The sequence below is a fragment of the Maledivibacter halophilus genome (genome assembly GCF_900167445.1).
In the GTDB taxonomy this organism is placed as follows: Bacteria; Bacillota; Clostridia; order Peptostreptococcales; family Caminicellaceae; genus Maledivibacter; species Maledivibacter halophilus.
In genome coordinates, this window is the sequence record NZ_FUZT01000002.1 from 57,672 (window position 1) to 115,342 (window position 57,671).

Here is a 57,671-nt window from a genome sequence, read left to right on the forward strand (position 1 = left end):
CAGAAAGAAGAATACTGTATAAATCCTTCAATAGAAATATTAGAAAATTTTTTTGGTAAAGCTGGAAAAGAAAATATAAAATTAATAACAATAGCTCCAGAACTAGAAGGTGCAGAGGAATTTATTAAATATGCTAATAAGGAAGATATACAAATTTCTATAGGCCATAGTGCAGCAGAATTTGAAGATATTGAAAGGCTAAAGGATTATGGTTTAGGTGGTTTTACCCATACCTTTAGTGGTATGAGAGGTTTTCATCATAGGAGGTTAGGGGTGGCAGGTGCAGCATTATATTTTGATGATATGTATGCAGAATTTGCTAAACAAACTGGAATGACTGTTAAACCCCAAGCCTTTAAAATAGCCTATAAAATTAAAGGACCTGAAAAAATTATATTAACCACTGATTGTGTAGGTTTGGCCCATGTAAAAGAAACTTTTTATCATTATATAAGAAAATGTACTTTTATTCCCGATGGTGATTATGTTAAACTCCTCCATGATGATGGAAAAGAAGAGAGAATAAACAAAAACGATTATGAAAAGGTGAAGGATTTTGAGCTTGGATTTTTAGGTTCTGTTAAAAATGTAGTAAAAAATGTTCAAGCCTCAATTAGTGATATAGTGAAAATGGCTTCAGAAAATCCAGCAAAGTATATTGGCGTATATGATACTAAAGGCTCCATAGAACCTAATAAGGATGGAGATATTATTGTAATTGATGATGAGTGGAATTTGCTAGATGTTTATGTTCAGGGAGTAAAGCAGAATATCCAATAAATTGATGTGATTAAGAAAATGAAATAAGGATAATGAATATTAGTTCATTATCCTTATTTCTATCCTTCTATTTTTTGCTCTTCCTCCTACAGTATCATTAGAGGCTATTGGCTTTCTTTCTCCCCAGCCGCTGAAGGAGATTCTATTTTCATTAATTGATTTTTTGCTTATGAAAAACTTAACTACATTTATTGCCCTAGCAGATGAAAGCTCCCAGTTGGAGGGAAACTGTAATGTATTTATTGGAATATTATCTGTAAATCCTTCTACTACAAAGTCATTATCGATAAGCTTAAGCTTATTTGCAATTTTATCTAGAATAACATATCCTTTTTCAGTTATTTCGGCTTTACCACTGTCAAATAAAATACTGTTCTTAAATCTAATAACTAGTTCATTTTCTTTTTCACTAATAGATACATCTTCCAAAAGATCATTATTTCTCAAAAAAGAGATAAATTCTTCGTTAGAGGTATTTAAATCGGTATCTACATTTTTTATATTAAAAAGTTTTTCCGATAATGATTTTTTTTCTTCCTTAAGCTTTGTATTTTCACTGCTCAGTTTATCTACTTTATTCATTAGAGAATCTTTTACCGTAGAAAGGGAACTTATTTCTTCGGCAGAAAAAGTAAAGAATATTATAAAAAAACATAATATGATTGTGATCATATCGCTGTAGGTTATCATCCAATGACTGGAAACATCATCTTCATATTCTATATTATCATCATATTGTGATTTCATTTTCGCTGTAATCCCTCTCGCTAAAGTTTTTTGGATATTCAAATCTTAAATCATCTGGAAGCATAACATTCATTTTGTCAAAAACATTTCTTATGGAGTCATTTTTTGCAATCAAAATAGCACCTTCAGTGATTATACGATATTCCAATGTTTTTTTATCAATTAATTCCTTTATTCTACCCATTAAAGGAACAGCGATGAAATTAGCTATAAGGGCTCCGTAAAGTGTACTTACTAAAGCTGAGGACATATTGGCCATAATGAGCTTAGGATTGTCAATATGAGACAATAAACCTACCATTCCTAATAGAGTACCTATAAGTCCAAAAGAAGGAGCGACCTGAGATATCATTTTAAGGACATTATAGGCTTTAAATAATTTGTTGCGTCTTGATTCGATATCCTTTTCAAGAACATCCCTTATATTATCAGGTTTTTCATAATCGCATACAAGGCCCATTGCACTTTTTATAAAATCATTTTCATGGTCTAGTATTTCAGATTGTATTTTTAATGCGCCATCCTTTTTAACCTTTATAGCAAATTCATATAAAGTAAATATGGCACTTTCATGGTCAATTTCAGCGTTGAAGCTACTTTTTATAATATGTATAGTAAATATTATGGTTTCAAATGAATAACTGATTATTGTTGATAAAAGAACCCCAGCAACAATTAATTCCAGCGCTTTAAAATTAATAAAGCTTTTAAAGGATATAGTTCCAAATATAGAGTGACATATGATGATTAAAAGAAAAGTAATGACTCCTATTTTCAAGGTTTTATCTTTTGATTTGTACAAATTGCACCTCCATGTAAATAGTATTTAGAATTAAGCTTTTAGTTTATTTCACTATAATATTTTATCATAGATTAAAGCTAATACAACTTTTCATGGAGGCTTTTACTATCTAAAAAATGTATTTAGTAAATTAGTCTGAGTTTATAATGGATAAAAAAGTAAAGAAATTCTTAAACTGAGCAAATTGCATAATTACCTTCTGAAAAAATTAACTACTACATATTGTTTTAAAATCTTCGGAGTTATACTATATATATTATGCAATTTTGCCAAGTTAGAGTTATGCAATTTCCTCAAACCATTTAAAAAGCCCAATTACCATTTTTAAATATTTGTACCTTTTCTTCTGAGTTGGTTACACCAACTATATCCATTTCAGATGATCCTACCATAAAATCCACATGGATTAAGCTATCATTTATACCTATCCTTTTTTTATCTTCTTTAGTTAATTTAGGACCGTTTTCAACACATAATAAATATGCCGAACCAATTGCAAAGTGACAGGAGGCATTTTCATCATATAAAGTGTTATAGAATATGATGTCTGTGTTTGAGATTGGTGAGTTATGGGGAACTAATGCAATTTCACCTAAAAATTGAGAACCTTCATCGGTTTCTATTAAATTTTTAAGGGTTTCATAGCCCTCTTCAGCTTTAAAGTCTATGATTTTACCGTCTTTAAAAGTTAATTCAAAATTATTGATTAAATTACTTTTGTAATTAAGAGGCTTTGTACTTCTTAGTGTACCATTTACGCCGGTTTTTTTAGGTACAGTGAAGACCTCTTCAGTAGGAATATTAGGCAGAAAGTAATCACCGTCTATACTTGTTTGACCTCCACCTGCCCATATATGCCCTTTAGGCAGCTCTACTTCAAGGTTTGTACCGGGGGCTGTATAAATTAATTTTTCAAAGGATTTTTTATTCAAAAATTCTAGTTTTTGATTTAAATTATTAATATGAGTTTTCCAAGCCTTAATTGAATCCTTGATGTCTATCCTAGTTGCCTTAAAAATATTATCCCATAACTTATCAATTGCCTTTTCTGGAGATAGGTCTGGAAAAACTTTTTTTGCCCAGGATTCATTGGGATAAGCGACAATTGTCCAACAGGCTTTGCCTCCTAATACATATTCCTTATACTCTTTAGAAGCTTCTGAAGCTGCTTTATTTTGAAGAGCCAATCTATCTGGTTTAACATCCGATAATAGATCAGGGTTTGAAGATATTATATTTATAATAGCAGCTCCTTCTTTTATGTAATTCATTAAGCCGTCTATTCTCCATTTTGGAAAGTTTTTAATAACATCGTCTGGGGATTTTAATAATCTCTGATGGATTATTTCCTCATCATCATATTCAACTATAACGTCCTTGGCTCCTACTTCATAACATTTTTTAGTTATTTCCCTGGCTAAGTCAACTGCATTAATAGGAGCCCTTACTATAACAGTTTGATCTTTCTTCACACCTACACCAATCTTTACAGTTAAATCGGCATACTTGGTCAAATTTTCCTTATACATATTTATCAACCTTTCCATATAAAAAAATTTTTATATTACTATTCTAACATTGATTTGAATATATTTACAAAAATTTTGAAATGTTTTTAAAATATTTACTTTGATATTAACGTCATTTAATTGAGGTAGTATATCATATATAGAATTCACATAATAGGGATTAATTTATACATATCAAAATATCCAGTGTTTCTGAAGAGTTTTGATATGTATAAATTAACTGTTTTGCTGGAATATCTATAGTATAGTGAAATAAACTAAAAGGTTAGCTTATACATCTTAAATACAAAAAAATAATGAGAGGATGGTTCATTATAGAAACTAGATTCAAGGCTTTTCAAGAAAAGAGAATGAAGATTTTTTCTGAAGTTGTTAAAAAATATTGGAATAATCAACTAAATAACAGTGAAGATTTAAACAAATTAGCAGAAAATATTAGAGAAAAATATAATTTTCTAGAAAAGGATATGTCCTTTATCAAAGATCATATTAGAATAGCCATGGGTTTAGATCCTAGGGGTGAAGATGATTTTCAAGATGAAATAAATATTATTAAAAATTCTAAGGAAGTAAAAAAACCTATTATTGCCAAGATAGAAGGAGTATGTGAATATTGTGATGATGAGGACTGCAAATGTAAAGATGCCTGCAAGTATGAAGCCCATATATATAGGAGAAGTAAAGGGCCTATAATAGAGAACAATAAATGCTTAAATTGTGGAGAATGCGTTACAAAATGCGATTTTGGAGCTTTAGCCGATAAAATAGAATTTCTTCCACTAATTGACTTTTTAAAGGATGAAAAGGTGCCGGTATATGCAACGGTTGCACCATCTATAATAGGGCAGTTTGGTGAAGATGTAACCATGGGTCAAATAAGAACGGCCTTAAAGCTCTTAGGATTTAAAGATATGGTTGAAGTTGCTTTATTTGCCGATGTACTGACAATCAAAGAAGCCTTTGAATTTACTAAATTAGTTAAAAAAGAAGAAGATTTCTTTTTAACCAGCTGCTGTTGCCCTGTGTGGTTCAATTTAGTGAAGAAAAATTATCCTAAGCTTTTTCAGCACATGCCTCCATCGATTTCTCCAATGATAGCTTCCGGCAGATTTCTAAAAAAATTATATGATGATATAAAGGTAGTTTTCGTAAGTCCATGTATAGCAAAAAAAGCAGAAGCTAAGGAGGCAAATTTAAAGGGTGATATTGATTTTGTACTTACTTTTAGAGAACTAAGAGAAATATTTGATACTTTAAATATAAATTTGAAAGACCTTCCAAAGGATGAAAAGGATCAAGCTTCCTTTGGGGGAAGGGTTTATGCAAGAACTGGAGGAGTAAGTTTTTCTGTAAAAACAGTAGTGAATAGACTAGAGCCCAGAAGACTAATTAAGCTTAAAGCTAAAAAGGTAGATGGAGTAAAGAAATGCAAGCAAATTCTTGATGAATTGTCTTTAGGAAATATAAAGGAATATAATTTTGTAGAAGGTATGGGCTGTAATGGAGGCTGTGTAGGAGGACCAAGAACAAATATAAATTCTGAAAAGGCAGCAAAATTAGTTAATGAGTTTGGAGAAGATTCATTAATAATGACACCTTTTGATAATATAAATGTTATGAAAATTCTAAAACAATTTGGAATTGATAGAATCGAGGAGATAATAGAAGATAACGAAGTTTCAAGGCTGTTAAACAGAGAATAAAAATTAGAAGAATGTTAGAGTAAAAACTTCTTAACCCAGATTATTCATGGAAAGTTTGAAAGAACGCAGCAGAGTTTTAAATTTTCCATGAATAATCTGGGCCTAATTCTATTGAAAATTATATTTTCGTATGTTATACTTTATCTTGATAAAATTTCATAATAACAAAGTGACGAAATCCACTATAAAACTTTCCATTTTTTATAGTGGATTTTTTTTGATTCAAAGGAGGATATATATGAAAAATTCGTCTTTTTATAATACTTTATTAAAAATTGCTTTTCCAATAATGATTCAGTATTTTATAACCTCATCGATTAATTTAATGGACAGCTTTATGATAGGAAAGCTTGGAGAAGAATCTGTTGCAGCCCTGGGAATTGCGAATCAGTATTTTTTCCTGTTTAATATCATAGTTATGGGAATTTTTTCAGGCTGCAATGTATTGATATCTCAATTTTGGGGTAAAAAGGATATAGTTAATATAAGAAAAGTTTTAGGAATATCACTTGTTTTAGGACTTTCAGTAAGTATTATATTTACCTTTGCAGCTAGATTTTTCAGCGTAGAAATAATTAGTATATTCAATAAAGACAAAATGGTTATGAATTTAGGTAAAAGCTATCTTAGTGTTGTATCCATAAGCTATATTTTTATTGCAGTATCCCTAGCCTTTGGTATAGGCAGCAGGGGAGTTCAAAAAGCTTTTTTACCTATGATATGCAGTTCCTTTGCTCTTATTGTAAATATATTTTTCAATTATGTTCTAATATTCGGTAAGTTTAATATGCCGGCCATGGGAGTTAGGGGAGCAGCTGTTGCAACTTTGATTGCTAGAATATGTGAAATGACACTTATACTTATTTTAATATACAAGAGAAAACATGTTTTGAACGCTTCAGTTAAAGAAATGCTGGAATTTGACAGTGGATTTTTTAAAGATACCATGAAAGTTGCTGTACCTGTTGTTGTGAATGAAATTTGCTGGGGTTTAGGTATGGTAATTTATTCTGTTATATATGGTAATATGGGAACAAAGGCTATTGCTGCAGTTCAAATATGTATGACTATACAAAATATGTTTTTTATAATACTATTTGCAGTATCCAATGCTGCATGTGTTATGGTGGGAAATGAAGTTGGAAAGGATGATTTTGAAAAAGCTAAAGATTATTCTAAAAAGCTTATTAAAATATGCTCTATTTTGTCCTTGGTAATGGCTTTGGCTCTTTCTCTTTCTTCAAGGTCTATTTTGAGCATTTATAATGTTTCCCATGAAGTATATGATAATGCCCTATTCATGCTTTTAATAACAGCATTTATATTGCCTGTAAGATTTATGAATGTTCTTTTGATAGTAGGAATATTGAGGGGGGGAGGAGATACATCCTATATTTTAAAAATAGAGCTTGGGACTATGTGGCTTATAGGTGTTCCCCTATGTCTTATTGGAGCATTCTTTATGAAAATTCCTGTTTATCAAGTATATTTTCTAGTAACCCTTGAAGAAGTGGTTAAATGTTTAATATCTATAAAAAGGTATAAATCTCAAAAATGGATAAAAAACCTTGTAGGAAGTATTAATGCTGCTTAAACAACCTAACTAAAACATTGTTTTTTAGAATAATATATGCTTTATAACGAATTATATATTATATTATTGACAAAATGTTTGACAATTGGTATTATAATAATAAATTAAAATGATAATATATTCATTAAAAAGAAATCACATGACTGGCGGAAGTGGAATTAACCACATGGAGTGTGATTGGAAGATATGCCGACCGCCTGGGCAATAAGTCCAGGCGGTTTGTTATTTTTTGGAAACCCCTTGGGCTTTATAATCATAAGTCGAGGAGGTTATTTATGTTTAAGAGAGAATGGCAAGGATTTATTGATGGTAATTGGAGAAAGCAAATAAATGTAAGAAATTTTATCGTTAAGAATTATATACCCTATGAAGGTGACGAAAGCTTTTTGGAAGAAATATCAGATAGAACAGAGGGCATATGGAACAAATGTAATAAACTTATTTCCAAGGAAATTGAAAAAGGTGTATTAGATATTGATACAAAAAATGTTTCTGGGATTAATAGCTTTAATCCAGGATATATAGATAAAGAAAATGAAGTTATACTTGGACTTCAGACCGATGAGCCATTAAAAAGAATGATAAATCCCTTTGGTGGAATAAGAATGGCAGAATCAGCACTTAAGGCATATGGCTATGAATTAGATGAAAAAATGGAAGAGATATTTAAAGAGTATCGTAAGACCCATAATCAAGGTGTATTCGATGTATATACAAAGGAAATGAAAAAGGCTAGGAGTGCAGGATTATTAACTGGACTTCCAGATGCCTATGGAAGAGGAAGAATAATTGGAGATTACAGAAGAATACCTTTATATGGAATAGATTTATTAATAGAAGAGAAAAAGAAGGATTTTAAGAATTTAAAAGGTTCTATGGATGAAGAATTGATTAGAAAAAGAGAGGAAGTTACCCAGCAAATAAGGGCCCTTGAAGAAATAAAGGAAATGGCCAGTTCCTATGGATTTGACATATCAAGACCTGCTGAGAATGCAAGGGAAGCTGTTCAGTTTTTGTATTTTGGATATTTGGCTGGAATAAAGGAAAATAACGGTGCAGCCATGTCCCTTGGAAGAACAAGTACTTTCATTGATGTATATATAGAAAGAGATTTAAGTAGAGGAATATTAACAGAAAAAGAGGCCCAGGAAATTATTGATCAATTTGTTATAAAGCTTAGGATGGCAAGGCATTTGAGAACTCCAGAATATAATGAATTATTTGCTGGAGACCCAAACTGGATTACAGAAGCTATAGGAGGAATGACCATAGGAGGAAAAACTCTTGTAACTAAGACATCATTCAGGTTTTTGCATACTTTAACTAATCTGGGACCGGCTCCAGAACCCAATATGACTGTTTTATGGTCAGAAAAGCTTCCAGAGAATTTTAAAAGGTATTGTTCTAAAATGTCAATAGAAAGCGATGCTATTCAATATGAAAATGACGATATTATGAGACCTGTTTATGGAGATGATTACGGAATAGCTTGCTGTGTTTCAGCAATGAAAATAGGAAATCAGATGCAGTTTTTTGGTGCTAGGTGTAATCTTGCAAAGGCTCTACTTTATGCTATAAATGGTGGTATAGATGAAAAAAAGGGAACATTAGTAGTGCCTGGAATTGAAAAAATTGAGGATGGAAAATTATCCTATGAAAGAGTAAGGAAAAATTACTATAAAGTCCTAGAATATATAGCAGAGCTTTATGTAAATACCATGAATATAATCCATTATATGCATGATAAATATGCCTATGAAGCAGGACAGATGGCTCTTCATGATACTAATGTCGATAGAATAATGGCTTTTGGAGTTGCAGGACTTTCGGTGGCCTGTGATTCCTTAAGTGCAATTAAATATTCTAAGGTTAAGCCCATAAGAGAAAATGGTATAGCAGTAGATTTTCATATAGAAGGTGATTTTCCTAAATATGGAAATGATGATGATGAAGCCGATGATATAGCTGTTGAGTTAGTAACCAAGTTCATAAATGAACTAAGAAAACATAAGACATATAGAAATGCCAGACATACTCTATCAGTACTAACAATTACTTCTAATGTAGTCTATGGAAAGAAGACGGGCTCGACGCCCGATGGAAGAAAAGCAGGAGAGGCTTTTGCACCTGGTGCCAATCCTATGCATGGTAGAGATGAAAGTGGAGCATTGGCTGCACTAAATTCTGTTGCAAAGATACCCTATCGCTCAGTTTGTGAAGATGGCATTTCAAATACTTTTTCTATTGTTCCAGAGGCATTAGGAAAAGATGATGAAACTAGAGTAACTAATCTTGTTTCTATTCTAGATGGTTATTTCCAGCAGGGAGCCCATCATTTAAATGTTAATGTTTTGAATAGAGAAATTTTAATCGATGCCATGGATCATCCTGAAAATCATCCAACATTGACCATAAGGGTTTCAGGATATGCTGTTAACTTTAACAGACTTACTAGGGAACAACAGCTGGAGGTTATAAAAAGAACCTTTCATGAGTCGGTATAAGGTTGACGGGGATGAGTAATAAAAGAGGAGTTGATATTATGCTAGGCAGGATTCACTCTATTGAAACTATGGGACTTATGGATGGACCCGGTATAAGATTTGTTACTTTTTTTCAGGGTTGTAAACTAAGATGCGGATATTGCCATAATCCAGATACATGGAACTTAAATGAAGGTAAAGAAGTTAGTGCAAAAGAACTCTTGCAAAAAGCTCTAAAATTTAAGACCTATTTCCAAAAATCAGAGGGAGGAATTACATGCTCTGGAGGAGAACCTCTCCTCCAACCAGAATTTTTGATGGAATTTCTAGCACTTTGTAAAAAAAATGGACTGCATACAGCAATAGATACAGCAGGATTTGGAAAAGGCCAGTATGAAGAAATATTAAAATATACTGACTTAGTTATTTTAGATATTAAACATGTGGATAAAAGGGGATATAAAGAATTAACAGGAGGAAACATTGAGGCATTTTGGGATTTTGTTAATATATTAAAGAGTACAGACACTAGAATATGGATAAGACATGTAGTTGTACCAGGAATTACAGATGGTGAAAAGCATATTCAAAAACTTAAAAATATAATAAAACAGTTTGAAAATGTAGATAAAATTGAGCTCCTGCCATATCATACACTGGGAGTACAAAAATACAAAGAAATGAATATTCCCTATAGATTAAGTGGAGTAAATCCAATGTGTAAGGAAAAAGTTAAAAAGATGGAAGAGAAATTATTGTCTGCTTAAGTATACAATATTAAAAAACCCTAATGTATTTCAAATACAAAAAATTTTATTTGCCAGCATAGCAGGTTAAATTAAATCAAGTTTTTAAAATATCTTCTGCCAAATTGAGGTAGAAGATATTTTTTTATAAAGGAGATAAGAAGTTTAATAGAGAATAATTTAATAAGGTATAAAGTTTTATATCTTTATTAAATTAACCTGTTGTGCTAGCAAATTCAATATTAAAAGCCGCGATATAGGAACTATCACAACGAGTTAAATTAAAATATTGATGGTGATATTAATGAAAAAAATAATAATAGCTGCAATTGCTAGGGAACCCTTATTTGAGTATAAAAGCCAGTTAAAGGACTTTTTTGGAGATTCAATTTATATTGAAGACTATTCACTAGAACAGCCCGATAAAAAAATAGATGGCGATTTAGTCATAGTTCTTACCCCTACATTAAAAGCAATTGCTTATAATGTACTTAAAAATGGAAAAACTCCTGTAATTTGTATTCAAACTGTTCCTACAAAAAAGCAAGTAGAAATAATAAATAATATACCTGATAATTCTAAGGTTCTAATAATTTCTGCATTTAGATTTTACGCCAAAGAGATTATTGAAGTTTTAAATAGACTTTCAAAAGAAAGTTTAAATTTTATTCCATATTATTTAGACATTAGAGATAAGACTATAGAAAACATTGATTTAAGTGTTTATGTTGGCGATGAGTCATTAAGACCTTCTTTTGCAAAGAATTATATAAATATTGGATGGAAAAAAATTCATCCTCAATCCTTTAAAGAAATAATTAATATTCTTTTTCCAAAGAATTCAAATTTTATCAGAAAACTTAATACATATGAAAAATCTGTTGCTAATATAGAATTTTCTGAACTAGTGGCTATTAAGCTAAAAAATGAATCGAGAATTGAAGTAAGCGGTATTATTGATTGTATGAAAGAAGGCGTGATTATACTAGATGAAATGGATAGAATTGTTGATTATAATAATTTAATAAGTAAATATTTTAATATTGAAAAGTATGTATATGAAAACTATAGTATTTATGAAATTCCATATTTAAAGGATATAGCAGATAGCTTGAAAAGTATTAATAATAATATTGAGATAGATTATTACTTTAAAGATATCAATAAAGCTTTTAAAATAAGCAAGGAAATTTTAAGATTTCAAAGTATAGGATTTAGAAAAATTATTAGGGTTAATTACAATGAATTTAATAAAAGAAGGCCAGAAAATAATAAGCCTAAGTATAAATTTGAAGATATTCATTATAAGAGCAAGGAAATGGGAGAATGTGTTGATATAGCAAAGAAAATTTCTAAGATAGATAGTCCTATTTTAATTGTTGGTGAAACGGGGACAGGAAAGGAATTGTTGTCCCATGCTATTCACAACCATTCCCATAGAAAGAAAAATTTATTTTTTGCAGTGAATTGTACAGCTTTTCAAGACAGCCTATTGGAAAGTGAACTCTTTGGATATGAACCAGGTTCCTTTACAGGAGCTTTAAGTACAGGGAAAAAAGGTATATTTGAAATTGCAAATGGAGGAACTGTTTTTTTAGATGAAATAGGAGATGCTCCAATGAATATACAGTCTAAGCTTCTTAGAGTTCTTCAGGAAAAGGAAATAAGAAGGATTGGAGGAAATGAAAGCATTCCTATTAATGTAAGAATAGTATCTGCTACTAATAAAAATCTGAAGGAATATATGGATAGGGGAATGTTTAGGAAAGATCTTTATTATAGATTGAATACATATATTTTGAATATTCCTCCCCTTAGGGAAAGAAGAGAAGATATAAGATTATTGATTATGTACTACCTGAATAATTTAGGATATAAATATAAGGTTATTGACAATAATCTTGTAAGATATATGATGAATTTGCCCTGGGAAGGTAATATTAGGGAATTAAAGAATTGTGTAGACTATTTAGGATATATGAGTGGAAGTAGAATAACAATAGATGACTTACCTAAACAATATAAAAATGATAATGGAAATAATATAAATTCAGATTTAAAAGTAAATAATGACAAAAGGGTATTTTATGGTTTATCAGAAAAAGAAGAGCATATATGTAAGTTTATTGTTAGAGCTTTAAGAAAAGAAAACATGGGAAGAAGAAAAATATATGATTTAGCATTGGAAAAAGGTATTCAAACTACAGAACATAAAATTAGGAAAATGATGAAGCTGTTGGAGGATGATGGATATGTACTAATTAAAAGGGGAAGAAAAGGTTGTATTTTAACAGATAAGGGAATTAGATTATATGAAAGGATTATATTATAAATTTACTTTTGGAAATTTATTTTTCCCAGACTTTTGAAATGATAATCATATATAAAACTGGACGAAAACGGGTGTAAAATGGAGAAAAAAACCATTTACACCCGTTTTGTTTTATTTGCATTCCGACGAAATAATCAGATGATATAGAATTTTTTTAAAATTTTCTATTCTTATAATGAGGTATATATATTACTTTGAGAAGAATTATTTTATGATTATTTATATTTTGTAATAATGATGGAATAGATTTTGCATTATTTAAAAGTATTAAATATTTAGGAGGAGATGATATGGTAAATGAAGTGGATAATATAAGAGAAGAAATAATTAGTATAAGAAGACAAATTCATATGTATCCTGAAGTTAGATTTGATTTGGATAGAACATATAATTTAGTTAAAACAAAGCTTAAGGAATATGGTGTAAGGATCAATGAAAATTATGGTAAAAGCAGTTTAGTAGGTATTATTGAAGGTAATGGTGATAAAGCCATTGCATTAAGGGCTGATATGGATGCTTTGGATCTACATGAAGAAAACGATATCAGCTATAAATCAAAAATTCCTGGTAAAATGCATGGCTGTGGACATGATGGCCATACTGCAATGCTTTTAGGAGCAGCTAAAATATTGGCTCAAAATAAAGAAAGAATAAATGGAAGAGTAAAGCTTATATTTCAAGCATCAGAGGAAGGTCCTTATAGTGGTGCAAAATACATGGTTGAGGATGGAGTAGTTGATGATGTTGATGCAATATTTGGGATACATATAAGTACTGAGATACCTACAGGAAAAGTAGAAATAAATAATGAGAGGAATATGGCTTCATCAAATGTATTTGAAATAGAACTAATTGGAAGGGGAGGACATGCTGGCTCTCCTCATAAGGCTGTTGATGCGATATCTATGGCTTCTAGATTAGTAGGAGAAATACAATATTTAATAAGTAGAGGCATAGATCCTTTAGAACCATTTGTTATATCAGTAGGAACATTAAATTCTGGACATTCTAGTAATGTTATTCCAGAAAAAGCTACTCTTACTGGGACGATTCGTTCCTTTTCAAAGGAATTAACAGATGATGTAATTAAAAGACTGGAAAATATAACAAAGCAAATAACCAAAACTTCAGGAGGCAATTATAAGTTTAATATTATACCTGGATTACCGGCATTAATAAATGATAAGGAAAAAGTAAAAATTTCTGCAAGGGCATGTGAAAAAATAGTGGAAAGTAAAAATGTTCTAATTACAGATTTACCCAGTATGGGATCGGAGGATTTTGCCTATTATGCTCAAAAAGTTCCGGCCTCTTTTATATTTTTAGGTGCAAGAAATGAAGAAAAAAATCTTATGAATTTTATACACAATCCTAAATTTAATTTTGATGAAGAGGCTTTAGTGCTGGGAAGTAAAATTTTTATACAGCATGTTTTAGATTTTTTATAAAAACTTTTACTATTCTCAAGGAGGGAATACAATGAGTACTGATGCTGAAGTGACAAATAATAAAAAAGTGAAAACAAAAAGAGAATTTCCACATGTATTGGTTTTATTGATTATTATGATTATTATATCAACTATCTTTACATATATAATTCCCGCTGGGCAATATGAAAGGGTTTTAAACGAAGCAACTGGTAGGACTGTAATCGATCCTAACTCTTTCACCTATATTGAAAACACTCCCGTAGGGTTATTTGAAATGCTCGTCAGTATAGAAGAAGGGCTAATTGCAGCTGCATCAATAACATTTATGATATTCATGGCATTTGCTTCCCTTTATGTAATAGAAACTACTGGAGCCATTGATGCAAGTATAGTTAGCATGACAAAAAGAATAGAAAAAAATCCTAAATCTGCTAATATCATGATAGCAATAATCATGACAATTATATCATTTTGGGCTTCCACAGGAACACTATCCTATGAAGAAATACTGGCATTTATACCTGTTTTTATAACTTTATCTCTAGCGCTAGGGTATGATGCATTAGTGGGTATAGGAATGTCCTTTGTTTCAGTAGGAATAGGATTTGCCGCAGCCACAATAAACCCCTTTACCATAGGAGTTGCCCAGGGAATTGCAGAACTTCCTATGTTTTCTGGAATTGGTTTAAGATTAACAGTTCTTTTCATAATGAATATAATAACAATATTTTATGTTTTAAGATATGCCAATAAGGTAAAAAAAGATCCATTAAAAAGTTTAATATATGATTGTGATTTTTCTGATTTTAAAATAAAAGGTGACAGACTTAAAACCGAATTTACTACAATGAGAAAGCTTACATTATTAGCCCTTGTAGTAGGTATTGGAATAATGGCTTATGGACTGATTAATCTGGGGTGGTATATAAATGAAGTGGCAGCAATATTCTTTGGCATAACAATAGCTGTAGGATTAATAAATAGATGGAGATTTAATGAACTAGCAAATAGGTTTGTAGCAGGCTTGTCTAAGGGGGTACTTTCAGCCTTGGTGGTTGGGTTTGCCCGTGGGGTACTGGTAGTACTTAACAAAGGTAACATAGTAGATACCATAGTTTATGGTGCTACACAGATTTTACAGCAATTAAATCTTTATTTAAGCGGCATAGGTATGCTTATATTCCAGACTATACTTAATTTTTTAATTCCATCAGGAAGCGGTCAAGCGGCTGTTTCAATGCCTATAATGACGCCACTTGCAGACCTTATTGGAATGAAAAGACAAATAGCAGTACTGATATTTCAATTTGGAGATGGATTCTCTAATCTGATATGGCCAACAGGATTTTTACTAATTGCGTGTTCAATAGGAAAGATTCCTCTCAATAAGTATTATAAATGGTTTTTGCCACTATTTGGTTTGCTTTTCATAATACAGATTTGTATTATATTCTTTGCAATTTCAATTGGCTACGGTCCATTTTAATTTAAACTATCAATAAAAAAGATTTACAGTAGGTTTTTCTACCGTAAATCTTTTTTTATTGATCTTATTGTTAAACCATAGGAAAAAATGGATGAGAAATCCTTTGTAAATATTGAAAGCACACATGCTTAAATTAAAGGAAATATTTTTATAAAAGATAGGGGATAGTATATATTAATTATTATTAAATTAAAAATGAGCCGAATAAAAGGTATTCAATAATTTTTAGAAAAGCTAAGTTGGATATATATGAAAGGAATGTCATAATATGAAAATAGCTATTATAGGGGCAGGTTTAGCAGGTCTATCCTGTGCCTATGAATGTGAAAGATTAGGAATATATCCAGATGTTTATGAAAGAGATAGGACTGTTGGATGGATTTGGCCTTCTGTTATCTTTTGGCCTTCTGTTTTTTATAGAGAACAAGGAGATATAGTAGAATATTTAAGGGAAAAATTCAATATTAATATTAGTCCTTCTAATATAGTAAAGAACTTTGTAATGAAATCTCCTAATAAGGAAGTTAAAGTAAACGGAGAATTAGGTTATTTTCTTATAAGGGGAAAACGGGTTGATTCTGTTGAGTCACAACTTTTACAAAAACTGAATAGAACAAGGATTCAGTATAATGTATCTGCCGATTATAAAGAGCTTTCAAAAAGATATGATTATGTTGTAGTTTGTAGTGGAAAAATAAAGGAAGCCATGGAACTAGGTGTTTGGAAACCTATTGATAATGTAGTTATGATAGGAGGAGTAGTATTAGGAAATTTTAATTCAGATTCATCAACGGTTTATTTCAATACAGAATATGCAGGTAGTGGCTATGGTAGAGTAACGCCATTTAGTCCATCTCAAGCTGTAGTGGGACTTTACATAGTAGGGGAAAAAGCAAAGAATGAATTTAATACAGAAAGATTATTTCATAAGTTTCTACATCATGAAAAATTAAATAATGTAGAATTTATATATAAAATTATCCCCCCTAGATTTCCCCTTGGAAAAGTTAAGAAAGTACAAGTGGAAAATGTACTTTTTGCTGGCAGGGCAGCTGGTTTAACCGACAGAGTTATTGGAGTAGGGGCTCCTGAGGCTATAATTAGTGGGCTTTTAGCTGCAAGGGCCATTATATGCGGAGAAAGCTATAGTAAGATGATAAAACCATTACAAAGACATATTGAAAATATATGTTCATTTAGAAAAAAGATGAATCAATTATCAAATGATGATTTCGATAGGTTGTTATCATTGATTGATAGACCTATAGTAAAAAGAGCATTATATAATTCTAAAATAAATTTTGTTGATATAGTAGGTAGTATTTTTAAAAATATTTATTAAGAGAATTATATATTATATATATTCCTACTAACTTAGCTCGTTGTGCTAGTTCTTATATCGGGAGTTTTAATATTTTCTTTTCGTTCATGCTATAAACCTGTTTTTATATATGATTTTTAAGGTGAAAACAGGTTTATAAAAATCACTCAAATGAAATATTAAAACTCCTTAGTTTATATTTTAGAGCAGAAAATTTGATTTACTAGCACAACAGGTTAACTTATCAATTAGACCTTTATATTATTATATTATGATTGATATGAGATAGTATTTTAATACGTGTAAAAGTACTTGTCAATTGTATTGCTAAAATAGAAATAATATGAAAAATGTGATATAATTGTTAAAACACAAGGGAAAAATTACATAATTTTACAAAAAGAGATTAAATATTAAAATTTAACTATATGCTGCTTGATTGATGTTGAAAGGAGGATATATTCATGGATAATAATAGAAATTCTGATGAAATATTAAATTTTTTAAGGAAGTTTGTACCAGATATACAAAAGATATTTGATGATGACATTGTTGTTGCTTTGACTGATAAGGAAAAGTACATAGAATATGCTTCAAATGAAAATGTTTCACTTGGAATTAATGAAGGATCACAAATACGAGAGGGGAGCGCTATAGATACTGCCCTAAAACAAAGAGTTCCTGTATCTAAATTTGTTCCTAAAGAGGTTTTTGGAATACCAATAAGAGCTGTGGGAGTTCCTATAAAAGATGAAAGTGGAAATATAATAGGTGGATTGAGTTCTGCAAAGAGTTTAAAAAGACAAATGGATATGAATGAAATAGCTGAAAATTTATCTTCCGCTTTGCAGCAGGTTTCTTCTGGGATACAAGAAATTTCTAAAGGGGTACAAGAAGTCGTTGAATCAAATTCTAAAATTTTAGAAAATATTACAGAGACAAGTAACGAAACAAAAAGAACTGATGAAATTATTAGATTTATTAATAATATAGCTAGAGAAACAAATTTATTGGGTTTAAATGCAGCTATTGAAGCTGCTCGTGCCGGTGAAAGTGGAAGAGGATTTGCAGTAGTTGCTGAAGAGATTCGTAAATTGTCTGTTTCCAGTAGTACATCAATTAATGAAATTAATGAAATACTTAAGCAAATAAGAAATTCTGTTGAATATATTGAGAAAAGTATTATGGAAACAGATAATGTTTTTCAGGGACAAGCTGCGGCACTTGAGGAAATTACTGCATCTATACAAGAACTAAATTCAACTGCATTTATGCTTGAAGAGATGTCAAAGAAGTTATAATATTAAATATAAACTACTATATTATGGGGATTGAACCTAATGGCACATAAATTTTAGTGTGGTTAAGGGCCAATCTCCATATTATCTAAAGGCAAATTCGAATTATATAATCATTTCAATTAATTTCAGGATAATATTTGGAGATTTAATTTTATAGTTAGAATTATGAAATTATATAGTATAATTATTGTTGGAATAGAATGAATTTAATGGGGATGAGCAAAATGATATTTTTAATACTAGCTATTATATCTAGTGGGATGATAGCTGTTATATTTAAGTTTTCAGAAGAAAAGCAGCCTAATAGATTAGCAATTACTACTTTTAACTATATAAATGCCTGTATAATAAGTTTTTTTATGCTTTCTAATAAAAAGATTTTAGACCTAGGATGGTTTAACTCATTTAAAATAGAAGCTCAAGAAGTCTTTTTATTAAATGAAAGTATCTATTCAAATGAAGCTTCTGCTGCCTGGGCAGTTATTATAGGTAGTATTACAGGTATTATCTATTTTCTAAGTTTTTGGCTGTATCAATATAATGTAAAAAAGAATGGAGCGGCTCTTTCATCAACTTTTATGAAACTTGGGGTCTTAGTTCCAACTATTCTTTCAATTTTCATATTTAAAGAGATACCTACAAAATTACAAATTTTAGGATTGTTACTGGCAATAGCAGGTATGGTAATTATTAATCTTTCAATGGAGAAGGATATTATAAAGAGTATAAAAATTGATCTTTTTTTATTATTTATAATGGGAGGATTAGGAGATTTCAACTCGAAACTATATCAAAATTATGGACAAAATGAGCATAAGGAATTATTTGTTTTTTATATTTTTATTACGGCTTTGATTGTCAGTAGTATAACTCTTTTCATTAAAAATAGAAAGGTTAAATCTACAGATATAATAGCAGGGTTGCTGGTAGGAATTCCTAACCAGTTTACTGCTTATTTTTTGGTGAGATCTTTGAATTATGTAAAAGCATCTATAGCATTTCCTATTTTTAGCTCAGGTACAATATTATTTGTCAATATAATTAATATAATATATTTTAAGGAAAAGTTGAGTAAAAATCAGTATATCTCCATAGGGATTATTGCTATATCCTTAATATTTCTAAACATTTAAGATGATTTAAATAGATGAGGAAATTGAGCAATTCTAATATGGCAAAATTGCATAATATATATTGTATGTATTCAAAGATTTTAAAATAATATGTAGTAGTTAATTTTTAAAGAAGGCAATTATGCAATTTGCTCAGATAGTTTTAAAATATTATTTATACTTTTCTGTTATTTTCACTGATATCTATAGATAAATTTATATTATCGTCATATTTGTCAACGTACATTTTGCCGGTTTTATCTACTGTAGCATACATAACTTCTTCAATTTTATTAACACCAAACATTTTTAAATTATTGATCAAATCTTTTCCCGACAATTTTCTTTTTCTTAGATTTTCATAAATAATTTGACCTCCAATAATTAATTCGGTAGGAAGATCTTCGTTATTTGATATTATACCTAAATCTCCTAATGTTACATTTCTTTTATCTTGTCTTTTTATTACACTCAAATCTCCATTAGTTTCTAAAATACCATATTCAACTTCATCAGGAGAAAAGCAATTTTTCTGTCTTAAAAGCTCATTAAGCTCATCAATACTATATCTTGCTCTTTTTAAGTTTTTTTCCAATAGTTTACCATTCTGTACTACAATTATTGGTTCACCACCAACCAGTTTTCGAAAGCTTCTTTTCTTTAGAGAAATGTAAGATATAATACCAGTTAAAAGACCAAATAAAACAAGGCCAGTTAAATGCTGGTATGTTTTTTGATTTACATCTGTGGCAAGGGTTGCTGCAATAGATCCAAATGTTATACCATTAATATATTCATAAAGAGTTAACTCTGAAACCTGCTGTCTTCCCAATAATCTTGTTATAAATAGTATAGAAAAAAATGCCAGAAAGGTTTGTACAGCTATTTCAAGAAAAATTTTCATTATACATCATCCTTTTCTTATTTTCTTTAATATTATTTTGTTTCTATTAGAGAATACTATACATGAGGAAATATCATAATTTTAACTTGGCTAAGTTGCATAATATATATGGTATATCTTTGGAAAATTTTAAGCTATATGTAGTAGATGGTTTTTATAGAAGGTAATTATGCAATTTGCTCACTTAATAAAATAAAATTTTATTGGTAGGTGAATCAAATGAGTTTACTTTATGAAGCTTTATTTACAATTCTATTTATAATAGTAGGATTTATAGTAATTTATATTTTGCATAAAAAAGAGATTATATGAAAGGAAAAATGACAATTCAAATAGAAAGCAAAGAATAGACTACCTTTTTAGCATATGTAAAACTTAACTTAGGCTTTCATCTATGGTCAGTAATAATCAAATATGTTATTATTATTTAAGACAAATAATAATAGAAAAGGTAGGATCATTATGAAGCGTTGGAAATTAAACTTATATACACTTTGGGTTACCCAAATTATATCACTAACAAGTTTTGGACTAGGTCTTCCCTTTATGCCATTTTATATTCAGAAAATGGGAGTTACTGATCCGGATAAAATTAAGCTTTTCACAGGTATACTAAGTACTGCACCAGCTATAACCATGGCTATAATGTCTCCAATATGGGGTAAGCTGTCAGATCGCTTTGGAAGAAAGCTTATGATACTTAGAGCCATGGTGGCAGCTGTGATAGTTATTGGAGCCATGGGTTTTGCCACTAATGTTTGGCAGCTTGTAATACTGAGGGGGATTCAGGGATTATTTACTGGAACTGTTACTGCAGCCACAGCATTTGTTGCAGCAGATACACCTAAGAATAGACTGTCCTATGCCCTAGGGTTTATGTCTTCTTCTAACTTTATAGGATATGCCCTTGGACCGGTTTTAGGTGGAATATTTGCTGAAAGATTTGGTTATAGATTTAGCTTTTTTGCAGGATCAGTACTTATGTTTATAGGAGTTTTATTAACTTTATTTTTATTAGTTGAAGATAAATCTACTATAGGAATCAAAAAAGAAGAATTTTCACATAGTGATAATACAGTGAAACTCTTTACTCCTATGATTTTATCATTATTACTGGTTTTATTCTTACATCGTATTACCAGAACCGTTTTTTCACCCTACATACCGCTTTTTGTACAGGAAAGCTTAAATAGTACAAAGGGAGCATCTAAACTCACTGGGATAATTAATGGAACAGCTGGGGTAGCAACAGCATTATCTGGACTTACTATAAGTCGTTTAGGAGATAGATTAAATAAACTTAGATTAGCAACTGTATTGATTATAATAAGTTTTTCCATATCTTTAACCTTGAGATTAGCAAGTTCTTTGTATGTGTTCATTGCATTATATGGGATTATGTTTTTCTTTTTGGGAGGAATTGAGCCTATTGTCACATCAACAACTGCTGAGAATACACCATCGGAAAGAAGAGGAGAACTTTTTGGCTTCCAAGGGTTAGTTGGAAGTTTAGGTTGGATGGTTTCTCCTATGATTGGAGCCTATATATCTCTTAATTATAGTATTAGAAGTATTTTATCTCTATTACCTGTTTTAACACTTGGTATTGCAATTGTTTTGTTTAAATTAAATAGAACAAGGACTAGGTGTAATAGAAAGGCAGTCTAGAATAAAAAATATAAAACTTTTAATGAATTAAGGAAATTGCATAATTACCTTTTGCAAAAACTAACCTATTACATTATATCTAGTTTTAAAATCTCTAAAGGGACACTATGTATTATGCAATTATCTCAATTAATATTGGGGAATAAGTAAGTTAGATCATTAAATCTTTAAATTTGTTTCATTATATAAATATGTTTATTCTTACTTAACTTATGGTACTATATAATTATAAAATATTTGAGAAAATTGCATAAGAGAGTCATACAATTTTTTCAGTTGATTACTGGGGGTATACATATGAGAGAAGAATCAAAAAAGTTTTTGGAAAAATTATTATCAACACCATCACCATCGGGAGATGAAGCTAATATACAAAAAATATGGATGAACTATATAAAGAATTTTGCTGACAAGGTTGAAACCGATGCTGCCGGTAATGTTATAGCAGTTGTTAATCCGGAGAATACCTTTAAAATTATGTTAGCAGGCCATTGTGATGAAATAGCTTTTATGGTGAATTATATAGATGACGATGGATTTTTGTATCTTTCAAAGGCAGGAGGTATTAGTCCTAAACTGGCCCTTGGAATGAGAGTTAAGGTTTTAGGTGAAAGTGGAGCTGTTTCAGGAGTTATTGGAGTAAAGGCTGAGCATCAGGGGGGTTCTAAAGATGAGGTGAAAATAGAAGATATTTATGTGGATTGTGGTGCCGAGGATAGGGGAGATATGGAGCAATACGTAGGTATAGGTGATTATGTTATCTATGACCAAGACTATAAATATATTCTAAATGATAGATTAGTTGGAAGGGGATTGGATAATAGAACAGGAGCTTTTATTGTGGCAGAGGTTTTAAGAAGAATTGCAGATCAGAATGTAAATGTTGGTGTTTATGCAGTTAGTACTGTAAATGAAGAAACAAATATGGGTGGAGCATATTTTGCAGGAAGTAGTATACAGCCAACTATGGCAATAGCCTGTGATGTTTCCTTTGCAACAGATTATCCCGACATGGATAAAAAGAAGCATGGAAATGTTGCTTTAGGAAAAGGACCTATATTGTCCAAGGGAGCACCAATTAATAAAAAAATTAATCAATTGATGGTAAATACAGCAAAGAAAAATAATATTCCTATACAGTATGAATTGACGCCAAGATTGACAGGGACAGATGCAGATAAAATAAGATTAAGCGGTAAGGGAGTACCAACTGCTTTAGTATCCTTACCCCTTAGATATATGCATTCGCCTTCGGAAATTGTAAGCTTAAGTGACATGGAAAATGAAATAGAATTACTGGTTAAAACTATTTTGGCATTAAAAGGAGATGAAAGCTTAAAACCTGTTGAATAATTTGTTTTAACTGAATTGTATAATAGATATTATAAAGCCTTGGGATTTGAAAATAATATTCAGCAGTTAGTTTTTAAATAGGATAATTATGTAATTTGATCTTTAAAATAAAAAACTAATAGACTCCAGATACTATTAGTTTTTTATTTTTTAAAAAAGAGTTATAATTTCTTTTGTTTAGTGCTATAATCATTCTAGAGAATTAGATGGAATAATTTTTGTTGAAGGCAGGGCTAACAATGACATATAATGAGAAAAAAATAATCTTAAGAATAGCTCTTTATGCAGGAGAAATACTACTTAAAAATGGAGCAGAAACCTATAGAGCCGAAGATACTATAAATATAATATGCAAATCCAAGGATTTAAAACATGTAAATTCCTTTGTAACACCAACTGGTATATTTATCTCTGATGATAGATTAGATGGAATAAGCTTTATAAAAAGGATAAAAGACAGGACAATAGATTTGAGTAAGATTTCTGAAGTGAATAATTTTGCTAGGAAATTTGTGGCAGAGGATATGGATGAAGAAGAAGCTATAAAGGAGTTAAGAAGAATAGATGTAGAAAAAAAGTATAATAAATATGCTAGAACAATTTTTACAGGTTTAGCTTCAGCTTTTTTTTCTCTTTTGTTTGGAGGAGGAATAGCTGATTTTATATTTGCTTTTTTTATATCAATGATTGCTATAATTGTAAATTGGAAAATTGAAGCTTTAAGTAAAACAAGTTTTCTAGCAAACGCCACCAGTGGAGCATTAATATCATTTCTTGCCCTTGTTTCAAAAAATATAGGCCTTGGAAGTAGTATGGATATGATTATAGTAGGTTCTATTATGCCCCTTGTGCCGGGTGTTGCCCTTACCAATGGATTGAGGGATTTTATTGCGGGGGATTTGATTGCAGGTACATCTAGAGTGGCTGAGGCAATTTTGATTGCAATATCAATTGCTGTGGGAGTAGGTACTATACTTAAGCTTTGGATGTACATTTTTGGAGGTGTAATTTAGTGGCTTACTATAAGCATTTTATTTTTGCTATTTTATCTACAGTAGGGTTTTCAGTTTTATTTAATGTTCCTAAAAAATCTATTTTTTATGCAGGGCTAACAGGGGGAATTGGATGGACTCTATATATTTATGCAAAGGACTTAACAATGTCTTCAACATTTTCAGTGTTTTTAGCCTCCACATTTGTTGGAATCCTAGGAGAGGTATTTGCTAGGATAGACAAAAAACCTGTTACCACATTTGTCATTCCGGGAATTGTTCCACTTGTGCCTGGTTATACAATATATTTATCAATGATAAACCTTATAAATCAAGAATTTTATAGGGCTGTAGAATTTGGAACTGAAGCTGTATTTACCAGTGGAGCTATTTCTGTAGGAATAATTTTTGTAACTTCAGGTGCCAGGATAATTAAGGAAAAAAGAAAAAAATGAAGATTAATTATATGATGGATACAAATCTAAGGCTTGAAGATATTGATGATGATACAAGGCGCAGAAAGAGATTATTGTAGTTAAAATTAAACTGTACTCTAGGTTGTAATACTTTTAAAAGATTTACTACTTAGAATACAGTTCTATTTGTTTTTACCTATAAAAATCATGAGCCCCTATTCTTTTATAAAAAGTTTTATTTTTAACTATCCAATTATTGGTTGACTTTCTTGGATTTAAAAAATATAGACAACCAGAAATATTATTTTTCCCGTTAAGGACAAGTTTAGCTGCCTTGATACTTTCTGTTGATGGTGAATTATGAATAGCTCCGTTTTTTGCTGGAGTATACTGATATCCGTAATTGGTATCAAAAATTACTTCTTTGATAGTATTGGGGAAATTTGGACTATTTTTTCTGTTTATTATTACATTACCAACTGCTATTTTACCCTCAAGGGGTTGGGTAGTGGCTTCTGCATGTATTATTCTGGATAGCCAGTATAAATCCTCATCATAAGAATCTGTTGTATTTACTAAAACAGTTTTATTATCATTATCCCAAGCCACATTACAATCAAATGCTTCTGAAATAAATCGGATAGGCACATATGTTCGACCTTCATATACACTAATAGGAGCATCGAGCTTTACATCCTGGTCATTAATTTTAGCAATATTTGATCCCAAGGTTAATCTAATAGTTTTTTTATCTTGCACTAATATTGCTGTTTTACTAGAATCTTCCCATATAATACCATCTGCGTTTAGAGCATTGGCTATGGTGCGTATTGGAACAAAGGCACGATTGTTTTCTATGTAAGGATGCTGTTCGGGGTTAAGTTTCTCGTTGTTTACCTTTATAGTTATTGTTTTATTCATAGAAATAGGTTTTATTTTAACTAAACTACCTTCAGAAATTATATTATCTTTGTCTTGATTTAATTCCTTAAGAGTATCGATATTAACATTAAATTCATTTGATATATAAGAATAAGAATCTCCAGCTTTAGCAGTATGCATTACAAAGGATTCAGCATGGGAAATGGGACTAATTAAAAATGTGGAGGCAATAAGCATTGAGCATATAAATTTTTTCATAATTAATCACTCCTTAACACATTTACTGTATCATTTGGGATATATATTAATCAATACTAAATACTTGGATTAAATTCCTATATATTACAGAAAAAACGCTAAAAAAATTCCTTTGTTATATAAAGTCAGGTCTAGTTAACCAACTAAATAAACAAAGGAGGATGTCCCGATTAAGGGCAAGAATAATTTATCATATATTAAAAAATATTATATAATGCTTAGGTTGAAGTATAATGATATACCTATAAGCATATATCTATTTTACTGCAGATTTAACCTTTTCAGCTACTTCTTCAGAAACCCATTTAGTCCATATCTTTTCGTGTTCTTTTATAAACCATTTGGCAGCAGCTTTTTCATCAACATTATTTTCCTTCATATAACTTAAAGCCTTTGCAGTTATTGCTGAACTTGTCTTATAATTTTTTAGAAATTCAACAACATCTGGAGCAGTATTTACTAAATCAGCATTTACGCAAACTGTCACATCAACAGGTTTAAACTCACATAAATACCCATTATTCCATTTCTCTTCACTGTATTCAGGTTCTTCCAATAAAGTCATATCGTACATACCTGTAATCCATGTAGGTTCCCAATAATATCCTACCCAAGGCTCACCCATTTTGAAGGCACTGACTAGTGAAGTGGATAAAGAAGAATCTGAGCCTGGATCAAAAACATTATAATACTTTGATAATCCATAGTTTTTTACTTTAGCTGTAATAACCTCATTCATTTCCCACACTGAAGGAGCATTATATATTCTTCCTTTGGTTTTATCCTCTGGGTCTTTAAAAAGATCAGGATATTTCTTTAAATCCTGTATTGTTTTTAGATCAGGAGCCATAGGTTCAATACCTCTTTCCTTATCACCTTTAATTACATAGGTTGGCACATATAAACCCATGGCATTATCATCAAAATTAGTTGATACTTCTAATATTTCACCATTTTTTATACCTTCATCATATTGTTCGGTAATAGTATTTTGCCATAATTCCATATGTACATCTATCTGTCCCTTCCTAAGACCTAAAACAGTAATGGGAGTTGTTCCAGGAGTACTTTCGGTTTTATAACCCAAACCATTTCTAATAATTATTCCAGCAACTGAATTATGGAATCTAAGACTATCCCAGCCTGCATCAGCGAAGATTATTGTATCTTTGCTAGTTTCTTTTGTTGTTCCTTCATTTATTGCTTCTTCATTGGATACTTTACTACAAGCAGCAAGCAGTATTAAGGGTAAAATAATCAATGGTAAAATTATGTAGCTTCTTTTTATTAATTTCAAAATCAATACCTCCTATTATACAATAGAGATAAACGACTTAAAGGTTAATAAGTTGTTTATCTCTATTTTTCAATTTAAATTATTTAAAGTTCTATTATAGAAATTTAAAAAAGCAGCTATAACTAACAACTTTTTTGAAATTTTAAGTTGTTAGCCCGTCTTTAATTGTAACACTAAAATTGGTAAATGTAAAATGTTATATTGTCTATACATTGTGCAATTCTGCTAAATCTTAATTATGCAATTTCCTCAATTGTTATCTGGATTGTTTTTTAAGAATATAATTTTTAACGTGAAAACAACAAAAACGAAAAAGGTGCCCGAAGACACCTTTAAAAATACATGAATTATCCAATATAAATAATATCACTTTACTCATATGTTCCCTTTACTAAAGTTTTACCTTCATGGATCATTAGCTTTCCATTGGCTATTACTGTCTGTATATTATTATCGTCATCCAGTAAAAGAATATCTGCATCTGAATTTTCTTTTATGGCACCTTTTTGTGGATATAAATCAAGGGCTTTTGCCACATTTGATGTAATAAATTTAAGAGCTTTTTCAAAGTCAAAATTTAGTTTTCCTATCATTGTTAGAAATTCTTTATATAAACTGCTAACTTGAGATACACCAATTTCAATTATATTTCCCTTGTCATCATATCGAGACCAACTTCCATATCCATCGGAGCTTATGGTTATATTTTCTAAAGGAACTCCTTCCTTTTCTGCATTTTGTATCACTTTACCTGGACTTAAATCTTCATAAATACCGCAAGTTAAGTCTATAAATCCACCTAGCTTTGCATATTCAAAGCCTTCCATCAAAAGTTCTTTTTTTCTATTTACATGGGTAGGTCTTATTGTTTTTATAGGAATATCAGTATTATTAATAACTTCTGTTATTGGTTTTAAACCTCTCTTACCATTGCCCATATGAGCTACAACTATTCCTGCCTTTCCAGAAAGCATTGCAGCAACTCTTACATCTGAAGCTAACCTTGATAATTCATCATTTGTTAGACTAGAAGATCTATGATCTGAAATAGCTATTTTACTACCAATTATTTCTTCAATAAAAACGATATCTTTTTTAACAGAACCAGTAATTGTTATCGGTGGATATCCGTAAGAACTAGTAATGGCATAGGCTGTGATCCCTTCTTCGTTAAGAGCTTTAGCCTTGGCCACAAGATTTTCTACACTTCTTGTGGTACCGTCTGTTCCAAGGAGTCCCACTACAGTTGTGATACCTGCCTGAGTAAGCTTAGATAATGTTATTTCAGGAGCTCTTGTCTTAAAGCTGCCTTCACCACCACCTCCGGTAATATGGACGTGTTGATCTATAAAACCAGGAACCATTTTTCTTTTATTCCCATCGATTACTTTGATTTTACTATTGAAAATTTCTACTTTTTCTTCAATAAGAGTTATTTTCCCATTACTTATAAGAACATCTTTTTTTCCAATATATTTTGGAGAATAAACTTCTACATTTTTTACTAAAATCATAATATTTTCACTCCTTATACGTTTTTTCCATTTTTCTTAGAAGGTTTATCAATGTACTCTATTCCAATACCAGTAAATGCGAGTATAATGGCAAATATTATTCCTGTATAATTTAATACTGCCCATGGAATATATTCAATAGTTGGAACACCTAGGGTTGCTGTCATATAAGCTCCTGCAGCTGACCAAGGTATTAATGGGACTAAAACTGTTCCAGAATCTTCTAGAGTTCTTGAAAGATTCTTAGCATGTAAATTTTTCTTTACATATACATCCTTAAAAAGCTCTCCTGGAATTAATATGGTTAAATAGGAACTTCCAGTAACAAAGGCCACTGTAAAGCATGATGCTATTGTAGATAGAATTATTCCACCTATAGACTTTACTTTTGACATTAATTTTTCAAGGACTACATCAAGCATGCCAGAAACACTGACAATTCCTGCAAAGCCCATGGCACAGAAAATTAGTACAGTGGTACCTGTAACAGAAGCAACTCCTCCTCTGTTTATTAAGCTTGTAACTTCGTTAATAACTTCCCCTTCATAACCAGTCATACTAACATTAAATCCACTGATAAGAGAAGCGAATCCATCTTGAAAGCTGAATCCTTGTATAAAAACTCCAAGTAGTACTGAGAATAGACTTGTTCCAAGCATTGTAGGAATTGTAGGCCATTTTTTAAGAGAACCAAGTAGTATAAATAATGTAGGTAATAATAAAATGATATTCCAGTTAAACATTCCATCCAGCTGTTGAAGCATTGTATTTACATTTTCTGGTGTACTCATTTCTCCAGAGGCACCAAACCCAACTATTAAATATACTATAAGGGAGACAATTGTTGCAGGTATAGTTGTATAAAACATATGTTTTATATGTTCATACAATTCACTTCCTGCAGCTATAGGTGCTAGATTAGTAGTGTCAGATAATGGTGATATCTTGTCTCCAAAATATGCACCTGCAACTATAGCTCCTGCTGTTGCAGGAAGTGACACACCAAGGCCCCCTGCTATTCCCATAAGGGCAACTCCAATTGTTCCTGCTGCACCCCAGGATGTACCTGTTACTATAGATACTATTGCGGTTATTATAAATGCAGTGACAAGAAGAAACTTTGGATTAACTATTTGAACTCCGTAGTAAATTATCATAGGCACTGTTCCGGAAAACATCCAAGAACCTATAAGAAAACCTACACTCCATAAAATAAGTGTAGCAGGAAGGGCCTTAGCAATTTTTTCAATAATAGCTCCCTGCATATCACTCCAATCATAACCTAAACTTAGGGCAATTATTCCAGCAACAAAGGCTGAAATCACAAGAAGAGGTTCGGTTTTTAGACCTAAATAACCGTAACCAATTGCCAGTGATAAAATCATAAAAACAATAGGTGTAACAGCTTGTCCAAAAGTAGGTTTTTTCTTTTTCCTTTCTAATTGATTCATAAATATCCTCCTTAATAAAATTATTAGAATTTGATTACAACAATATATATCCGCAAATAATGTGCCAACTGTTCTGATGATTCTATATATTGAAAATTGTTTGTATTGTACTAGTGTTTTCAAGGGTTTTGCAAAGATGAAGATTTGATTTTATTAAGGGGAAGCAAAAACAAAAGGATAAAATCATCCGTTTGATGGATATTTATATCCTTTTATTTATATTCTTCTAATGCTTTCAATCCAAGTTTATTTATTGTTAATCCTCGTTTTCCATCTTTTGAGACGATGAGATTTTTTTCTTTAAGTTTTTTAATTATACTTCTTATTTTACCTTCACCTAAATCTAAATTTTGGTTTTTGGCGTGCTGAGCCAATTTACTTCTTCCGATCCCATTATTTTTTTCAATTTCTTTTAAGACCCATAATTCATTAATATCAAGTATAATTCTTTTACTTTCATACATTCTTTCCATCATATGATGGGGAAGGGAATATAAAGGAAATTTTTTACCTTCATAGATAATAGATAGATATTCAACTAAATTTATAAGTTCTCTTACATTTCCTCTCCAATTATAATTTTTCAGAAAATCTTTAGCGGTTTTCTCAAACAAGTCATCTAAAGTTTTTATATTTTTATTGTTAAAATATATTGAAATGAAATGCATGAGTAAATAGGGAATATCCTTTTTCCTATATCTAAGGGGAATAGTTTTAAGTGGAAGTATATTAATCCGGAAAAAAAGGTCTTCTCTAAATTTACCTTCAGATATAAGTTTTATTAAATTTTTATTAGTGGCAGCTATAACTCTAATGTCAATAGGAATTTCTTCAACCCCTCCAATTCGTCTTATTTTTTTCTCCTCAAGAACTCTTAAAAGCTTAACTTGAAAATCTAAAGGAGCATCTCCCACTTCATCTATAAATATAGTTCCCCCGTTGGCTATTTCAAAAAGGCCAGCTTTACCTTCTTCTTTAGCCCCAGTAAAGGATCCCTTTTCATATCCGAAGAGTTCACTTTCAAGTAAAGTAGGAGTAATGGCTGTAATATTTACAGGTATAAAGGCATTTTTTCTTCTGTAGGAGTTCATATGTACTGATTGAGCTATTATTTCTTTGCCAGTACCGTTTTCACCTTGAATTAATATTGTGGCATTAGTTTTTGAAAATTTTGCAGCTTTTCTGAGAATATCCTTTACCTCTTCGGTTATAGTTAGATAATCTTCAAATGTATAAAATTTTTGTGCTATTCTTTTTTCATAATTTCTTCTGATTTTGTGGTCTAGCTTTGCTATTTTATCTGTATAATTTATGGTAATAAGATACCCGGATTTTTCTTGAAAAGTTATTTCATCTACATCAATTAAAACTTCTTTTCCTTCTATGTTTGTAATAAATGAGTTGTTTTTATTATTGAATATGTCAATAGTATCTATTAGCTTTGAAATTTCTTTTGTAAGCAGATCTTTTCTAGTTTTGCCAAACATAGATTTGATTTTGGAATTAATACTAATAATTTTTCCATCATTATCGATATAAATTATTCCATATTCTACATTGTTTACGATAGCTTCAAGAAGCTTTTTAGATTCTATGGCTGATTTTCTATTCTTATCTATGGATTTAGATATTTCAACTATATCTTTAATATATTCTGTCACGAGGCTTTCATTTAGGACTCCAGTTATACCAAATGTAGATATTATTTCATAAATTGTTCCTATATCAAGTATCCTGGTTCCTATATTTATTAAATGCTTAACACAATGGGGAGATAAATCAGCTTCACCTGGAGTTATGGCGATTTCTAGTTTGGGATAGTCAACACAACCAGGATAAAAAGGATAATATTGCACATGATCAAGGCCTATTTCAAGTAATTGCATTATTGCTTGAAGGGCAGCTTGTTCACTATCGTTAACCAGTAAAACTCTGGTTCCTACTGGCAGAGATATAACATCTTTAATATTTTTATGGTCTATAACTCTTCTTGCAATAAGATAAGGGGTACTTTGATCAAAATATTTATATGTTATTTTTGCAATAAAATCACTGGTAAATAGAACTAAATTACATTTTAAATCTGATTTATATACATTAGACATTATTATAACTCTTATATCAAATTTTTCTCCTGTTATACTCTTGAGCTGATTTGCTATTCTATTTCCAGTCCCTTGGCTTCCGCTAACTATTATAAGCTTTTTCATATAAACCTCCATAAGTACTTATTTAAGAAAACTCTATTACTATATTATATGATAATTTAAGTTTATCAAATAATTGATATGATTACATAAAATATTCACTTAGAACAAAAAAATTCATTTTCTAGAATAACAGGTTAATTTATAGGTATGTTATAATTTAAATTGATAGGATAACGGAAGGATTTATGAATTTAATACATATATTTAAGGAATTTGTAAAGGAGTAAAAATATGAACATATATAAAGCTTTAAAAATGTATTTTGGATATGACGAATTTAAAAAAGGGCAAGAAAAATTAGTTAATGGCATAATTGAAGGAAGAGATGCTTTAGGTATAATGCCTACAGGTGGAGGAAAATCTCTTTGCTATCAATTGCCAGCTGTTATTCTAGAAGGGGTAACAATAGTAATTTCTCCTTTAATATCTCTTATGAAGGATCAGGTTGATTCATTAAATGAAATAGGAATAGAAGCAACCTATATTAACAGTACATTAGAGTATGATGAATTTATGTCCAGGGTGGATGATATAAGAAGAGATAAATATAAAATAGTGTATGTTGCTCCAGAACGTTTAAATACAGGGTTATTTGAAAATCTTATTAAATATATGAAAATTTCTTTAGTTGCAATTGATGAAGCTCATTGTATAAGTCAATGGGGACATGATTTTAGGCCAAGTTATCTTGAAATACCTAGATTTATTAAAACATTAAATACTAGACCTATAGTGGCAGCATTTACTGCAACTGCCACTAAGGAAATAGTAGAAGAAATAAAAAGATTAATAGAATTAAAAAATCCATTAGAAGCTATAACAGGTTTTGATAGGCCAAATTTATATTATCAGGTTGTTAAGACCAGTAATAAGCTTAACTATTTACTGGATTATTTAAATAATAATTTTGAAGATGATTCAGGAATCATATATTGTGCAACAAGAAAAACTGTTGAATCATTGGTAAGAAGGTTAAATGACAAAGGCTTCTCAGCTATCCCCTATCATGGAGGTATGGGATCCAATATACGACAGAAAAATCAAGATGATTTTATATTCAACAAGGCTAGAATAATTGTTGCAACCAATGCCTTTGGAATGGGAATAGACAAGCCCGATGTTAGATTTGTTATTCACTATAATATGCCTAAGAATATGGAAGCCTATTATCAGGAGGCAGGTAGAGCGGGAAGAGATGGAGAAAAAAGTGAATGTCTTTTAATGTATTCTCCTTCAGATGTAGTAAAGCAAAAACTCATAATACAAAATAATGAGCTTACTGAAGAAAGAGAAAGACTATTATATAAAAATCTTCAATATCTTATTGATTATTGTCATACCAATGACTGTTTAAGAAATTGTATATTGAAATATTTTGGTGAAGATATTAAGAATAATAAATGTAATAATTGTAGTAATTGCTTAGATGAAACAGAAATGGTTGACATTACTGTAGAATCACAAAAAATTTTGTCATGTATATATAGAGTTAATGAGAGATATGGAATAAACACTATAATACTTGTTTTAAAGGGGTCTAAAAGTAAAAAAATATTAGAACTGGGACTTAATAAGGTTTCCACCTATGGAATAATGGAGAATTATAATAATGATTCAATAAAAGAGATAATAATGCATTTAGTTTCAATGGGATATATTTATATAACAGCCGATAAATTTCCAATACTAAAATTAACACAAACATCAAAAACGGTATTAAAGAATCAAGTAAAAGTATATCATAAGAGGAATCTTGTAGAGCAAAGATCTACTTCAAATAAAGATGATTGGATTAAGAAAGAAATTAATATCCACTTTGATAAAGAGTTGTTTAATAGACTTAAGGAATTACGAAAAGAAAAGGCCCAAGAAAAGAATGTTCCAGTATTTATTATTTTTCATGATAAGGCTTTAAAGGAAATGTCAGCATATTACCCTCAAAATAAAGAAGAATTCTTAAAGATAAAGGGCGTGGGATTCAAAAAGTACGAAAGTTATGGAGGTGATTTTACAAAGGCAATAAAGGATTATTGTTTAGAAAAGAAAGTAGATGTTCACGAGGCTAGGAAGAAAAACATAGTAAAATCCGATGAGAAAAAGTCGAAAGCCAATAGCAGTTTAAATAGATATGAATTAACCTACGATTGTTATCTTGGTGGTTTATCATTGAAAGCAATAGCTGATAAAAGGGGGTTAACAGAGATCACAATACTTAATCATCTGAAGAGATGTCAAGAAGCTGGTAAGGAAATTGACTGGTCAAGGTTTTTGGATGATCCATTAAAGGAAGAAAGGATATTGGATACCATAAAGGAATTTGGATTGGAAAAGCTAAAACCCATTAAAGAAGCTTTGCCTGATAAAATAACTTATCAAGATATCAAACTTGTAATTTGCAAGAATGATTTAGCCTAGTATAATTCTAGGTAATGACAAGTAAACATGTTTATCATATAATATAAATTAAATAGATATTAACATTATTAACCAAAAAAGGAGAGGAGAATTAATATGTCAAAGAGCACACCACATATAAAATCAGATAATATAAAAATCGCAGAGACAATTTTACTACCAGGAGACCCACTACGTGCAAAATATATAGCAGATAATTTTTTAGAAAATGTAGTACAGTTCAATGGAGTACGTAATATGTTAGGATTTACTGGTGCCTATAAAGGAAAAGAAATTTCTGTAATGGGAACTGGTATGGGAATGCCTAGCATGGGTATTTATTCTTGGGAATTAATAAATGTTTTTGGTGTAAAAAACTTAATTCGTGTTGGTTCATGTGGAGCACTGCAAGAAAATTTAAAGCTATATGATGTGATTTTAGGAATTGGAGCATCGACCAATTCTAATTATGCTTCTCAATATGAATTACCAGGAACCTATGCTCCAACTGCATCCTGGAAGCTTTTAGAAAAGGCTAAAAAAATTGCAGATGAAAAAAATATAGATGTACATATAGGAAATATATTATCCAGTGATATTTTTTATAATGATAATCCCGATGCCATAAAAAAATGGATGAACATGGGAGTATTGGGGGTTGAAATGGAAGCAGCTGCCCTATATATGAATGCAGCAAGGGCTGGAGTTAATGCTCTTTGCATATTGACTGTTAGTGATAATATTCTGACACAAGAGGAAACTACTCCAGAAGAAAGGCAGACAGCCTTTACTAAAATGATGGAAATTGCTTTAGAATTAGCTGAGTAGAGAAAATAACATAATATAAAAAATGTCTTTGTTGTGTCTTTGTTTTTATATACAGAGACATTTTTTATATTAAATTTTGATTTGACCATAAAAAAGAATTGGTATTTTATTTAAGAAAGCTAAATTCTTATATTGTAGGTGATAAAAAATGGATATTAATTTTATTTTACAAAATAAAAAATATATACATGAAATATTATCAACTATTAATGAAGAAGTATATTTTATTGATGAAAACATGGACATTGTTTATGTAAATAAGGCTGCACAGAAAAATGGTTTTGATGAAGATAGAGTACTTAATCATTCGATATTTAAGGTTTTTCCTTATTTGAAAAAAGAAAACAGCTCATTTGTTAAGGTCTTCTCTACAGGAAAGCCTGTAATAGGAAGTATATGCACATATATTACTAATAGAGGTGAACGGAAAATCAGACTGACTTCAACCTACCCGATAAAGGAAAATGGTAAAGTTATTGGTGCTTACGAAATTGGAGAAGATATATCAGGGCTTAGCAGACAGTCGGAAGAGTTGGCTTCAAACCCTAAAATACATAATAAAAAGGATATTTTATCATACTCAAAGGATAAAACTGATAAATTTTATACACTTGATTCTATTATAGGAGAAAGTCCTAGTATTAAAAGATTAAAGGAAAAGTTATTAATGTGTGCAAACAGCCAGTCTAATGTTTTAATTTATGGGGAAACTGGAACAGGAAAAGAACTGGTGGCTCAGGCGATTTATTCTCTTAGGAAGGATTCTAAAACATCACCCTTTATTGTTCAAAACTGTGCTGCTATACCTGAAACTTTACTGGAGAGTATATTGTTCGGTACTGTTAAGGGAAGTTTTACAGGAGCTGAAAATCGTCCAGGATTATTTGAGTTTGCAAATGGGGGAGTGTTATTTTTAGACGAAATTAACTCAATGCCTATAGGTCTTCAAGCAAAAATACTTAGAGTTATTCAAGAGAGAAAGGTTAGACGAGTTGGTGGAGAAAGGGAAATTCCAGTGAAATTTAAATTAATTTCTTCAATAAACGTTAGGCCACAAGTACTTTTAGAGAAAGGAGAAATGAGGAAGGATTTGTATTATCGACTTAATGTTCTCTATTTTGATATTCCTCCATTAAGAGAAAGAAAAGAAGATATTCCCAATTTAGTTCAAGTTTTTATTGAAAAATATAATAAAAAACTAAATAAAAGAATAATTGGTATAGATGAAAAAATGATGGAAAGCTTTATGGATTATGACTGGCCTGGAAATATTCGTGAATTAAAAAATATTGTGGAGCGTTTTATGAATATGACAAAGGGCAAAGTTATTAGATTTGATAAGGAGGAATTTGCATCTTATCTTGTTATAAAACAAAAGGATGTTTATTCTAAGAGGATTAAAAAAGAAGGAAGAGTAAGACTAAGGGAAGCTGTTAAAGATTTGGAAATTCAAATAATAGAAGAAAACTTAAGACTAACCAGGGGAAATATTTCTAAAGCAGCTAGAGATCTAGATATACCTCAACAAACCTTAAACAATAAAATTGACAAATATAATCTCCGTTTTTTTGTTAATAAATTAAGAGGGATTAAAGATTTATAAAAATAGGTTTAATTTTCTATTAATTCCAACATTTTACCTAAAAATGGGTAAAAAAACCGGTAAAAACTTGGGTAGAATAGGGGATAAATTTATACAAACTAAGGAAATTCTACGGAAAATATTATTTGAAAATTGGATAAATAAAAGTACTGGTAAGTTGTTAAGTGCTTTGTATCTAGTTTCAAGCTTCCTTGTAACTGCTATGTTTTTAGTAGTTATGTCCAATACCGTAGTAAGCGTACCCGAATCTGGAATACCTGTATTACTATTAATTCCAATGGCAATGCTATTTGGCATATGTCTTAAGAAAAATCTACCCCTATTACCAATGTCAATTATATTTGTTATAGCTATTTTAGGAATATGTGCAGTAGGAGCAAATTATCCATTACATTTAAAATATAACACATGGGTTATTGTTTTTTCAATTTACACCTTTTTTGCTATAAGTTTACCAGTTTGGTTACTATTAGCTCCAAGGGATTACTTAAATACTGTTTTAGTAATCGGTGGTATGATTTTAGGAGCAATAGCTATATTGATTGTAAGACCGCCTATTTTGATGCCAGCTTTTGTAGGATTCAATAGTATAAGCGGGCCACTATGGCCAATGCTTTTAGCCACTATAACATGTGGTGCTGCTAGTGGAGTACATGGATTAATTTCATCTGGAACAACCTCTAGACAATTAGCTAATCAGAAAGATGGTTTTCTTGTGGCTTTTGGTGGCATGCAAGGGGAAACCTTTATGGCAGGTATTTCAGCTGCTATGATTATGGTGATGTTCAATTATAATGAATTTTTAAATATAGCTTATAAAAATCCTGGAGGAGCTTTTTCCCAAGCCTTGGGAAATTCTTTGAGCATGTTAGGGATAGATCCTGTATGGGCAACAACCATTGGAGCGTTAACTTTTAGTGCATTGCTGTTAACTACTTTAGACTCTTGGGCAAGGGCAGGAAGATATGTTATGCAAGAGCTTGCAGGAGAAAAAAGCATAATATCCAAGAACTCATGGATATCCAATGCAATTTATATGGCTATAGCAATATTTATTATGATAACGATTCCATATATGGATTTATGGTCAGGAATTGCCATAGGGTCTTTAACGCTTTTAACTGTACCATTATGTCTAATGATTGTTAAGAGGTATGAAGAGGAAAAACCCTTCAACTTTAAATTTAATTTGTTTGTAACGGGACCTTTAGCTTTTGTCTATCCTAGCGCTGTGGCAGCATTAATTTATCAAATCAACGGTTTTATTAAGTCTCAAAACTGGGTTTCCCTTGCTATGATTTTATTTATGACTTATACTATAGGATCTTTGACTGTATTTACTGTTAAAAGATTAAATAGGATCAAAGAAGCTAGAGATTCAAGGAAATTAGAAGAAGTGTAGTTAAGATTATAAATATAAATTATTATAAAGATAAATTTCTTTTAGTTCTGAATAATCATATATAGAAAAGTCTATATATGATTAAACTAAAATAATTTTGGAATTACCTTTGTTTCTTAATCATTATGAATGTATATCTAAAGATATAGAATAATAAAGCGGCAAATATTCTACACTGCAAAATTTATATGCATATTATATACAGGTTATTAGCAAAACAATTTTGCAGCAAGTATATATTAAGTGCTGCTAGCTAAATTATATAAGCTTGGCATTAAAATTGCTTATTTAAGTATACATTGAGAAAATTACATAATTTTAACTTGGCTAAGTTGCATAATATATGTAGTATGTCTTTGTAGGTTTTAAAGCTATATATAGTAGATAGTTTTTGCTGAAGGTAATTATGCGATTTGCTCAATTAAGAAATTATTAAAGATAAACAAATTTAAGCTTTAATATATTTCAAATAAAAAATGCAGCTGAAAAGTAAATATCTCCGAGTCTATATTCCTAAAGATATATCTATGGAATTAAGACCGTTAGGGTGTAATTAGAAATAATTATGCCTTCCATTGTGAAAAGGAGAAATATTTAGATATATAATTTATAATAGTCATTGATATAGATAAGTGCTTAAGAAATTTAACTAATTCCAGGAGCCACTGAGAATCTACTTCCGTTTCTTTAGCTTCTCAGTCACATATCTATATAAGGTATTTTAAATTATATTCTTTATAAGTTTGCATTATCTAAAAACTCCTTTCGCTTTTAAAAGAAAGGAGTTTTTTAAATTATAACTTAAATAAATCCAGACTAAAAAATTAAGGAGGTAAGAAGAAATGAAATTAAGGAAAATGTGGTTAAATATCAATGGAGCAAAGCGTATGGTTGTTTGTAATCCAGAAAAAGATTCCCTTGCTGATGTTTTGAGACGTATGGGCTTAACAGGTACTAAAGTTGGCTGCAATACTGGTGTATGTGGATCGTGCTCCGTTATTCTTAATGGAAAGGTAATTCGCTCCTGTGTAAAGAAAATAAAGACCGTAGAGGAATATAGCAAAATTATTACAATTGAAGGGATCGGTACTCCTAACAGTTTGCATCCTTTGCAAGTTGCCTGGATGAATTGTGGTGCTGTACAGTGTGGATTCTGTACACCTGGTTTTATTGTTTCCGCATATGGGCTATTGATGGAAAATGATAATCCTACCCGTGAAGAAGTTCGTGATTGGTTCCAAAAGCACCGCAATGTCTGCCGTTGTACAGGATATAAACAACTTGTTGACGCAGTTATGGCAGCTGCAAAGGTTCTTAGGGGAGAAGCTAAAATTGAAGATATTACCTTCCAGCTGCCTGAAGATAATGAGTGTTATGGAAAGCCTCTTGTTCGTCCTTCTGCACTTTCAAAGGTAACGGGGTTGGCTGATTATGGTGATGATGTAGAGCTTAAGATGCCTGCTGAAATCCTTCATGTGGCAGTAGTACAGCCCAGAGTTGCTCACCATGCAAAAATTCTTAATATTGATAGCTCTGAGGCTGAAGCAATGCCTGGTGTTGTAAAAATTGTCACCCATAAAGATATAGAAGGTACAAATGTCATGGCAGAAGCTAATTTACATGAACGCAGTACAATTACTCTTCCCAGTCGTAAAGTTCTTGCTGATGATAGGATATTCCGTTATGGTGATGTTGTGGCCTTAGCTATTGCCGATACAAAGGATCATGCTAGAGCTGCAGCTGCAAAGGTTAAGGTTGAAATTGAGCAGCTTCCAGAATATCTCAGCTATCTTGAGGCAGTTATGCCTGATGCAATGCGTATTCATGAAGATACACCTAATATTGTTGCAATGCAGCCGGTTTTAAAGGGTGCAGGTCTTGAAGATGCTTCGAGGGTTGTAGAAGTAATGGATAATTCTCCTTACAGTGTAGAGGGAAGCTTTTATTCATCCCGTGAGCCCCATCTTTCCATAGAAGGAGATATTGTTCAAGCTTATTTCGATGAAGATGGATTTTTAACCTTTCAATGTAAGTCCCAAGGGTTATATACTTCAATTAGCCGTATAGGTAATTCTATAGGTGTACCTATGGATAAGATGCGTATTGTTCAAAATTTTACAGGAGCTAGCTTTGGTTGGTCTACAAATGCAGGTGATCTTTGTCTTGCTGGTGCTGCTGCTGTTGCTGTTAAAAGGCCGATTTCTTTATCAATGAGCTATGAAGAACATCAGCACTTCAGTGGAAAACGCTGTCCATGTCATTCAAATGGTCGTGTAGCCTGTGATGAAAAGGGTAAGATTACTGCTGTAGAGTTTGATTTTGGTATGGATCATGGTGCTTATTCCTGGGGTGCTGACCATGTGATAGAGAAACCCAGTCGTTTTGCATTTTTCCCATACCGTGTTCCTCATGTTGCAGGACTTACACGTATAGCTAATACAAATCATAATTATGGTACAGCATATAGAAGCTATGGTTCTCCTCAGGCCTATACTCTCTCAGAAGCTCTTATGGATATGCTTGCAGAAAAAATTGGTATGGATCCCTTTGAATTCAGATGGGCAAATATAGCGAGACCTGGTGATACCAATATTAATAGTTGTTCATTTAAAGAGTATCCTATGGAAGAGATGATGGAGAAAATGCGTCCTTATTATGAAAAAGCTGTTACTGAGGCAAAAGAAGCCGATACTCCTGAAAAGCGTAGAGGAGTAGGGATTGCATGGGGAGGATTTAACGTAACTGAAGGTGGAACTGATCAATGTACTATTATACTTGAACTGGCATCTGATAACACTATAATTAAATATGACACTTGGCAGGAAATGGGTCAAGGTGGGGATATAGGCTCCTTAATGGTAACCTTAGAAGCTTTAAAACCTCTTGGCATAACCCGTGATAATATTAGACTCGAGCAGAATGACACTAAAATTTGTCCCGATGGTGGAATGTCGGCAGCCAGCCGTTCTCATTATATGAATGGGAATGCTACAAAAATTGCTGCTGAGAGGCTTATGAATGCTATGCGTAAAGCTGACGGAACCTATAGAACTTATGCTGAGATGGTGGCTGAAGGTATTGAAACCAGATATGAAGGTAAATATGAGTGCACTGCAACTCCTGGTATTACTCGACTTGATCCTAACACTGGTATTGGTGACCCGACTCCAGCTTATACATATGTTCTAAATTTAGCAGAGGTAGAAGTAGATACAGCTACTGGAAAGACCACAGTTATAGGTTTTACTTGTGTATATGATGTTGGAAAAATAGGCAATATTCAAGCTGTCAACGGTCAAGCCTACGGTGGGATTTCCCATAGCATTGGATTTGCCCTTAGTGAAGATTATAGTGACGTTAAAAAACATAAAAATATTGCTGCCAGTGGTGTTCCTTATATCAAGGATATTCCCGATAAAATTAATCTTATTCCATGCGAAACTATTCGTCCTGATGGACCTTTTGGTTCTTCTGGAGCTTCTGAAGCATTTCAATCTTCTGGGCATGTGGCTGTTCTAAATGCTATTTACAATGCCTGTGGTGTACGTATTTATGAAATCCCTGCTAAACCTGAAAAGGTAAAGGCAGGATTAGATATTCTTGCAAAGGGTGGAAAAATTGAACCTCCTAAGAAGTACTTCTTGGGTTCTGATTTATATGAGGAGCTGGAAAATATTAAGGCAAACCCTGTAGCATTCCGAGGACATGAGATGTTTGAAGCATTAGGAGATAGTCCTGATCAAAAATTCTTCTAATAATATTTTGGACTTGATTAATTAGTGCCCATACTGCCTTTATAATAGAAGTTTGGGCACTATGATTTGGAGGAATTCCTATGGAAGAAGCAAGAAAAAAAATTAGAACATGCTTGGAAGATCAAGAGGCATTTTGTACTGCTGCATGTCCCTTTGATTTTGATGTACGAAATTTTATAGATAAAATTCAGAGGGGAAGATTTAATGCTGGTTTTAGAGCATACCAAAATTCTGTAGCTTTCCCTGGAATTGTTTCTTATTTATGTCATGAGCCCTGTAAAGATGTATGTATAAGGGGAAAGAAGGATGGGGCAATATCTATAAGGCTTTTAGAGAAGGCCAGTATAGACTATGCAGCAAGAATTAGTCCAAACAATTATAATCTTCCACTTAAAAATAAAAAAATAGCAGTTATAGGTGGGGGGATTAGTGGTTTAGCCTGTGCCCTCCGCCTTTGTGCTAAAAAATATGAAGTTACCATATATGAAAAATCCCATCGTATTGGGGGAAGTCTATGGGATATTATGCCTTCAGATATATTTTTAAATGATATTAAGCAGCAATTTATGTATGAAGAATATAAACTTTGTTTAAATACAGAAATCATAAATTTGGGTGAATTAGAATTTGACGCCATATATGTTGCAACGGGAACTAATGGTAGAGATTTTGGGTTGAAAGGAAACAAGGCAGGGAAGAGTCCAGGAGTTTTTTTAGGTGGATCCCTTATGGGAAAAAATATTATTGAAGCAATAGCCGATGGATTAAATATTAGCAAATCCATAGAGGGATATATTAAGACTGGCAGTATGAATACTCCAAAAAAAAACAATGAAACACGTTTACAATTAGATATTAAGGAATTACCTTATGCCAAACCAGTGATACCATCAAATGGTAGTGCTTTTACCCGGGATGAAGCCCTGCAGGAGGCAAAGCGATGCTTAAAATGCAAGTGTGATAATTGTATTCAATACTGCGATTTAATGAGAAGCTTCAATAAATATCCTAAAATCATTGAAAATGAGGTTGAAGCTACTATAAATCCTGGAACCTTAGATGGAAATGGCACTATAGCTACTCGATTTATTTCTACCTGTAATCAATGTGGCCTATGTAAAGAGGTGTGTCCCCAGGACATAGATATGGGTGATTTTTTACTTAAAAGCCATAGAATAATGCAACAAAAAGGAGGGATGCCTTGGGTCTTTCATGATTTCTGGTTGAGGGATATGGAGTTTACAAATAGTAAATATGCACAAGTTTCACGGCTTCCCATGGGATATGAAAAAAGTAGTTATATGTTTTTTCCAGGCTGTCAATTAGGTGCTTCAGATTCTAAATACGTTATAGAAAGCTATAATTTTCTATTGAAGGAAAAGCCAGATACTTCCCTTATACTAGGCTGCTGTGGAGCTCCTGCAGAGTGGGCAGGAGATAAAGATCTTCATAATAAAGTAATAGAAAAACTGCGAAACTATTGGACTTCCTTTGGAAAACCAAAGGCTATATTTGCTTGTCCCACCTGTAAACAGATGTTTAATAGATATTTACCTGAAATAGAAGGAGTATTTTTATATGATCTAATGTTAAAATCGAAAGTTCCTATATCGGTAGATGGATCAGGAGAAATAGTATCGGTTTTTGATCCATGTTCCAGTAGGGAAGAACCACATTTACAAAAGGTAATTCGCCAGCTAACCCAAAAATCTGGCTTTAGCCTTAATCCTTTACCTATGGAAGGAAAGCTAGCCAATTGTTGTAGCTGGGGTGGTCAGGTGTCAATAGCCAATCCCTATTATACTCGCCAGGTTGTAAAAAAAAGAATTAGGCAGAATGATAATCCCTATATAACTTATTGTATAAATTGCAGAGATATTTTTGCAGCAGCTAAAAAGCCAGTTTATCATATATTAGATATTTTGTTTGGACTCCATGATTCAGGCAGAATACCACCTACTGTTACAAAGCGAAGAAATAATCGTGTAATCCTTAAACAGCAAGTACTAAGCAGATTTTGGAAGGAAGATTTTAAAATGGAAGAAAGAGAAATGAAATTTAATTTAAATATTATTCCTCAGCTCGGAGAAAAGCTGGATAGTGAATTGATATTGGAAACTGATATTGAAGCAGTTATTGAACACTGCGAAAGCAGTGGAAAAAAGGTTCTCAATCCTAATACAGGAAATTTTTTCGGTCATTTGCAGATAGGAAATATGACTTATTGGGTGGAATATAAATCTGTTGATAATGGCTTTAATCTAGTAAATGCATATAGCCATCGAATGAGTATAGATGAGGGGGAAAGAGATGGAGGAAGATAACACTCTAATTTGTTATAAATGTCAAAAAAAGCTTGAGGCAGGTAAAACATATTTTGAATATTTAGGTCACAGCTTTTTTACAAATATTTTAAAGTGTCCCAAGTGTGGAGAGGTATATATTCCAGAAGAACTGGCAAAGGGACGTATGTCTCAAGTTGAAATGCAGCTGGAGGACAAATAGAAGAAGTTTGCAAAAAAAATTAAATTAGTAAAATATATAATAATTAAGGAAATTGCATGATACATGTGAAGAATTTTAAAATTAATAATATTAATTATGCAAGTTTCTCAATTAACTGGAGAGGATATTATGTTTTCACCTAGCTCCATTTCAGTTTATGAAAGTAAGGAAATTAGGGATGTAACGGGAGATACAATAAGACCAGGAGGATTTGGACTTACAGATAAGGGAGTAGAGGTTTGTAAATTTAATAATAATGATAGAGTTTTAGATATTGGCTGTGGAACTGGTGCCACAGTAGAATATTTGAGAAGAAAATATAAATTAAAGGCAGAAGGAATTGACCCTTCCCAAAAGCTTCTGAGTGAGGCAAAAATTAAAAATCCAAAATTAAAACTATATAAAGGATACGGTGAAGAGCTTCCCTATGAAGAAGGCAAAATGGATGGAATATTTTGTGAATGCACCTTATCTTTAATGAAGGATAAAGATAAGGCTATAGAGGAAATCCACAGGGTTTTAAAGCCCGGGGGATATTTATTTATATCCGATGTTTATGCCAGAAGACCTCAATATATAACAGAATTAAAAAAGTTCAATTTTAAAAGCTGTATAACAGGGATTCATAATATTGAAGATTTAAAGAAGAAGCTAATAGAAAAAAATTTTGAGATAAAAAAAATAGAAGATCATACAAATTATTTAGAACAGATGATAGTTAATATTATTTTTAAATACGGTTCCATGGCTGCTTTTTGGAAAAAAGTAAATAATTGTGAAATCCATTGTAATGAATTAACAAACGATTTTAAAAAAGTTAAGATAGGATATTTTCTATTAATTGTTCAAAAAACTTAAAGGGAGGGGCCACTAAAGTGAATGAAACAGTCTTTCGTATTTTCCAGCTTGCTTCCAGTAAATATTGTTGTACCCAAATAATGCTTAAAATACAACTTGAACAGGAGGGAATAGAAAATACGGATTTAATTAAAGCAGTAGGTGGATTATGTGGAGGAGTAGGATTTTCTGGAGGGATTTGTGGAGTATTAACAGGAGGAATCTGTATAATTGGACTTTATAGTGGAAAGGGCCGTGAAGAGGAATACAATAAAGAAGATTTTTATGAAATGATTGAAGAATATATTAATTGGTTTGATGCAGAGTATAAAAGTAGAGAATGTATGGATATAATCGGAAGTCAACTTAAAAAAAATAATATGAAAGAGCCTTCTTATCCAGTTAAATGTGGAGAAATAATTGAAAAGGGATTAAGTAAAGCTTGGGAAATTATAAATAAACATGGCTATGAGTTAGGAGCGAGGGAATAATGAAAAAAAATGAAGAAATTGTATTTGAAACAGAAAGCCTTTGTCCCGTATGCCTAGAAAAAATTCCAGCCTATAGGGTTAAGAAAAAAGATAATATTTATTTAAAGAAAAAATGTAGTAGTCATGGAGAGTTTGAAACCTTGATATGGAATGGCAGTCCCAGCATGGATACATGGATAAGGAAAAAGATTCCAAGCAAACCCCAAAAAAGCTTTAAAGAAATAGATAGGGGATGTCCCTTTGATTGCGGTCTTTGTGATGATCATAGACAACATACCTGTACGGCTTTAATAGAAATTACCCAAAGATGCAATTTAAACTGTAGCTTCTGCTTTGCAAGCTCAAAGAAATACAATATTAGAGAACCCAGCCTAGATAAAATAAAATTTTGGTATAAAAGGATTTTAGAAGCTGGAGGACCCTATAACATACAAATATCAGGGGGAGAGCCTACAGTTAGAAATGATTTAGAGAAAATAATAGAAATTGGACATGATTTAGGATATGAATTTATCCAGCTTAACACAAATGGAATAAGAATTGGAGAAGATGAAGAATATGTTAAAAGCCTTAAGAAAGCAGGTCTAAACTCAGTATTTCTACAATTTGACGGTACAAATGATGAAATATATAAAAAACTTAGAGGAAAAAATCTTATTAGAACAAAAATTAAGGCCATTGAAAATCTGGACAAATACAATATAGGAATTATATTAGTACCGACCCTTGTTCCAGGTGTGAATATAGGCAATATAGGAGAAATAATAGATTTTGCCATAGAACATATTCCCGCAGTAAGGGGAGTACATTTTCAGCCAGTAAGCTATTTTGGACGATATCCTGCCAAAACATATGAAAACATGAGAATAACTATTCCCTATATAATAAGGGAAATAGAAAGACAGACCAAGGGAATCATAAAAAAAGAAAGCCTAAAACCACCGGGATGTGAAAATTCTCTTTGTTCCTTCAATGGAAATTATTTGTACAAAGGAAAGAAAGTTTTGAAGCCAATAACAGATAAGACTTGCTGTAGCGGAATACAAAGAGCAGAAGAAGGCTCGCAAAAAGCTAGGAATTTTGTGGCAAAAAACTGGAAATTACCTGAAAAAAGATGCAAATGCAGTGAAGATCATTTAGACAAATCAATGGAATTTGATGAAATATTAAATTATTTAAAAACCTATAACTTTAGCATATCAGGAATGGCTTTTCAGGATGTCTGGAATATTGATTTAGATAGATTAAAGGATTGTTGTATACATGTTGTAAGTAATGAAGGAAACTTAATTCCATTTTGTGCCTATAATCTTACAGACATAAAGGGAAATTATCTCTATAGAGGAAAATGCTAATGAAAATTACACCACTGGATAGATGGATAAAGGAAAAAATAGGCTATAAGGGAAAAAAGGATTTTAAAAGCGAACTTGACAATTACATACTAAATAAACTGCATCAAAATATAAAATATGTAAAGGAAAATAGCATATTTTATAAAAATCACTTAAAAAATACAAATAAAATATCTTCCTTTAAAGATTTTGAAAAAATCCCCTTTACAACTGATTTAGACATAAGAAAGAATCCTGGCCATTTTCTTTGTGTGTCTCCCAGTCATATTAGTAGGATTGTGACATTAAGGACCTCTGGAACTACTGGAGAAAACAAGAGAATATTTTTTACAAAGGAAGATCAAGAACTGACAATAGACTTTTTCAAAATAGGTATGTCCACTTTAGTAGAAGAAAAGGATAAAGTACTTATTTTACTTCCAGGAGAAAGGGAAGGCAGTGTAGGAGATTTACTTGGAAAGGCTTTGAAAAGATTAGGGGTTAAGGTATATATATATGGACCTGTACATAATTCTGAAAAAGTTCTTGAGATTATTAAAAACAGAAAAATAAACTCCCTTGTGGGAATTCCAATTCAAATTCTTTCCCTTTCAAGATATAAAAAAAGCAAAGAAGAAATAAAATTAAAAAGCATATTATTGAGCACTGATTATGCCTCAAATACAGTAATTAAAGAAATAGAAAAAACTTTTAACTGTAAAGTATTTGACCATTATGGTATGACAGAAATGGGACTTGGAGGAGGAGTAGAATGTGAAGCCTTAAAGGGATATCATTTAAGAGAGGCAGATTTATATTTTGAAATAATCGATCCCATTACAAAAGAAAAATTACCCAATGGAAAATGGGGTGAGGTAGTTTTTACTACCTTAACAAGAAAGGGGATGCCTCTTATTCGATATAAAACAGGAGATATAAGCAGAATAATCAATACTCCCTGCCTTTGTGGCACATACCTTAGAAGACTGGATAAAATAATTTTCAGAAAAAAAGAAGGGGTTTTATTAGGAGATATAGAAATATTGACTATAGGTGAATTAGATGATATATTATTTTCGATTAATGAGCTTATGGATTTTAAAGCTGTGGTAACTAAGGAAGAGGAAAAGGATTGCCTAACTATATATATAGATACTAAACTAACTAGGTACAAGGAATTACTTGTACATATATATAATAGACTGTATGAATTTGATTTAATCAAAGAATTAATTAAAAGAAGAAAATTGACTTTAAAGATTAAAGGGAGAATGAGAAAAGAAAATTATTTTAATAATGGTATACAAAAAAGAAAGATAATAGACAAAAGAAATAAATAGTTATTATAAAAAGAAGGATATCATTAATGAAAATTGTTGTATAATTATAGTAGAAAGAATTATTGAATGTAGAATATATTTAAATCATAGGAGGCATAAAAAAGATTAGAACCATGAAAATTTCATTAAATAGGGCGGGGTTTAACCCTTCCTCTCTAAGGAGAAGTTTCTAGAGCTGAGAACTAGTATAATCCATAAGCTAGGGAGCCGAGGAAAGGACAATGAGATAGAGAGGTACTGCGGCCCACAGATTGTGACTGTAAATGGCAGGGAAGGATTATTGGGTGACCAATGAAAATGATATGCATGGGGTACAGGTATAGTTATATTAATTATTACATACCTTTGTTTTGTTATATATTTTACCCCTTGATCGTTTATGCATAAAACTCCTTCCCTAGACTAGGGAGGGAGTTTTCATTTTGGAAAGAAAATCATCGATTATTGAAAATGCAAAAACAACTAAATCAAATAAAAGCTTTGTAATAATTTTTATTGCAATATTAATAATTTTAATATCCTTTACAATTGGGAAATATCCCATAACAATAAAGGAATTGTTTACTATTTTACATCAGGGTATTTTCTCCCTTGAAAGGTCACTACCAGATGTTATGTATTCAGTAGTATTGAAGGTACGATTACCTAGGATATTTGCTGCCTTCGCTGCAGGCGCTTCCCTAGCAGCATCGGGTGCGGCATACCAGGGGATGTTTAGAAACCCCTTAGTGTCTCCGGATATTTTAGGAGCTTCAGCAGGAGCAGCCTTTGGGGCATCTTTGGGGATATTAATGTCACTAGGGATAATAGGAATACAAATACTATCATTTCTATTTGGACTTTCGGCTGTGGCTTTAACCTATTTAATTAGTATGAGACTTAGTAAAAGTAATGGTACTACTATTGTGCTGATACTTTCAGGAATGCTTATAAAAACACTTTTTACCGCCTTTATTACACTAATAAAATATATTGCAGATCCCTACAGTAAACTTCCTGAGATAACCTTTTGGCTTATGGGAAGCCTAGCTTCAATTAATCTTCAGGATGCATATATAATCTTTATAGTTTTCATCATAGGGATTATCCCTCTGATGCTTTTAAGATGGAAGTTGAACGTTTTATCCTTTGACGAAGAAGAAGCCAGGGCTTTAGGATTAGATGTAAAAAAGCTTAGAATTATAGTAATACTTTGTTCCACACTAATGACAGCTTCAGTAGTATCCGTTGCTGGACTCATAGGCTGGGTAGGTCTTGTTGTACCCCATTTTTCAAGGATGCTTGTTGGACCTAATTTTAAAAAATTATTACCAGCAGCTGTATTGGTGGGAGGATCATATCTACTATTGGTAGATAATCTGGCAAGGTCTATAGGTAGTTTGGAAATTCCCCTGGGGGTACTTACATCAATAATAGGAGCTCCATTTTTTATATACTTAATGTTAAACGTAAGGAAGGGTTGGATATGAAAATAGAACTAAAAAATGTAACATGTGGATATGGTAAAAATACAATTATCAAAGATATTTCAATGGAAATAAAATCTGGAGAAGCATTATGTATACTTGGACCAAATGGTGTAGGAAAAACAACACTTTTCAAAACCATACTGGGATTTTTGAAGCTGCAAAAGGGAGAAATACTGATTGATGGAAGAAGCATATATGACTATAAAACCAAGGAGCTTGCAAAAATAATGGGATATGTTCCTCAGGCCCATAACCCACCTTTTCCCTTTAAGGTGATAGACATAGTTTTGATGGGCAGGATATCCTATATGGGAGCTTTTAGTTCTCCTAGAAAAAAGGATATGGATATAGCCTTAAGGGCAATGGAAACTCTAGATATATTATATCTAAAGGATAGGATATATACAGAGATAAGCGGAGGAGAAAAACAGCTTACTCTAATAGCAAGGGCCTTAGCTCAGGAAGCTAAAATGCTAATAATGGATGAACCTACTTCAAATCTGGACTTTGGACATCAAATCAGGGTTTTAAATCATATAAACGATTTAATAAAAAGTGGCATTGGAGTTATAATGACTTCACACTTTCCAAATCATGTTTTTCTATGTGCAACGAAGGTTTCTATGATTAAAGACGGAAAACTGTTTAAGATAGGCACACCAAAACAAGTTATTACCAAAGAAAGCCTTAAGGATATATATGGAATAGATACCGAGGTAATAGACATAGAAAGGAAGCATAAAAGGAATATAAGTTATTGTATTCCAGTTTAAAATAAAGTCTAAATAAGAATAAATTAAGGAGGAAAAAGCCATGAAAAATATTAACAAAATAATATCAATTTTACTAGTAGCAGTACTTTTAATAGGGGTCTTAGCTGGATGCAGTAAATTCAATGAAGTACAAAAAACAGAAAACAAATCTCAGAAAGAAGAGCAAAAGACAATTACAATTACCGATATGGCACAAAGAAAGGTGGAAATTCCAAGTAATATTGAAAAAGTCTATTGTAAAAGTCCGGAAGGAACAATACTAATGTATACTCTTGCACCAGATAAGCTTGCAGGATGGAATTATCAATTTACCACAAATGAAAAAAAATACATCCCTGAAAAGTATAAAGACCTTCCCATTTTAGGAGGATGGTTTGGCAAAAACAATACAGGGAATATAGAAGAAATACTAAAGGGAGCCCCTGATATAATAATTAATATGGGTAGAATTAATGATACGGAAATAGATGCAAACAATAGTCTGCAGGAGCAAATAGGTATACCCATAGTAATGGTTAAAAGTGAAACCTTAGATGATCTGGAGGATGCCTATGCTTTTATAGGAAAGATAATAGGTGAAGAAGAAAGGGCTAAAGAGCTTGCAGATTATTGTAAAAACACATTAAATTATGCCTTGGAAAAATCAGAAAATATAAGTGAAGAAGATAAAGTAACAGTATATTATGCCCAGGGTCAAAAAGGACTAAATACTGAAGCACCAGGTTCAGTTCGTATGGAAGTAATTCGACTAATTGGAGGGAAAAATGCAGCTGACATATCCGATGACAGCAGCTATGGACGAAGCAAGGTATCCTTAGAGCAAGTACTATTGTGGAATCCAGATATTATTATAACTGCCAGGGAAAGTAGTGATGATAATACCAAATCATTTTTCCAAACTATTTATGAAAATGAAGATTGGAAGGACATAAATGCAGTAAAAAATAAAAAGGTATATGGAATACCCCAAAATCCCTTTGGCTGGTTTGACCGCCCACCTTCAGTAAACCGTATAATAGGAATAAAATGGCTTGGTCATGTTTTATATCCTAAGGCTTATGAGTATGATATCATCGAAGAAGTAAAGGAATTTTATAAAACCTTTTATCATTATGAGATTAGTGATGAGGAAGCAAAAGAGTTTCTCAATATGGATTAATTAAAATTAGCTTGTTTATCTTTAAATTATTAAAGGAATATTAAAAAATTAATAATAAATGGAGGTCTTAGAAAATGATAGTAACTGATCTTATAGAAGCCGTTAAGGAGAAGGCAGAAGGTAAAAGAATAAAAGATCTTCGTGTTGGACTTGGATATACTGCTGTTTTACTGGATGATGATAAGTGTGGATTGGCTTATACCTTTAGAAATGAGCTGGGACCCTGTTGCTGTGTTTGTAGTGAAGGAGGAAAGATTAAGGGGAAAAAAACTATAGATATTATACAGTGGGCAATGTCAGATAATTTGGTCAAAAGTTCCATTGGAATAGCAACTATAAACGCATTGTTACAGGACAATGTAAAGGAATATAATTGTAGTAATGTATTCGAAGTATTGGATATAGGAGCCAAAGATACCTTGGGGGTTATAGGAGATTTTAAGCCATTAACTAAGGGAAAGGGTAAAAAAGCTAAAAAGCTTTATGTCTTTGAGCGTAGAGAAAGTAGAGAGGATAATTATTATTCTAGTAATATGATAAATGAATATCTACCAAAGTGTGATATTGTTGTTATAACTTCAACATCTATCATTAACAAAACCTTCGATGAAATTGTAAAATATTGCACAAAAGCTAGGCAAGTGGCAATGGTAGGGCCTACTACTCCTCTTTGTCCAGAGGTATTTAAAAAATATAAGATTGACATCTTAGCGGGGGTATTAATTGAAAAACCATTAAAGGTATTGGAAATAGTAAGTGAAGGTGGAGGAACGAAGAATTTTAACGATAGTGTTAAGCAAATTTATCTAGAGAAACTTGCATAATTAACGCTATCTTTTAGGGGAGTTTCATTATGAATAATTTATTTCTTACAGGCAAAATAAATATTGGAAAGACAACAGTATTGAATTCTATAAAAGAGAAATTGAATATTGACCATAATATGATAGGAGGATTTTTAACAAAGGCTTTTCTTAAAAATGGCAAAGTAAAGGGTTTTTACATACAGCCAATTAATTATCCTTTAGAAAAGCAGCCGGAATTTGAAAAAACAGTAATAGGCTATACTCCAGATGGGATAAAATGGGTAGGCGTTACAGATACCTTTGAAGGCTTTGGAGTAGAAATACTTAATTATTGTTTAGAATGTCCCTTTGAGCTAATTATTATGGATGAACTAGGATTTTTTGAAAGTAAATCATATATATTCCATCAAAAAATCCATGAAATAATAGAAAGTAAAAAGAAGGTCTTAGGAGTAATTAAGCCCCAGCCTACAATATTCATGAATTCCATAAGAAATCGTAAGGATGTGATTATAGTTGAAATCACTAAGGAAAACAGAGACTATATATCCACAAAGCTATATAATAAAATCAGATAGAGGCTTTGAGAAGAAATTTAATTGGACTTTTTCAAATATAAAATGGTTTTTAGAGGCAGAAGAAACTACTGACTTTTATGAAAAGTCAATAAAAGAATTGGAGCCCTATATTAAAAAATCGAAAACTGTTATTGATATAGGATGTGGTATAGGAAGTTTTTCTATAAGCTTAGCTAAAAAGGGATTAGATATAACTGCAATTGATATGTCATCAAAGGTTATAGAAGTATTAAGAAAAAGAGCCCAGAAAAATCTTATCCAGAATATTAATACTTATAATAGTAAATTTGAATCTATAACTAATAAAGAAAGTTATGATATAGTTTTAATGAGCTATATGATGGGACTAGTAAATGATAGTAATATGGAAAAAATCTTAAATATGTCAAATAAATATGTAGTCTTAATATTACCTATAGATGAGATAAAGAATGATTTTTCTATAACTGAATTATATGAAAGAATAGGAATGAATATAGAATTATTAAAACAGCAGACATATAAAGAATTATTAGAACCTCTTGATAGATTTAAGATTAAATATGATTTAAAATTGATTCAATCGGATTTTGGGCAACCCTTTGATTCAAAAGAAGAAGCCTTGAGTTTCATAAAATATTATTTCAAAATACCTATGATTAAAAATATGCAGCTAGTGAATTGGATTGAGGAAAAACTTATTATAAAGAATAAAAAATATTATCTTCCAAATAAAAAAAGAAGTGCAATGATTTTAATAAAGGTTTAGTATAAAGTGAAGGTGAACTTTATTAAATGAGAAAATTGCATAACTATAATTCGGGGCAATTGCATAAGAGATATGCTAGTCCTTATATGGGGGTTTTAATATTTCATTTGAGTGATTTTTATAACACAGTTTTTTCCTTCAAAACTATATAAAAAACAGGTTTATTGAATGAAGGAAAATGAAACATTAAAAACCCCTAAAATCTATTTAAAATGAAATATTTAATTTATTAGCACAACCGCTTAACTAGTATATAGTTTTATCATGTTAGTTTATTTCACTATATAATTCTATCCTATTAAATTTATCTAAAGATACTAAAGCTTTTAATGTAAGAACACCAGTCCATTCAGTTTTTGCTTTTTTCCATTCAGAGTCATAAGTATTCCAATTCCAATCAGGATCAATAATAGATTTTAAATTATGCCAATTCCAGGCAGGCTCAATCTTTCCATGGGATTCTAGCTTTTCAATTAAAAAGTTTAAGTTTTCTTCTATCAACCCATTACTAATATCAAATCTATAGGCATTTGGACTTTCTATAAAATCCAATGGTGTAGGAACGTAATTATCCCATTCCTCCTTTTTATAACATAATACTTGTTTAACACCTAAGATTAATTTGTTTTCTATTTTTTTAGCTAAATTATCTGAAAGTAAATTATATAATCTTATGTAGCAGTATATTTCATTTTCAGCTTCAAATTTTTCTTTGCTATTAAAATAAGCTATAGCATAATTTAAAAGCTTATCTACATCTATTTTTTGAACAAAGTTTTTGTATCTATATAAATAGGCAATTATTTCTGCAGAAGGATTTCCCCAGTTTCTATCAATTATAGTCATATCCTTCTTTGGAATATAATGCCACCAGGGTGCATGGGGATAATCATTGACCTCCTTTGGGACAACCAGCCATCCATTTCTTTTAGAGTCAAATGTATTCTCAAAATATTTAATTCCAGATTTGATAATTTCCATGGCTTTTTCTTCATTTTCACAATTAATTAAATGCTGAAAAGCAACAGTAGTTGCCATAGGAGAGGATAATGGCAATCTAAAATCTCCTTCTAGACCATTTCCAAAACCTCCATCATTATTTAAAAAATTTTCCAATTCATTTAGAACTTTTTTATTTTCATCATTATAAAAATATTTTTTTAGAATTTCACCTTCTAAAGGTCTACCTTTATCAAGTATAAATTTGCTAGCTCGATTAAAAGAATTTCTTGAAAGCTTTTTCATAAAAAGCACATCTCCTTTAAAAAGATTATTATTTTAAGTTAAGTATAATATATAATTGTAAAACTTTTCAAAAGATTATTGATTATCTGAAAAAAAATATATTATAATTTATTTAGGTTGTTAAATAAATATTTTTTTATTCATACATCAAAAAAGGAGGAGCTAATTCATGAAAAGGGTATTTGAGCTTGGAGAAGACTTTGCAAAAAGATTGGATTTAGAAGATCCATTAAAAGAAATAAAAAATAGGTTTTATATAAAAGAAGATGAAATATATATGGATGGAAATTCCCTAGGTCTTATGTCAAAAGATGCCGAAAAAACATTAATGAGAGTTGTAGAGGAATGGAAGAATCTTGGGATAAATGGCTGGATGAATGCAGAAATGCCATGGTTTTATTATCCAGAGGAATTAGGAAAGCTTCAGGCTCCCTTAGTTGGAGCTGAAGAAGATGAAGTCATTATCCATTCATCTACTACTGTAAATTTACATTCATTGGTATCGACATTTTTTAAACCAAAAGGTAAAAGAAATAAAATATTAATGGATTCATTGACATTTCCATCGGATAGATATGCTATTGAAGGACAGTTAAAGCTTAAGGACTTGGACCCAAGAGAACATCTTGTAGTAATAGAAAGCAAGGATGGAAAAACTTTAGATGAAAGAGAAATTGTTGGAAGGATGGATGATGATATAGCCTTAGTTCTTCTACCTTCAGTATTATATAGAAGTGGACAGTTATTGGATATTGAGTATCTAACAGGTCAGGCCCATAAAAGAGGTATTATTATTGGTTTTGACTGCTGCCATTCTGTAGGAGCAGTACCCCATTATTTTTCAAAATGGGGAGTGGATTTTGCCTTTTGGTGTAATTATAAATATTGTAATAATGGACCTGGAGGTACAGCTAGTATATATGTTAATAAGAAGCATTTTCATAAGGAACCGGTTTTAGCAGGCTGGTATGGCTATATAAAGGAAAAGCAATTTGATATGTCCTATGAATTTCAATCGGCAGAAAATGCAGGGGCATGGCAAATTGGAACTTCACACATGCTGAGCATGGCACCCTTAGAAGGGTCACTTAAAATGTTTAATGAAATAGGAATAGAAAAAATCAGAGAAAAATCATTAAAAATTACAGATTACTTAATGTATTTAATAGATAATGAGCTTTCTCAATATGGTTTTATAATAGGAAATCCTAGAGAAGATCATAGAAGGGGAGGGCATGTGGCTTTAGAACATGAGGAAGCAGTAAGAATAAATGAAGCTATGAAGGATAGAGGAATAGTACCAGATTTTAGAAATCCAAATGTAATAAGATTAGCTCCCGTTGCTCTTTATATTTCATATCATGATGTATGGAAGGTAGTTTCAATAATCAAGGATATAATGGAAAATGAAGTATACAAAAACTATTCTAAGAAAAGGGGAGTAGTTGCATAATATTATATTATAGATGTATGCTCATAAAGTTTTAGAAACAAAGATAGAATCTGAGGTTTCCTTTTACTCTTCCTTTCTAAACTTTTCTTTAAAAGATGTTTATAAGAGGAAGGTAAAAGAATTCTCAGTGACTACCTTAAAAACTTAAAAATTCTAAGCATACAGCTATGTATTATATAATTATTTAGCCCATCTTTTTAAAGTAGGAAAGAGAGTATTCATCATCTCTCTGGCTTCTTTCTCCTTAAAGCCTTGTTTTACCATATGGGGAACGCAGATTTCTATCATTTCTTCCATTGTTGCATCACCAGTAAAATCTCCATTCTTAAAGCAGTAGATGCAGTAATCGCTATTTTTACTTCCATCTTCATTAGTCCCTAATAAGTTTTCATTACTTAATGGCATGCCACAGCTTTGACATAAATCTTTATTCATCTAAATTCCTCCTATGTTTTTAAATTTAAAGTAATTATATCAGAGGTAAGATGACAGCATTGTGTCGTAATTCTTAAATTGTTTTGTATTTTTTTAAAATATTTTTTGCTTTATTTTTTATAATTTGTCTAATGTGAATAGGTTCAATAACTTCAACCCAATCACCAAAGCTTAAGATCATACTGTAAACCCACTCATCTTCAGG

Annotated in this window: 45 protein-coding genes and 2 riboswitches (2 of these 47 cut by a window edge); of the genes, 33 read left to right on the plus strand and 12 right to left on the minus strand. The window is 31.3% G+C overall.

All coding sequences use genetic code 11. The features are described 5' to 3' along the window. Positions 1–780, plus strand: the 3' portion of a protein-coding gene (gene nagA, locus B5X81_RS04295; RefSeq protein WP_079490162.1) for an N-acetylglucosamine-6-phosphate deacetylase. It extends 414 nt beyond the left edge of the window; only the last 780 of its 1,194 coding nucleotides appear in the window; its start codon lies beyond the left edge, outside the window; its stop codon occupies positions 778–780. 39 nt (positions 781–819) lie between these two features. On the opposite strand, the gene B5X81_RS04300 is transcribed toward nagA, so the two are convergent. The 3 genes from B5X81_RS04300 to B5X81_RS04310 form a co-directional block, all read right to left on the minus strand. Next, a complete protein-coding gene (locus tag B5X81_RS04300; RefSeq protein WP_079489667.1) occupies positions 820–1,527 on the minus strand; it encodes an OmpA/MotB family protein in 708 nt (235 codons plus the stop codon). Continuing rightward, on the minus strand, positions 1,511–2,329 hold the full coding sequence (locus tag B5X81_RS04305; protein WP_079489669.1) for a motility protein A: 819 nt from the start codon (positions 2,327–2,329) through the stop codon (positions 1,511–1,513). The genes B5X81_RS04300 and B5X81_RS04305 overlap by 17 nt, the downstream gene beginning before the upstream one ends. A 302-nt stretch (positions 2,330–2,631) precedes the next feature. Continuing rightward, complete coding sequence (locus B5X81_RS04310; protein ID WP_330397333.1) at positions 2,632–3,858, minus strand: aminopeptidase; 1,227 nt, start codon at positions 3,856–3,858, stop codon at positions 2,632–2,634. A 296-nt stretch (positions 3,859–4,154) separates the two neighbouring features. Between B5X81_RS04310 and B5X81_RS04315 the strand changes: the two genes are divergently transcribed. The 10 genes from B5X81_RS04315 to B5X81_RS04360 all read left to right on the plus strand — a co-directional run bounded on the left by B5X81_RS04315 (position 4,155) and on the right by B5X81_RS04360 (position 19,387). Then, the gene (locus B5X81_RS04315) at positions 4,155–5,561 is read left to right on the plus strand and encodes a [Fe-Fe] hydrogenase large subunit C-terminal domain-containing protein (RefSeq protein ID WP_139380246.1); all 1,407 of its coding nucleotides are present in this window, start codon (positions 4,155–4,157) and stop codon (positions 5,559–5,561) included. Between the two features lie 238 nt (positions 5,562–5,799). Then, positions 5,800–7,155: an MATE family efflux transporter gene (locus tag B5X81_RS04320; RefSeq protein ID WP_079489670.1), complete on the plus strand. Its 1,356-nt coding sequence runs from the start codon at positions 5,800–5,802 to the stop codon at positions 7,153–7,155. A gap of 129 nt (positions 7,156–7,284) precedes the next feature. Then, a riboswitch (ZMP/ZTP riboswitch) is annotated at positions 7,285–7,365 on the plus strand. 65 nt (positions 7,366–7,430) lie between these two features. Beyond that, positions 7,431–9,659, plus strand: coding sequence for a formate C-acetyltransferase (gene pflB, locus B5X81_RS04325; RefSeq protein ID WP_079489672.1), 2,229 nt, complete (start codon positions 7,431–7,433; stop codon positions 9,657–9,659). Between the two features lie 11 nt (positions 9,660–9,670). Next, positions 9,671–10,405 carry a pyruvate formate-lyase-activating protein gene (gene pflA / locus B5X81_RS04330; protein WP_244282002.1) on the plus strand — a complete coding sequence of 245 codons (735 nt, stop codon included), beginning with the start codon at positions 9,671–9,673 and terminating at the stop codon, positions 10,403–10,405. A 283-nt stretch (positions 10,406–10,688) separates the two neighbouring features. After that, entirely contained in the window at positions 10,689–12,716 is a 2,028-nt protein-coding gene (locus tag B5X81_RS04335) for a sigma 54-interacting transcriptional regulator (RefSeq protein ID WP_170917273.1), read from the plus strand. A gap of 290 nt (positions 12,717–13,006) precedes the next feature. Next, on the plus strand, positions 13,007–14,164 hold the full coding sequence (locus B5X81_RS04340) for a M20 metallopeptidase family protein (protein ID WP_079489675.1): 1,158 nt from the start codon (positions 13,007–13,009) through the stop codon (positions 14,162–14,164). A 31-nt stretch (positions 14,165–14,195) separates the two neighbouring features. Continuing rightward, positions 14,196–15,632, plus strand: a complete 1,437-nt coding sequence (locus B5X81_RS04345) for a YfcC family protein (protein ID WP_079489676.1) — start codon at positions 14,196–14,198, stop codon at positions 15,630–15,632. Between the two features lie 268 nt (positions 15,633–15,900). After that, the gene (locus B5X81_RS04350) at positions 15,901–16,974 is read left to right on the plus strand and encodes an NAD(P)-binding protein (protein WP_079489678.1); all 1,074 of its coding nucleotides are present in this window, start codon (positions 15,901–15,903) and stop codon (positions 16,972–16,974) included. Between the two features lie 443 nt (positions 16,975–17,417). Next, the gene (locus B5X81_RS28340; RefSeq protein ID WP_079489679.1) at positions 17,418–18,254 is read left to right on the plus strand and encodes a methyl-accepting chemotaxis protein; all 837 of its coding nucleotides are present in this window, start codon (positions 17,418–17,420) and stop codon (positions 18,252–18,254) included. Positions 18,255–18,478: 224 nt separating this feature from the next. Next, entirely contained in the window at positions 18,479–19,387 is a 909-nt protein-coding gene (locus tag B5X81_RS04360) for an SMR family transporter (RefSeq protein WP_170917274.1), read from the plus strand. A 154-nt stretch (positions 19,388–19,541) separates the two neighbouring features. Here B5X81_RS04360 and B5X81_RS04365 read toward each other — a convergent pair whose 3' ends face one another. Further along, a complete protein-coding gene (locus B5X81_RS04365) occupies positions 19,542–20,270 on the minus strand; it encodes a YetF domain-containing protein (RefSeq protein ID WP_079489682.1) in 729 nt (242 codons plus the stop codon). Between the two features lie 462 nt (positions 20,271–20,732). Between B5X81_RS04365 and B5X81_RS04370 the strand changes: the two genes are divergently transcribed. From B5X81_RS04370 to B5X81_RS04385, 4 genes are all read left to right on the plus strand, one after another. Beyond that, entirely contained in the window at positions 20,733–21,938 is a 1,206-nt protein-coding gene (locus B5X81_RS04370) for an MFS transporter (RefSeq protein WP_170917275.1), read from the plus strand. 297 nt (positions 21,939–22,235) lie between these two features. After that, the gene (locus B5X81_RS04375; protein WP_079489685.1) at positions 22,236–23,291 is read left to right on the plus strand and encodes a M42 family metallopeptidase; all 1,056 of its coding nucleotides are present in this window, start codon (positions 22,236–22,238) and stop codon (positions 23,289–23,291) included. A gap of 239 nt (positions 23,292–23,530) precedes the next feature. Continuing rightward, positions 23,531–24,304, plus strand: a complete 774-nt coding sequence (locus B5X81_RS04380; protein ID WP_079489687.1) for a threonine/serine exporter family protein — start codon at positions 23,531–23,533, stop codon at positions 24,302–24,304. Beyond that, positions 24,304–24,738 (plus strand): threonine/serine exporter family protein, encoded by a 435-nt coding sequence (locus B5X81_RS04385; RefSeq protein WP_170917276.1) that lies wholly within the window; start codon positions 24,304–24,306, stop codon positions 24,736–24,738. Before B5X81_RS04380 ends, B5X81_RS04385 begins: the two co-directional genes overlap by 1 nt. A gap of 153 nt (positions 24,739–24,891) precedes the next feature. Here B5X81_RS04385 and B5X81_RS04390 read toward each other — a convergent pair whose 3' ends face one another. The 5 genes from B5X81_RS04390 to B5X81_RS04410 form a co-directional block, all read right to left on the minus strand. Further along, entirely contained in the window at positions 24,892–25,839 is a 948-nt protein-coding gene (locus tag B5X81_RS04390) for a stalk domain-containing protein (protein ID WP_079489690.1), read from the minus strand. Between the two features lie 256 nt (positions 25,840–26,095). Then, positions 26,096–27,136, minus strand: coding sequence for an ABC transporter substrate-binding protein (locus B5X81_RS04395; protein ID WP_139380247.1), 1,041 nt, complete (start codon positions 27,134–27,136; stop codon positions 26,096–26,098). 371 nt (positions 27,137–27,507) lie between these two features. Continuing rightward, positions 27,508–28,650: a beta-aspartyl-peptidase gene (gene iadA / locus B5X81_RS04400; protein ID WP_079489691.1), complete on the minus strand. Its 1,143-nt coding sequence runs from the start codon at positions 28,648–28,650 to the stop codon at positions 27,508–27,510. Positions 28,651–28,664: 14 nt separating this feature from the next. Beyond that, complete coding sequence (gene nhaC / locus B5X81_RS04405) at positions 28,665–30,101, minus strand: Na+/H+ antiporter NhaC (RefSeq protein ID WP_079489693.1); 1,437 nt, start codon at positions 30,099–30,101, stop codon at positions 28,665–28,667. A gap of 212 nt (positions 30,102–30,313) precedes the next feature. Then, positions 30,314–32,311: a sigma-54 interaction domain-containing protein gene (locus tag B5X81_RS04410; RefSeq protein WP_170917277.1), complete on the minus strand. Its 1,998-nt coding sequence runs from the start codon at positions 32,309–32,311 to the stop codon at positions 30,314–30,316. A 231-nt stretch (positions 32,312–32,542) separates the two neighbouring features. Between B5X81_RS04410 and recQ the strand changes: the two genes are divergently transcribed. The 17 genes from recQ to B5X81_RS04495 all read left to right on the plus strand — a co-directional run bounded on the left by recQ (position 32,543) and on the right by B5X81_RS04495 (position 54,333). Beyond that, complete coding sequence (recQ, locus tag B5X81_RS04415) at positions 32,543–34,726, plus strand: DNA helicase RecQ (RefSeq protein WP_079489696.1); 2,184 nt, start codon at positions 32,543–32,545, stop codon at positions 34,724–34,726. Between the two features lie 96 nt (positions 34,727–34,822). Beyond that, entirely contained in the window at positions 34,823–35,533 is a 711-nt protein-coding gene (deoD, locus tag B5X81_RS04420; RefSeq protein ID WP_079489697.1) for a purine-nucleoside phosphorylase, read from the plus strand. Between the two features lie 148 nt (positions 35,534–35,681). Continuing rightward, a complete protein-coding gene (locus B5X81_RS04425; protein WP_079489699.1) occupies positions 35,682–37,136 on the plus strand; it encodes a sigma-54 interaction domain-containing protein in 1,455 nt (484 codons plus the stop codon). Between the two features lie 43 nt (positions 37,137–37,179). Beyond that, positions 37,180–38,538: a carbon starvation CstA family protein gene (locus B5X81_RS04430; protein WP_079489700.1), complete on the plus strand. Its 1,359-nt coding sequence runs from the start codon at positions 37,180–37,182 to the stop codon at positions 38,536–38,538. Between the two features lie 485 nt (positions 38,539–39,023). Beyond that, positions 39,024–39,142, plus strand: a riboswitch (molybdenum cofactor riboswitch). Between the two features lie 238 nt (positions 39,143–39,380). Continuing rightward, positions 39,381–42,293 (plus strand): molybdopterin-dependent oxidoreductase, encoded by a 2,913-nt coding sequence (locus tag B5X81_RS04435; protein ID WP_079489702.1) that lies wholly within the window; start codon positions 39,381–39,383, stop codon positions 42,291–42,293. 80 nt (positions 42,294–42,373) lie between these two features. Continuing rightward, entirely contained in the window at positions 42,374–44,617 is a 2,244-nt protein-coding gene (locus tag B5X81_RS04440) for a pyridine nucleotide-disulfide oxidoreductase/dicluster-binding protein (protein WP_079489703.1), read from the plus strand. After that, positions 44,604–44,798, plus strand: coding sequence for a DVU_1557 family redox protein (locus B5X81_RS04445; protein ID WP_244282003.1), 195 nt, complete (start codon positions 44,604–44,606; stop codon positions 44,796–44,798). The genes B5X81_RS04440 and B5X81_RS04445 overlap by 14 nt, the downstream gene beginning before the upstream one ends. 129 nt (positions 44,799–44,927) lie before the next feature. Then, positions 44,928–45,656, plus strand: coding sequence for a DVU_1556 family methyltransferase (gene trsM, locus B5X81_RS04450; RefSeq protein WP_079489707.1), 729 nt, complete (start codon positions 44,928–44,930; stop codon positions 45,654–45,656). 17 nt (positions 45,657–45,673) lie between these two features. After that, positions 45,674–46,126 carry a DVU_1555 family C-GCAxxG-C-C protein gene (locus B5X81_RS04455; protein ID WP_079489708.1) on the plus strand — a complete coding sequence of 151 codons (453 nt, stop codon included), beginning with the start codon at positions 45,674–45,676 and terminating at the stop codon, positions 46,124–46,126. Continuing rightward, a complete protein-coding gene (trsS, locus tag B5X81_RS04460; protein ID WP_079489710.1) occupies positions 46,126–47,481 on the plus strand; it encodes a radical SAM (seleno)protein TrsS in 1,356 nt (451 codons plus the stop codon). Before B5X81_RS04455 ends, trsS begins: the two co-directional genes overlap by 1 nt. Beyond that, the gene (locus B5X81_RS04465) at positions 47,481–48,800 is read left to right on the plus strand and encodes a DVU_1553 family AMP-dependent CoA ligase (protein WP_079489711.1); all 1,320 of its coding nucleotides are present in this window, start codon (positions 47,481–47,483) and stop codon (positions 48,798–48,800) included. Before trsS ends, B5X81_RS04465 begins: the two co-directional genes overlap by 1 nt. A 422-nt stretch (positions 48,801–49,222) precedes the next feature. After that, on the plus strand, positions 49,223–50,269 hold the full coding sequence (locus B5X81_RS04470) for a FecCD family ABC transporter permease (RefSeq protein WP_244282004.1): 1,047 nt from the start codon (positions 49,223–49,225) through the stop codon (positions 50,267–50,269). Continuing rightward, positions 50,266–51,042, plus strand: coding sequence for an ABC transporter ATP-binding protein (locus B5X81_RS04475; protein WP_079489714.1), 777 nt, complete (start codon positions 50,266–50,268; stop codon positions 51,040–51,042). Before B5X81_RS04470 ends, B5X81_RS04475 begins: the two co-directional genes overlap by 4 nt. Before the next feature lie 40 nt (positions 51,043–51,082). Further along, positions 51,083–52,201 carry an ABC transporter substrate-binding protein gene (locus tag B5X81_RS04480; RefSeq protein WP_079489716.1) on the plus strand — a complete coding sequence of 373 codons (1,119 nt, stop codon included), beginning with the start codon at positions 51,083–51,085 and terminating at the stop codon, positions 52,199–52,201. 74 nt (positions 52,202–52,275) lie between these two features. Then, positions 52,276–53,025: a DUF364 domain-containing protein gene (locus tag B5X81_RS04485; protein WP_079489717.1), complete on the plus strand. Its 750-nt coding sequence runs from the start codon at positions 52,276–52,278 to the stop codon at positions 53,023–53,025. Between the two features lie 29 nt (positions 53,026–53,054). After that, positions 53,055–53,585 carry a nucleoside-triphosphatase gene (locus tag B5X81_RS04490; RefSeq protein WP_079489719.1) on the plus strand — a complete coding sequence of 177 codons (531 nt, stop codon included), beginning with the start codon at positions 53,055–53,057 and terminating at the stop codon, positions 53,583–53,585. Continuing rightward, entirely contained in the window at positions 53,524–54,333 is an 810-nt protein-coding gene (locus B5X81_RS04495) for a methyltransferase domain-containing protein (protein WP_079489720.1), read from the plus strand. The genes B5X81_RS04490 and B5X81_RS04495 overlap by 62 nt, the downstream gene beginning before the upstream one ends. A gap of 267 nt (positions 54,334–54,600) precedes the next feature. Here the strand turns inward: B5X81_RS04495 and B5X81_RS04500 are convergent, their stop codons facing one another. After that, complete coding sequence (locus tag B5X81_RS04500) at positions 54,601–55,578, minus strand: hypothetical protein (RefSeq protein ID WP_079489722.1); 978 nt, start codon at positions 55,576–55,578, stop codon at positions 54,601–54,603. Between the two features lie 169 nt (positions 55,579–55,747). Between B5X81_RS04500 and kynU the strand changes: the two genes are divergently transcribed. Further along, a complete protein-coding gene (gene kynU, locus B5X81_RS04505) occupies positions 55,748–57,031 on the plus strand; it encodes a kynureninase (RefSeq protein WP_079489723.1) in 1,284 nt (427 codons plus the stop codon). Between the two features lie 180 nt (positions 57,032–57,211). On the opposite strand, the gene B5X81_RS04510 is transcribed toward kynU, so the two are convergent. After that, a complete protein-coding gene (locus B5X81_RS04510; RefSeq protein ID WP_079489725.1) occupies positions 57,212–57,466 on the minus strand; it encodes a zinc ribbon domain-containing protein in 255 nt (84 codons plus the stop codon). 73 nt (positions 57,467–57,539) lie between these two features. Next, positions 57,540–57,671, minus strand: the end of a protein-coding gene (locus tag B5X81_RS04515; RefSeq protein ID WP_079489726.1) for a helix-turn-helix transcriptional regulator. 783 nt of this gene lie beyond the right edge of the window; 132 of the gene's 915 nt are visible here — the last part of the coding sequence; its start codon lies off the right edge, out of view; its stop codon occupies positions 57,540–57,542.

Bases quoted from the DNA above. Each gene is read 5' to 3' on its own strand.
- B5X81_RS04300 (WP_079489667.1), bottom strand. From the start codon at position 1,527: ATGAAATCACAATATGATGATAATATAGAATATGAAGATGATGTTTCC.
- B5X81_RS04310 (WP_330397333.1), bottom strand. From the start codon at position 3,858: ATGTATAAGGAAAATTTGACCAAGTATGCCGATTTAACTGTAAAGATT.
- B5X81_RS04315 (WP_139380246.1), top strand. From the start codon at position 4,155: ATGAGAGGATGGTTCATTATAGAAACTAGATTCAAGGCTTTTCAAGAA.
- B5X81_RS04320 (WP_079489670.1), top strand. From the start codon at position 5,800: ATGAAAAATTCGTCTTTTTATAATACTTTATTAAAAATTGCTTTTCCA.
- pflB (WP_079489672.1), top strand. From the start codon at position 7,431: ATGTTTAAGAGAGAATGGCAAGGATTTATTGATGGTAATTGGAGAAAG.
- pflA (WP_244282002.1), top strand. From the start codon at position 9,671: ATGAGTAATAAAAGAGGAGTTGATATTATGCTAGGCAGGATTCACTCT.
- B5X81_RS04335 (WP_170917273.1), top strand. From the start codon at position 10,689: ATGAAAAAAATAATAATAGCTGCAATTGCTAGGGAACCCTTATTTGAG.
- B5X81_RS04340 (WP_079489675.1), top strand. From the start codon at position 13,007: ATGGTAAATGAAGTGGATAATATAAGAGAAGAAATAATTAGTATAAGA.
- B5X81_RS04345 (WP_079489676.1), top strand. From the start codon at position 14,196: ATGAGTACTGATGCTGAAGTGACAAATAATAAAAAAGTGAAAACAAAA.
- B5X81_RS04350 (WP_079489678.1), top strand. From the start codon at position 15,901: ATGAAAATAGCTATTATAGGGGCAGGTTTAGCAGGTCTATCCTGTGCC.
- B5X81_RS28340 (WP_079489679.1), top strand. From the start codon at position 17,418: ATGGATAATAATAGAAATTCTGATGAAATATTAAATTTTTTAAGGAAG.
- B5X81_RS04360 (WP_170917274.1), top strand. From the start codon at position 18,479: ATGATATTTTTAATACTAGCTATTATATCTAGTGGGATGATAGCTGTT.
- B5X81_RS04365 (WP_079489682.1), bottom strand. From the start codon at position 20,270: ATGAAAATTTTTCTTGAAATAGCTGTACAAACCTTTCTGGCATTTTTT.
- B5X81_RS04370 (WP_170917275.1), top strand. From the start codon at position 20,733: ATGAAGCGTTGGAAATTAAACTTATATACACTTTGGGTTACCCAAATT.
- B5X81_RS04375 (WP_079489685.1), top strand. From the start codon at position 22,236: ATGAGAGAAGAATCAAAAAAGTTTTTGGAAAAATTATTATCAACACCA.
- B5X81_RS04380 (WP_079489687.1), top strand. From the start codon at position 23,531: ATGACATATAATGAGAAAAAAATAATCTTAAGAATAGCTCTTTATGCA.
- B5X81_RS04390 (WP_079489690.1), bottom strand. From the start codon at position 25,839: ATGAAAAAATTTATATGCTCAATGCTTATTGCCTCCACATTTTTAATT.
- iadA (WP_079489691.1), bottom strand. From the start codon at position 28,650: ATGATTTTAGTAAAAAATGTAGAAGTTTATTCTCCAAAATATATTGGA.
- nhaC (WP_079489693.1), bottom strand. From the start codon at position 30,101: ATGAATCAATTAGAAAGGAAAAAGAAAAAACCTACTTTTGGACAAGCT.
- B5X81_RS04410 (WP_170917277.1), bottom strand. From the start codon at position 32,311: ATGAAAAAGCTTATAATAGTTAGCGGAAGCCAAGGGACTGGAAATAGA.
- recQ (WP_079489696.1), top strand. From the start codon at position 32,543: ATGAACATATATAAAGCTTTAAAAATGTATTTTGGATATGACGAATTT.
- deoD (WP_079489697.1), top strand. From the start codon at position 34,823: ATGTCAAAGAGCACACCACATATAAAATCAGATAATATAAAAATCGCA.
- B5X81_RS04425 (WP_079489699.1), top strand. From the start codon at position 35,682: ATGGATATTAATTTTATTTTACAAAATAAAAAATATATACATGAAATA.
- B5X81_RS04430 (WP_079489700.1), top strand. From the start codon at position 37,180: ATGGGTAAAAAAACCGGTAAAAACTTGGGTAGAATAGGGGATAAATTT.
- B5X81_RS04435 (WP_079489702.1), top strand. From the start codon at position 39,381: ATGAAATTAAGGAAAATGTGGTTAAATATCAATGGAGCAAAGCGTATG.
- B5X81_RS04440 (WP_079489703.1), top strand. From the start codon at position 42,374: ATGGAAGAAGCAAGAAAAAAAATTAGAACATGCTTGGAAGATCAAGAG.
- B5X81_RS04445 (WP_244282003.1), top strand. From the start codon at position 44,604: ATGGAGGAAGATAACACTCTAATTTGTTATAAATGTCAAAAAAAGCTT.
- trsM (WP_079489707.1), top strand. From the start codon at position 44,928: ATGTTTTCACCTAGCTCCATTTCAGTTTATGAAAGTAAGGAAATTAGG.
- trsS (WP_079489710.1), top strand. From the start codon at position 46,126: ATGAAAAAAAATGAAGAAATTGTATTTGAAACAGAAAGCCTTTGTCCC.
- B5X81_RS04465 (WP_079489711.1), top strand. From the start codon at position 47,481: ATGAAAATTACACCACTGGATAGATGGATAAAGGAAAAAATAGGCTAT.
- B5X81_RS04475 (WP_079489714.1), top strand. From the start codon at position 50,266: ATGAAAATAGAACTAAAAAATGTAACATGTGGATATGGTAAAAATACA.
- B5X81_RS04480 (WP_079489716.1), top strand. From the start codon at position 51,083: ATGAAAAATATTAACAAAATAATATCAATTTTACTAGTAGCAGTACTT.
- B5X81_RS04485 (WP_079489717.1), top strand. From the start codon at position 52,276: ATGATAGTAACTGATCTTATAGAAGCCGTTAAGGAGAAGGCAGAAGGT.
- B5X81_RS04490 (WP_079489719.1), top strand. From the start codon at position 53,055: ATGAATAATTTATTTCTTACAGGCAAAATAAATATTGGAAAGACAACA.
- B5X81_RS04500 (WP_079489722.1), bottom strand. From the start codon at position 55,578: ATGAAAAAGCTTTCAAGAAATTCTTTTAATCGAGCTAGCAAATTTATA.
- kynU (WP_079489723.1), top strand. From the start codon at position 55,748: ATGAAAAGGGTATTTGAGCTTGGAGAAGACTTTGCAAAAAGATTGGAT.
- B5X81_RS04510 (WP_079489725.1), bottom strand. From the start codon at position 57,466: ATGAATAAAGATTTATGTCAAAGCTGTGGCATGCCATTAAGTAATGAA.